Raw genomic sequence first — 55859 nt, forward strand, 5'->3', positions numbered from 1 at the left:
GTCCGCCTTCTGTGGAGTTGAGTTCCGGGATGACGGCAAGCACCTGCGCTTCGGCGTCTACGCCACGTGATGTCGAGAAGACTGCCGCCTGGCCGGCACTGCCGTACGCGACGACATCGACATCTACCTCAGCCTGGATCCGCCGAGCCGGTTTCTGGAGCGGATTGAGCGGTGCTCGTGGATGGCCTGACTGTCGGTGCTGACGGGGGGCGCGCGGTACCTGCCGGTCTGCCCGGCTTTTCCACTTTCGGTCCCTTCTCGTCGGGACAGGGCTTGCTGGTCAGGTGGCGGCTGTCAGTTGGCCGCTGGCGGTCTCGAAGAGCTCATCCCAGGCCTGCTGCCAGGGCCAGTTGCGCGGTAGGTGCAGCAGCCAGGTGCGGGCACGGTTGGCGATGCGGGCTGGGACGGCGATGAGCTGAGCGCGGATGGTGGCCATGCGGGCTTTGGCGTGGAAGCGCGAGGCCAGCACCCCGGCTGCGCGGGTGAGGTTGAAGGCGATCGCTGCCAGGACGGTCCAGGCGCTGTTGGCGGTGAACACTGCCGAGGGCATGTGGGCCAGCGGACCGTTCTTCAGGTCGGCGATGACCTGCTCGATGATGGCGTGGTCACGGTGAGCGGCCTCTGCCTGGAGCATCGACAGCGGGGAGTCGGTGAACACGGCGTGATGACGGTAGACGTTGAACATCTCGCCCTGGCCCTGGGGCACCGACCGCGGGTTGAGTCGCTTGACGCGGCGCACGATCAGCCGGGCGCTGGTGTGGTCGTCCTTCTTACGAGAGGTGAAGGCGGTGTAGTGGATCTCGGCCACGTCGGCGTCGGAGACCCAGCGCTGCTCGTCCTCGTCCCAGATGGCCTCGGGGTACTTGATTCCCACCCACGCCTCCTCGGGGATGCGGGAGATGGCGGCGACCACGGCCGCGTCCATGCGCGCGGTGATGGAGAAGTGCGCGCCACCGCGGCGGACCGCGGCTACGACATCGTGTTGGTAGAAGGCGCTGTCGGCGCGCACCGTGACCATGCCCCCGGCCCCTGCCCTGCGAGCCGCGGCCAGGGCCTCGGCGATCATCTTGCCCGCCCCGCGCGGTGACTTCACCGAGCCCTTGCGCAGCCGGATGCCGGCGATCACCGGCGCCGCCGTGGGCGTCGACAACGTGGCCACCAGCGCGTTGAGGCCCTTGACGCCGCTGTAGCCGTATCCCGCGCCCTGCTTGGCGTAGCCGTGAGTCTCGCGGATCGTGTCGTCGAGATCGACGTAGGCCATCTCATCGACGCCGGACACCAGCGCAGGCACCCGAGCGGCCAGCGCGGCCAGCAGCCGAGAAGCGATCGCGTCCAGTTGGCGAACGTGCCCGAACTTATAGCCGCGCAGGTGCGTGCCCAGCGTCGTGGGAGCCCGCAACTCGCTGAACGCCCGGCCCATCCCGCCGTGGCGGACCAGGTCCATGTCGCTGATGCTGTCGGCCCCGGCCACCATCCCGCCGACCAGCGCACCGACCTTCACCTGCGCGTTCGCACCGGCGCTGCCGGCCAGGGTGATGTGCGCATCGACCAGGTCCGACAGCCCCGCCGACTCGGCCAGCAGCATCACCGGCACCAGCCCACCGGCAGCGATCAGATTGTCATCATCGAACTCAGCGGAGAAGCTGTGGGAAACTCGCACTACCGATGCTCCTGTAACTCAGCGGTCTGGGACTCTCAGCAAGTCCATTCTTGCTGGTCACAGGAGCATTCGGCTCTCACGACCCGCCCCTCAGCCCGATCCGGCCGGCGGATCCAGGTTCAATGACGGCGACCGCGACCACCCGTACCTTTAGCCGTCGGAATTCGATCCTCCTGGCGCGACCCGTGATCGACGTATCGATGCGTCTCGGATGCATCCTGACGGTACCGGGCTATCGGGGTGTGGCGACGTGTTCGAGTGCATCAATGTCGAGGATGGAGACGTCTCGGCGTCCGTGGAGTTCGATGATGCCGGAGGTGGAGAGCGCGGCGAGGCGTCGGCTCAGGGTTTCGGGCGTGGTTCCGAGGTAGGCGGCGATGTCTTGTTTCGCCATCGGCAGCCTCACCGTGGGTACGCCTGCTCGCATGCTGCCGGGCAGATCTAGCAGGTAGGCCGCCACGCGGGCGTTGACGTCGCTGGAGGTGACGGCGCCCAGCAGTCGCTCGACTGAGGAGAGCCGGTCGGAGAGTGTCCGCAGCATCCGCTGACTGATGTCGGGGTAGTCGCGGAGCAGGGCCGAGAGGTCGGCGTGGTCGAAGACGCACATCCGACTGTCTTCTAGCGCGACGACGAGGTCGACCGGGCGGTGGCCCGTCAGGAAGGCCCGTTCTCCCACGACATCACCGTCTGTCACCGTTCGCAGAATCTGTTCCTGACCATTGGCCGCCGTGTGGCTGACCTTGAGCTGTCCGCTGTGCATCACCAGCAGACGCGACACCGACTGTCCGGGGGAACAAACAATATCCCCCTTGTGGACGCACACCGGGCGAACGAAGTCGGCGACGTGCAGCTGCTCCTGGCGCGTCAGTCCTTGGAAGATCGGTACGCGAGCTACGCACAGGTCATCCTCAGACATGCCTCAAGCCTACCGGAATCGGCGCGGGCGCCACCGTCCCAGATGCCCCAGGGGGGCGCCTCGTACGGTGCCGTCCGGACTTGACCTGGGTCAAGGAGTTCGCAGTGGCGCGAACCTATCGTGAAGGTGTCAATACGGAACACCACCAAGAAAGGGATTCTCACAATGACTACCTCCACCGCCACCCACACCCTTTTGAGGGCCGAGGGATTCTCCTGCCCGTCCTGCGTGGCGAAGATCGAAAAGCAGGTCGGCCGCCTCAAGGGTGTCGAGAACGTGAAGGTCCATTTCGCCTCATCCCGCATCGAGATCGACCACGACGCCGAGCGCGTCTCCGTGGATGACCTCGTGACTGCCGTGGCGAAGGCCGGCTATAAGGCCACTCCTTCAGCCTTCTGAGGCACGCGGGCCCCTGTGGGGTCGCACATTTTTCGCTCATACCCGATCTGCCGGTCCGCTGGCACTCATCGCAGAAAGGTCGTACCCGAAAGTGAACAGGCTCCAGAAATGGGTCTATGGGAACTGGTCGGTCCCCGTCGTGTCCGGCGTACTCATCATCATCTCCTTCGCCGTTCAACGGCTGGCCGAGGGTGCGGCCAACCTCACCATCAGCCCCCAGTGGTGGCTCGATGCCGGCGCCCACGCCACCCATGCCACCGCGGTCTTCACCCTCGCGGATGCCTTCATGGTCGCCGCCGCCGTGGTCGCCGGCTACGGGATCGTGATCAAGGCGGTTCGCGCGCTGATCGCCAAGGTCATCGGCATCGACCTGCTGGTGTCGGTGGCGGCCATCGGCGCGGTCATCATCGGCAACTTCTGGGAGGCCGCGGCGGTCACGTTCCTATTCGCCATCGGACACGCTCTGGAAGCGGCGACCCTGAACAAGACCCGCTCGGCCCTGGCCGAGCTGGTCGCCGTCGCCCCGGATTCCGCCGTCGTTGTGCGCGATGGTGAACAACAGGAGATCCCTGCCGGACAGGTGAGAATGGGCGAGATCGTCCTGGTCAAGAACGGCTCGAAGGTCCCCGTGGACGGCCAGGTCGTCTCCGGCTCCGGCGCCATCGATGAGGCCTCCATCACCGGCGAATCGATCCCGGTGGAGAAATCCAAAGGTGACCAGGTGTTCGCCGGCACTGTCTCCCGCGGCGGCTTCCTGCAAGTGCTGGCCACCGGCATCGGCGCGGATACCACCCTGGCCCGCATCATTCACCGGGTGGAGGAGGCCCAGGACGCCAAGGCCCGCACCCAGGCCTTCATGGACCGCTTCTCCCGCTGGTACACCCCCGCCGTCATGGCGCTGGCACTGGCGGCCGGACTGATCGCTGGTGATGTGGTCCTGGCGTTGACCCTGCTGGTCATCGGCTGCCCCGGCGCCCTGGTGATCTCCATTCCGGTCGCGATCGTGGCAGGCATCGGCCGGGCCGCCCGTAATGGCATCCTGATCAAGGGCGGCGAGTTCCTGGAGACCTCGGCCAAGATCTCGGCGGTCGCCGTGGACAAGACCGGCACCCTCACCGAGGGCCAACCTGTCCTCACCGATGTCGTGGTCCTGGATTCCGCACGGGACCGTGCCGACGTGCTGCGCTGGGCCGCGGCCGCCGAGGCCGGGTCGGAGCACCCGCTGGCCCGTCCCATTCTTCAGACGGCGCGCGATGAGGGGGTGGCCCCCGACGGGGTCCCCGGCACCGTCACCCCGGTCCCCGGTAAGGGCATCGTGTCCGACGTTGCCGGCCAGCGGGTGCTCATCGGCAACCCGCCGCTGCTGGACCAGTACGGCGTTCCCGACGACGGCAGCGCCGCTCGGGCGGCGGAAGCGCTGGCCTCCGAAGGCAAGACGCCGATGATCGTGGCCGTCGACGACCAGGTGATCGGCGTCGTCGCCGTCGCCGACCAAATCCGCCAGGATGCCCCCGAGATGGTCGCCCGGCTCCATCGAGCCGGTGTCGAGAAGGTGGTCATGCTCACCGGTGACACCCGACTGGTGGCCGAGGCCGTCGGGAAGGCCACCGGGATCGACGAGATCCACGCCTCCCTGCTCCCAGAAGACAAGCTGGACGTGGTCGCGCAGATGCAGCGCCAGGGCCACGTGATGGCCATGGTCGGGGACGGCGTCAACGACGCCCCGGCGCTGGCCACCGCGAACATCGGCGTGGCGATGGGTGCGGCCGGTTCGGCCGTGGCCGTGGAGACCGCGGACATCGCCCTGATGGGTGACAACCTGCTCAAGCTGCCGGAGGCCATCGGCCTGGCCAAGCGGACCGTGGCCGTGATGCGGCAGAACATCGCGATCGCCCTGATCACCGTGGTGCTGCTGCTGGCCGGTGTTTTCGCCGGCGGGGTGACCATGTCCGTCGGCATGCTCGTCCACGAAGCCTCCGTACTGGTCGTCATCATCAACGCAATGCGACTGCTAAGGAAGACCCGCGGTTCGACCACGACGCCACCGGCCGAGAGGACCACGGAGAAAGGGGCACAGCAGGTAACCGCCTGACATCCAAATCCGCACCGGGGCCCTGGGGCCCGCACGCCTCCGGGTCATCCCGAGGACGCGATAAGCACGAAAACTCAGACAGCGACATAGAGACAGCCATACAGGAAGCAGAGGAGATCAGCCATGACCGAGAAGAGCTTCACCCTTGGAGACAACGTCGAGCACTTCACCATCGCGGACGTCGCGAGGGACAACCCGGACTTCCGGAAGGTGCTGTGGACCGGCGAACACGCCCAGATCGTCGTCATGACCATCCCGCCCGGTGGCGAGATCGGGGACGAGGTCCACGAACACACCGACCAGATCCTGACCTTTGTCTCCGGTACCGGCGAGGCGGACCTCAACGGCCACACCCACCCCATCGAGGCAGGCGACCAGTGCGCGGTTCCTGCCGGCGCCCAGCACAACTTCCGCAACACCGGCGAGGAGTCGCTGGTGCTCTACACCGTTTACAGCCCGCCGGAACACGCTATCGGTGTCGCCTTCGCCACAAAGGGCGAAGCCGACGCTGCCGAGGCCGCCGGCCGAGACGAACCACCGCGGCACTGAACAACACCGTCCTGGCGAACCCACTGCGACGCCAAATCCAACCACTGAGAGAGAGTCCATCCCATGTCCAAGGTCTACGTGTTCAACGACTACGGCGGGCCCGAGACCCAGGAGCTGATCGACCGGTCTGTTCCAGTGCCCGGGACCGCAGAGCTGGCCATCGAGGTACGGGCCGCCGGAGTGAACCCCGCCGACTGGAAGATCCGCGAGGGCCAGCTGGGCCATCACTGGAGCCTGCCGGCGCCGATGGGACGTGAGGCCGCCGGCGTGGTCACCCAGCTCGGCGACGGGATCGATGACTTCGCCGTGGGCGACGAAGTGCTCGGGCTGGTGGCACCCGGGCACGGTGGGCTGGCCGAGCACACAGTGTTGCGCGCGTCCACGACCGTGGCCAAGCCCGAGGAGATCTCCTTCACCGACGCCGCCACCATCCCGGTAGCCGCGGCCACGGCCTATGACGCCACCCACCAGATCGAACTCGAAGCGGGCCAGACCCTGCTGCTATTGGGCGCTGGCGGTGGGGTGGGACTGATGGCCGCACAGATCGGCCGGGTGCACGAGTTCAGGGTCATCGGTGTGGCCAGCGCAGCCAAGCGGGGCCTGGTCCAGTCCACCGGTGCCATCTTCGTCGAATCCGGTCCGAACCTGCCCGAACGGGTGCGCGAGATCGCCCCCGACGGGGCAGATCTGATTGTCGACCTCGTCGGTGGGGACGCGCTGCGCGCCGTCGCGGACCTGGTGCCCGACCGGACCCGGATCATCTCAGCGGCTGATCCGGACACCGCCGCCGAGCTGGGCGGCCTGGCCCTGGCACGCACGAATGAGGCTATGGGGAAGATCACCGAGGTGATCCAATACGGGCTCGTCGATCCGCACGTGGACGCCCAGTTCGGCCTGGATGAAGCAGGCCAGGCGATTGCCGCAGTCGAAACCGGACATGCCGCCGGAAAGATCGTCGTAGTGCCCTGAGGCGAGCCCACCGAGGCCGGACGGGGCGCGGTGAGCACGCGTTTTTCATTCGGGGCGGGCACGCTCCACTGCATTGCTCCTGAACAGGGGCTCAGCTCGACGTGCCCGGATGAGCCGAGAGGGTGGGGAGGGTCCCGATGTCGATCGTACCGCGATATGTGCTGGAGACGCGCGCTCCGCAGCCGCGTGCGGGTGCATGTGTCGGCATCGGTGCGGTCACCGCTGGCGGCGTTGCTTCCATCACCTTCGCCACGGTCGCACTCGCTGCTGTACTGCTCTGTGGATGCAGCCAGCAAGGCGCACGTCTGCTGAACGTGCATGGACCGGGCGACGCCTCGGCTCCGGGTCATCCACAGACCGTCGCAACGACTGAGCCTGGATACGCCGAGCGGGTCTTTGGAGTGCATTGAGGGGTGCTCGGGGAGGAGATTGTCGGTCGGTGCTCGTGAAGGGCGTGCGTGATCTGCCGGTCTGCCCGGCCTTTCCACTTTCGCTTTCCTTCTCGTCGGGACAGGGCGGTTGGTCAAGCCGCCGCTGGTAGTGGGGCGCTGGCGGCGTCGAAGAGCGCGGCCCAGGCTTGCTGCCAGGGCCAGTTCCTGGGCATGTGCATCAGCCAGGAGCGGGCGCGGTTGGCGATGCGGGCGGGCACGTTGATGAGCTGGGCGCGGATCGTGGCGGTGCGGGCCTTGGCGTGGAACCTCGAGGCGAGCACTCCGGCGGCGCGGGTGAGGTTGAAGGCGATGGCGGCCAGCACCGCCCAGGCGCTGTTCGCGGTGAACACCCCCGAGGGGCAGTGGGCCAGCGGCCCGTCCTTCAGGTCGGAGATGACCTGTTCGATGATGGCGTGGTCGCGGTGCGCGGACTCCGCGGCGAGCATCGACAGCGGGGAGTCGGTGAAGATCGCGTGGTGGCGGTAGGCGGCCAGCAGCTCGCCCTGCTCGGCGGTGGCCGAGGCTGGGTTCAGTCGCTTGACCCGGCGCACGATGAGCCGGGCAGCCACGTGGTCGGCCTTCTTGCGGGAGGTGAAGGCGGTGTAGGGGATCTCGGCGACCTGCGCGTCGGAGATCCACCGCTGCTCGTCCTCGTCCCAGATCGCCTCGGGATACTTGATCCCCACCCACTCCTGCTCCCCGATGCGGGAGATCGCGGCGACCACGCCGGCGTCCATCCGGGCGGTGATGGAGAAGTGCGCCTTGCCGCGGCGGACCGCGGCGATGACGTCGTGCTGGTAGAACGCGCTGTCGGCGCGCACCGTGATCAGCCCGCCCGCTCCGGCTCTGCGGGCCGCGGCCATAGCCTGGGCGATCATCTTGCCCGCACCGCGCGGGGACTTCACCGAGCCTCGACGCAGCCGCATCCCGGCGATCACCGGCGCCGCCGTGGGCGTGGACAGCGTGGAGACCAGCGCGTTGAGTCCCTTGACGCCGCTGTAGCCATAACCCGCGCCCTGCTTGGCATACCCGTGGGTCTGGCGGATCGTGTCGTCGATGTCCAGGTAGGCCACCTCATCGGCCCCACCCACCAGTCCCGGCACTCGTGCCGCCAGCGCGGTCAGCAGCCGGGAGGCGATCGCGTCCAGCTGGCGCACGTGGCCGAACCTGTACCCGCGCAGGTGAGTGCCCAGCGTCGTGGGCGCCCGGTGCTCGGTGAACGCCCGGCCCATGCCGCCGTGGCGAAGCAGGTCCATGTCGCTGATGCTGTCCGCGCCGGCGACCATCCCGGCCACCAGCGCCGCGACCTTCACCGGCGCGTTCGCGCCGGCGCTGCCGGCGACGGTGACGTACTCCTGGACCAGATCCGACAGACCGGCAGATTCGGCCAGCAGCATCACCGGTACCAACCCGCCGGTGGCGATCAGGTTGTCGTCATCGAACTCGGCGGAGAAGTTGTGGGAAACGCGCACTACCGGTGCTCCTGTTGCTCAGCGCGTTTGGGACTCTCGACAAGTCCATTCTCGCTGGTCACAGGAGCATTCGGCTCTCACGACCCGCCACCCACAACGACCTGACCGGCGGATCCAGGCTCAGGCCCTGATCCACCCAAAATCGGAGTCTGGTCATAGTGTGCTGACAGGTCATAGGCGCCGTCGGGGCCAGAGACGGTTTGGTCGAGCAACGTCAAACTGAATTCGTCGCCCTCCCGCAGAAGGTTCATTTCGCGTGCAGTCGGCCACGCGAGCAGTTCCACCGTAACGCCAGGTGCAGGATTTCCATTCGCATCGCGGATCACCCCTTCAAACATTACGTAGTCTGCAGTACCCCCCGGTTAAGTTTGGCGGCATTGCGATGGATGCCAACAATGCGACAGTTGCCCCACAAACGGACTTACGTCTCACGCGATCGTCCCTTCGTCTGCTCTACTCCCCGGGAACACACCGTGTGCAGGAGAGTACTCCCGTTCTAGAACCTGTCAAGAGTCTCTTTCCTGGAAGCATGGACTCTGCAAGATCTCGCCGTTTCGGCGGTCTCCGCATCTCGGTGTCAGTGGTCAAGGCGTGCCAACGCTGGCCGCTGGTGGAGTGGCGGCAGCCCAGCCCGGCGTCGCACGATTCCCGACCACGGCCGACCGTTTGCGACAATCGGGGGCGAGATGACCACCCTGACCAGCACCGCGCCCGCGGCGACCACCGCAGAGCCCGTCCTTCCGCCGTTGCGGATCGGACGGCATACGATCGACTCCCCGGTCGTCCTGGCGCCGATGGCCGGCATCACCAACCGGGCGTTCCGCAGGCTCTGCCGGCAGTACGGCGCGGAGGGGCTGGCCGCGGGGGGCGCGACCGGGGCCACCTCGCTCTATGTGAGCGAGATGATCACCTCGCGTGCCCTGGTCGAGCGGACGCCAATCTCGATGCGGCTGATCGAGCACGACCCGGAGGAGCAGCCGCGCTCGATCCAGCTTTACGGCGTCGACCCGGCGACCGTGGGGGCGGCGGTGCGGATGCTGGTCAGCGAGGACCGGGCGGACCACATCGATCTCAACTTCGGCTGCCCCGTGCCCAAGGTGACCCGCAAGGGCGGCGGCGCGGCCCTGCCGTGGAAGACCGAGCTGTTCCGCGGCATCGTGTCCGCGGCCGTGCGGGAGGCGACTCCGTATGACGTGCCGGTGACCGTGAAGATGCGGGTCGGGATCGACGCTGACCACGTGACCTTCCTGGAGGCCGGCCGTATCGCCGAGGGCGAGGGCGCGGCAGCGGTGGCGCTGCATGCCCGGACCGCCGCCCAGGCCTACTCAGGCCAGGCCGACTGGTCCCGGATCGCCGCGCTGAAGCAGGTGGTGACCTCGGTGCCGGTGCTCGGCAACGGCGACATCTGGTCGGCCGAGGATGCACTGCGGATGGTGCGTGAGACCGGGTGCGACGGGGTGGTCGTCGGGCGCGGCTGCCTGGGTCGGCCGTGGCTCTTCACCGACCTCGCGGCGGCGTTCGCCGGCTCCAGTGCACGCGTGCAACCGTCCTTGGGGGAGGTCGCATCCACGCTGCGCCGCCACGCCGAGTACCTGGTGGAGTTCCACGACGACGAGCAGCACGGGTGCCGCGACATTCGCAAGCACATCGCCTGGTACTTCAAGGGGTTCCCGGTCGGCGGCAACCTGCGCCACCAGTTGGGGCTGGTGAACTCCCTGGCAGCCCTGGACGACCTGATCTCGGGACTCGACCTGTCCCAGCCCTGGCCCGGCGAGGCCAGCGACGGCCCCCGCGGTCGGGCCGGGTCCTCGCGTGTCGTGGCGCTTCCCGACGGGTGGCTGCGCACCCGCGAGCTCGAGGAGTCCCAGCGCGCCTCGGTGCTGCAGGCCGAGCTCTCGGTCGACGGCGGCTGAGCTAACGACGGTGGTCAGGGGCCGGTGGCGACGGGGCGGTCGGGATCGGTGATCCAGTCGCTCCACGAGCCGATGTAGACCGCCGGGTCGTAGTGGCCGACCTCGGCGATCTCCAGGGCCAGCGCCATGTGGCAGGCCTGCACGCCGGACCCGCAGTAGACCGCGGTGCGCTTGTCTCCCTGGATCCCCGCCGCGGTGAAGCGCAGCTCCAGGTCGTCCGGCGGGAGGAACCGGCCGTCCTCGTCGATGTTGCGTAGGGCCGGGATGTTGAGGGCCCCCGGGATGTGCCCGGCCACGCGGTCGATCGGCTCGGAGTCACCCCGGAACCGCTCGGGGGTGCGGGCGTCGACCACCTGGTGCCGGTCCAGGTAGTGCTCGACCCCGTCGGCGTCGAGCAGACGGCGTCCGCCGGGGGTGAGCACGATGTCGCCGTGGCTGACCTCCGGCACCTCCGTGCTGGTCTCCTGGCCGGCGCGGACCCAGGCGGCGTAGCCCCCGTTGAGCACCTGGACCTCGTCCTTGCCGAAGTAGTTGAGCAGCCACCACGCGCGGGAGGCGGCCAGCGAGGTCGCCCCGTCGTAGACCACGACCCGGTGGTCGTCGGTCAGGCCGAGCTCCCGGAAGGCCCGGGTCGCCCCGGCGATCGAGGGCATCGGGTGGCGGCCGCCGGTCCCGTCCTCGCGGGTCGGTCCGGAGAGCCCGGACTCCAGGTCGAGGAACACCGCGCCCGGGATGTGGCCGGCGAGGTACTCCTCCTCGTTCGCGGCAGCGCCGCGGCCCAGCTCCCACCGCACGTCCAGGACAAGGAGCGGGGCGTCGGGGTCGGGGTGGCGCAACTCCCGGGCGAGCTCGGCAGGCTCGATCAGCAGGTCGGACACGGGCTCTCCTTCGGCGGGTGCGCGGCACCAGCGGTGGTGCAACCCCACGATACGGCAGCACTGGTGCCTGTCGCCCGGGGATGCGAGGGTGGACCCATGTGCCGCAACATCCGCCCGCTGAACAACTTCGAGCCCCCCGCGACCAGCGAGGAGGTGCAGTCCGCCGCACTGCAGTACGTCCGCAAGGTCAGCGGCGCGACCAAGCCCTCCAAGGCCAACGAGGAGGCGTTCGAGCACGCCATCGACGTCATCGCCAGAGCCACCCAGGAGCTCCTGGACTCCCTGGTCACCTCGGCGCCGCCGAAGGACCGCGAGGTCGAGGCGGCCAAGGCCCGGGAGCGCTCGGCCAAGCGGTTCGCCAGTTGATGACCGGTGTCGCCGCCCTGCGGGTCACGCCGCCGGAGGAGATCACCCGCGGGACACGGGCCCGGCACGTCCTGAACTGGATCAACCTGTCGACCCCGTTGGGCCTGGCGGTGGCCCGGGCGGGCGGTGCCGACATCCGCCGCGGACCCGACCTGCTCTACCTGGCCGATCACTACCGCTGGTCCTTCCCGACGGGAAGCGCGTTCACCGTCGGCGACGTGGTGATCAGCAGGCACGACCTGGCCCAACTGGTCTCGCGGCGGCCGCACCTGATCGAGCACGAGGCCGCACACAGTCGGCAGTGGATGGCCTGCCTCGGCCTGCCCTTCCTACCCCTGTATGCCGTGTCCATGGGATGGTCGTGGCTGCGCACCGGGGACCGCGCCTCCCGCAGCTTCTTCGAGCGCCGGGCAGACCTGGCCAAGGGGGGCTACCGCGACGTGCCGCCCCGACCGCTGGGCCCGGTCGTGGGCGCGGCACTGGGTCGTGCGGCGGCCGCGCTCACGGGTCGGCGCGGCGCCGACGCCGGCCGGGACCTGGGTCGCCCGACGGACCGCCCGCCCGGCTGAGCACCTCACCCCGGCCCGCACGCCGGCAGGGCCCAGTCCTGCTCCGGCCCGTACCGGTGGCCGTGCCCATCGTCCGGCGCGAGGGAGACGGCCAGGTCCAGGGTGGTCGTGCCCAGGCTCACCCCGGGCAGCCACAGGGCGGCACCCCAGTCCTCCGGCCGGCTCGTCGCGGTCCCGGCGGTCAGGTGCACGACGGGGTCGTCGGCGTTGGCCAGCGACCGCTCGCCGGGCAGGCCCAGCGTCGCCCCGCCCGGCGTGCCGCTCCACAGCGCCCCGCAGACCTGCGCCGCCAGCACCGGGTCCCGCAGCGCCGACTGCCCGGCCAGGGCACCCAGGGACTCGCCCGCGACATACAGGGCAGGCCGTTCCCGCTCGGGGACGGTCGCCAGCCGGTCGGCGACCGCGCCGACCACGGCGTGCGCGGACCGCTCGCTAGTGGCCCGCGCGGTGAGCACGCTCAGCCAGCTCGGTGACTGGTCGTACTGCACCGCCACCGTGCTCAGCCCCGCGCCGAACTGTCCCTCGAACGCCTCGACGGCATCCCGGTTCACCCACCCGCTGCCGGTCGGCACCAGCACGATGACGGCCTCACCCTCAAGCCCGCCCGCCGCGACGAGCCGGTCGGCGGCCAGCTCGGCGGCCGCGGCCGGCTCCGACTCCTCCGCCAGGGCGACGTAGACGCGACCGGACCCCGCGGGCGACTCCTGGAGCAGCACGTGCCCGGGGTCCAGATCCTTGTCCAGCAGGTCCAGCAGGCCGTCCCCGGCGGGCGCAGCTGCGGCCAGGGACACGGCACCACCGGTGGCCAGCACCGCCAGCCGCGTGCCCAGACGCAGCCCCCACATCCGGGCCACCGCCCGGCCGAGGCCCCGCGCCAGCAGGACCAATCCGTATGCCGTGGCGCCGGCCAGTGCCGCCACCACCGGCCAGTGCAACTGGTCGGGGGCGGCCATCCCGACGGCGTCAGCCTGACGGGCCGCGAGCAGACCTGCACCCACCACGCCGGCCAGGACCACGGCCACGGCCGTGGCCAGCGCGCCGACCTGGCCCGGTCTCCAGGTCTCATCGAGCTCCCGCGGCCTGCGGCGCCCCCGCAGCCGGCCGACCGACCACGCGGCGGCGAGCGCCAGGGCCACCAGCACCCCGGTGAGCGGGCCCTGGACGAACGCCGGCCGCGGGAGCAGGGAGGGCGTCAGCGACAGCAGGACGGCCGCGGTGACGAGGACGGTCGTCCCGACGGTCGGGGGCCGCAGCCGGGGGACCTGGCGCGCCATCCGGGCCGGGAGCGCGGCGGCGGTCATCCCGAGCACCCCGAGGGCGGAGCTCGCCAGGGCAGTCCGGGTCAGCGCGCTCTCCTCCGGCAGCGCACCACCCTGGCGCACCGAGTTCAGTTCCACCGCGGTGGCCGCGACCTGGGCGCTGGCCCGGCACGACGCGGCGTCGGCGGCACCCGCCGGGCCGGCGCACACCTGCCCCAGCCGCTGCCGGAGCAACCCGTCCACCGAGCCACGGGCCCAGGTGCCGAGCGGGGTGCCGGTCGCGTCGGCATACCGGAGCAGGTCGTAGCCGTAGTCGTGCTGGCGGCAGGCCGGCTCGAAGGTGGCCGGCAGCGCCACGGGGGAGGAGCAGTCGCCGTCGGCGCGGACCAGGTGACCGTCCTCGAGGACCGGCAGGTATCCCATGGTGGCCGCGAAGTCCGGAGGGACGGTGGCCGCCGCGTCGGCGGCCGACCCCGTGGTGAGGGCACGCACGGCCTGCGCCGCGGGAGAGTCGTCGCCGCCAGCCCGCGCGGGTGTGGCCAGGACGGTGAGGACGGTGGCGGTGAGCACGGCCAGCAGGCTCAGCGCGAGAAGGGGGATACGTCGGTTTCGCATGCCAAGGACGCTAGAAATTACCTGCGCGACAGCGGATCACTCTGCAGGCTCGAATCCACGCGCACTCCCCGGCGCGGTCCGGGCCCGCCCTCACCCCGGCGGGGGAGGGCACGCTCGCTCCCTGGTATGACGCCTCGCGGGGTGGCCTTGCGTAGGGTCGGGGACCATGAGCAGGAGACCGCGCCGGGAGCGGACCCCCCGGCCGGAGCGGACCCCGGGCCGAGGGCGACGCGCCCTGGGCGCCGTCGTGCTGCGTCCGGCCCAGGCGGCCGGGCGCGGGATGAACCGGCTCGGCCCGCGGGCCTGGGACGTGGTGCTGTGGGTGGTCACCGCGATCCTGTATGCCATCGCCTGGCCGACCGTGTCGCTCACTCACGACGTCGCTGCCAGCCTGATGCCGGTGATCGGCGCCGTGGGGGTGGCCCCGCTCCTGCTGCTCCGGACCCACCCCTTCCTCGGGTGGGCACTGTGGGCCGCCGGGGGTCTGCTCGTCCCGCTGCTCTTCCCCCGGCTGCCCGGATTCGACTTCCCGTGGCAGGTCACGGCCTTCCTGGTGCTGCTGGCCCTGGTCTGCGGGGTGGCGCTGCGGGAGGGACCGCGGCTGGTCGGGGCCACCTGGGTCGGCACCACGGCCCTGTTCCTGATCTTCATGCCCGCCGAGATCAGCCCCGGCTGGGTGTTCGGCCTGACCGCCGTGATGGGCGTGGGCCTCCTGCTGCGCTGGTTGGTGCTGTCGCGGCGCGAGTTGGCCGAGCAGACCGAGCTGGGGGAGCTGGAGCGGGCCCGGCGCGCGATCGCCGAGGAGCGCACCCGCATCGCCCGCGACCTGCACGACGTGGTCGCCCACCGGATGTCGATGGTGGTGGTCCAGGCCCAGAGCGCCCCCTACCGGCTCGGCGGCGTGGAGCCGCAGGTCTCGCAGGAGTTTGCCTCGATCGCCGACCAGGCCCGGGAGGCGCTCAACGAGGTGCGCGGCATGCTCGGGGTGCTGCGCAGCGACGGGCAACTGGCCGAGGAGGTCCCGCAACCCGGGACCGACGACGTGCTCCGGCTGTTGCGGGAGGCCAGGGCGGCCGGGCTCGACCTGTCCTGGGAGGGGACAGGAGACCCGGGGCGCTGCGGGGAGGCCACGGCCATGGTGCTCTACCGGATCCTGCAGGAGTCCCTGGCCAACGCCTCACGGCACGCGCCGGGGGCACGCGTCCGGGTCGACGTGGACTTCGGCGACCAGGTGCTGCTGCGGGTGCACAACGGGCCGTCTTCGGCGAGCCCGGGACCGGGCCGCCACTCCGGGCAGGGCATCGCCGGTATGCAGTCGCGCGCCGCCTCCGTCGGTGGCGGGCTGACCGCTGGGCCGGCGGAGGACGGCGGATTCGAGGTGCGGGCCCACCTGCCCGCCCGGGCCGGAGCCGCCCCGGGTGACGCGGCATCAGCAGGTCCAGGGATGGCGTCTCCGGAGGCGGACGAAAAGGACCGGACGACCGTCGACCCCGCCTCGTAGGGTGGTGTCCATGTCGATCAGCGTGCTCATCGCCGACGACCAGGCCATGGTCCGGCAGGGATTCGGCGCGCTGTTGGCCGCCCAGCCCGACATCAGCGTCATCGGGGACGCCCCGGACGGCAAGGCCGCCGTGGAGCAGGTCGTCCGGCTGCGCCCCGACGTCGTGCTGATGGACGTGCGGATGCCCGGGCTGAACGGGCTGGAGGCGACCGCCGAGATCATGTCCCGGCGCCTGGACCCGGGGCCGAGGGTGCTGATGCTCACCACCTTCGACATCGACGACTACGTCTACGAGGCGCTCCGGCTCGGGGCCAGCGGCTTCCTGCTCAAGGACGCACCGGCCGACGAGCTGGTCCGGGCGGTCCGGGTCGTCGCGGCGGGGGAGTCGCTGCTGGCACCCTCGATCACCCGCCGGCTGATCGAGGAGGTCACCCGGCGCCGGCCCGCACAGCGCGGTGGGTCAGCCGCGTTGTCGCAGTTGACGGGCCGGGAGCGGGAGGTGCTCGAGTTGATCGCCACCGGCATGTCCAACGCCGAGATCGCCGGCCACCTGTTCGTGGCGGAGCAGACCGTCAAGACCCATGTCGGCAAGGTGCTGGCCAAGCTGTCCCTGCGGGACCGGGCCCAGGCGGTCGTCTTCGCCTACGAGAACGGCGTCGTCACGCCTGGCTGACATAGGCTCACCCCCGTGACCGATCCCGATGCAGCCCCACCCGGCTACACGGCATACGACCGTGAGCGGTGGGTCGCCGAGGACCCGGCACAGAAGCGCGCCGACCGACAGGACTTCGCCCGCGACCGGGCCCGGGTGGTGCACTCCGCCGGGTTGCGCCGGCTGTCCTCGACCACGCAGGTGGTGCAGCCGGACTCCGACGACTTCGTGCGCAATCGGCTGACCCACTCCCTGGAGGTGGCCCAGATCGGGCGGGAGTTCGGGGCGGCGCTGGGCTGTGACGCCGACGTGGTCGACACGGCCTGCCTGGCGCACGACATCGGGCACCCGCCGTTCGGCCACAACGGTGAGGCCGCGCTGGACGAGCTGACTGCGGACATCGGCGGCTTCGAGGGCAACGCGCAGACGCTGCGCGTGCTCACCCGGCTGGAAGCCAAGCGGGCCCATCCCGACGGGCGCTCGGCGGGGCTCAACCTGACGCGGGCCAGCCTGGACGCCGCCACCAAGTACCCCTGGGCACGGGGGGAGGCTCCCGTGCAGACGGCCAAGTTCGGGGTCTACCCCGACGACGCCGACGTGTTCGCCTGGCTCCGGGGCGGGGCGCCGGCGGGGGAGCGGTCCCGGCGCTGCCTGGAGGCCCAGGTGATGGACTGGTCGGACGACGTCGCCTACTGCGTGCACGACGTGGAGGACGCCATCGCCTCGCGTCGGGTCGACCCCCGGGCGCTCCGGTCGCCCGGGGAGCAGGCACAGGTCGTGGCGGTGGCCCGCGAGTGGTATGCACCGGACCTGGAGCCGGGGCTGCTCGCGGAGGCGTTGCGCCGGTTGCTGGCCAGCGCCTGGATCCCGGAGCGGCACGACGGGTCACGCGACGACCTGGCCGCGCTCAAGGACATGACCAGCCGGCTGATCGGCCGCTTCGTGCACACCGTGGAGCTGGCCACCCGGGAGCGCCACGGGCCGGGGACGCTGACCCGCTACGCCGCCGAGCTGGTCATCCCCGAGCAGGTCCGGGCCGAGACGGTGGTGCTCAAGGCGACCGCCGCCTACTTCGTGATGCTCAGCGACGAGCGCCAGTCGGTCATGGGGGACCAGCGCCAGATCGTGGCGGACCTGGTGGCGCACTTTGGAGCCAGCCCCGCGGCGATGGACCCGCTGCACCGACAGGCCCGGGAGGCCGCGGAGGCGGCGGGCGAGACGGCGACCGCCCGGCGCGCCGTGATCGACCAGGTGGCCAGCCTGTCCGACGCCCGCGCGCTGGCGCTGCACCGATCCCTGGCGGGTGGTGGGGGGATCGCCCGGCTCTCCCGATAGGGTTGGCGCTGGCGCAGGTGATCGGAGGGCCGAGTGGGCCCAGCACCGGTGCCGAAGGGGAGAGAAAACATGAAGCGTGCATCCGCGGGCATCCTCAGCGCTGCCCTGCTGTTCCCGACCCTCGCCGCCTGCGGCGGCGACAGCGACTTCTGCGAGGCGTCGCCGGACATCAACTCCAACGACCTCGGCGCGATGGCCGACTCCATCGAACCGCTGGTGGACGACGCACCCGACGAGATCAAGGGCGACCTTGAGGTGATCGTCGAGGAGTTCCGCAAGTTCGAGGAGGACCCGACGAGCGTCGACGCCGAGGCGCTGACCGAGGCCGGGGAGAACCTCACCGCCTGGGAGCAGGAGAACTGCTCCTGATCCGCTAGGCGTCGGCGTCGGGGACGGGCTGCGCGCCTTGCGCCTCGTCCCGCCCGGCCCACTCCAGCAGCGGGGTGATGTCGAACACCGCTGCGTCGATGTCGGCGTGCAGGTCGCCCAGTTCGGCATACCGCTGCGGCATGGTCGCGACGGTGAAGTCGCGCGGGTCCACGTCGGGCACCTCGGCCCACGTGATCGGTGCCGACACCCGGGCGTCCGGCGTGCCCCGCACCGAGTAGGCGCAGGCGATGGTGTGGTCCCGGGCGTTCTGGTTGAAGTCGACGAAGACCGCCGCGGGGTCCCGGTCCTTGCGCCACCAGGTGGTCGTCGCGTCCTCTGGCGCGCGCCGCTCGACCTCGCGCGCGAAGGCCAGCGCGGCCCGCCGGACGTCGTGGAAGCCGTGCTCCGGCTCGATCCGGACGTAGACGTGCAGCCCGGAGCCGCCGGTGGTCTTGGGGAACCCGGTGGCGCCGAGTTCGTCGAGCACCTCCTGCGCGACCCCGGCGACCCGCCGCACGGTCGCGAAGTCGCACGCCTCCCCGGGGTCGAGGTCGATGCGCCACTCGTCGGGTCGTTCGACGTCGTCGCGGCGGCTGTTCCACGGGTGGAACTCCACGGTCGACATCTGCACGGCCCAGATCACGCTGCCCAGCTCGGTGACGCACAACTCGTCTGCCGTGCGGTTCCACCGCGGGAAGGTGACCCGCACCGTCTCCACCCAGTCCGGGGCGCCGCGGGGCAGCCGCTTCTGGTGCACCTTCTCCCCGGTGATCCCCTCGGGGAAGCGGTGCAGCATGCACGGCCGTTCCCGCAGCGCGTTGACGATCCCGTCACCGACCGACAGGTAGTAGCGGGCCAGGTCGAGCTTGGTGTGGCTCGGCCCCGGGAAGTAGACCCGGTCGGGGTTGGAAATGCGCACGGTGCGGCCGCCGACTTCCAGCTCGGTCGCGGGACTGCTCGCCTTGGCCATGAGATCAACCCATCACAGGTATGCCGTGTCTGTCACGGCTCGAGGACGGTCACCGGGTCGCCCACGGTGACCTCGCCGGTGGTGTCGGGGATGAGCTTCATGGCGAACCAGGTCCTGCCGTCCTCCCGGCGGTGGCGGGCCAGGGTGCGGATCGGCTCCGCCCCGCCGCGGAGCGTGGCGGGGTCGAGGGTGGTCATCACGCACCGGTCGATGCGGCGGGGGACGCGGAACTCCACCGACCCGACCCGGATCCGCTGCCACCGGTCCTCGGCGAATGCCTCCAGCGCCCCCGCCACGACCAGGTTGGGCCGGAACCGGCCCATTGGCAGCGGCTCGGGAGCCGACTCCTCCCGGTCTGCGGCGGTCTCCCGGACCCAGGCATTGAGCTGGTCCAGGGAGGTGGTGGAGGCCACGGACACGGGAGCGCTGTCCGGGAAGGCCGCGTGGTCGGCGGGGTGGGCGTACTCCGGGTTCAGCCGTCGCCGGGTCGGGTCGTCACACCAGACGAGCCGCAGCCCCTCCCGGCCCGTCACACGGCATACCCACTCATCCGCTGCGGCCCCGGCGGGCACAGCCCAGAGGTCGGTGCGGTGCAGGAGCACCGGCACCGGCTCGGCGGTGGGGGCCGACACCAGCAGGTCGGGGGCGTCCGCGGCACGCAGCCGCAGGTCCGCGGCAAGTCCGGGGTCGGTCGCCGGGCTGTCAGCTTCGATGGCGAAGAGCCGGGGCAGTTCGCGGGCGCTGACCAGCGCCCCGGCGGCGTCGACCACCATCCACTCCCGGTCCCCGACCAGGCCGGCACGGCCGACCGTGGCCGAGGTGACGGGGCGGATGGCCGTGGACTTCACCGGGTGCAGGTGGATCGCCGACAGGTGCACGCCCGGCAGCCTACGCGTCCGGCACGCGAGGCATCCGGGACGCTATGCACCTGGCACGGAGGTCCGCCGCGGGAGCAGCAGCGCCAGCCCGAGCCCGACCAGGGCAAGCACCGCGGCTGCGCCGACCGCGAGCTGCACCCCGCCGGCGAGCGCGGGCACCTCGGCGGTCCCGCCGTGCTCCAGGGTGGCCGCGCGGGTGGCCATGATCGTGATGACCAGGGCGGTGCCGGCCGCCGCGGCCACCTGCTGCACCGTGGCCAGTAGCGCGCTGCCGTGGCCGTACAGCGGCTGGGGCAGGCTGCCCAGCCCCAGGGTGAACGTCGGGGTGAACATGAACGCCAGGCCCACGCTCAGCAGGATGTGCAGCACCAGGAAGGTCCACCACGGAGCGGCCTGCACGGCATACGCCGTTCCGGCCAGGCTGAGCAGCACCGCAACGGCGCCGGGCAGCACCAGGGTGCGGGCGCCGACGCGGTCGTAGAGGCGCCCGACGAGCGGCCCCATCAGGCCCATCGTCAAGCCGCCCGGCATCAGGAGCAGCCCGGTCTGCAGGGTGGTGAGACCGCGCACGTCCTGCAGGAAGATCGGCAGCAGGATGACCACGCCCATCAGGCCCATGAACGACAGCGAGGCCAGGGACAGGGCGACGGTGTAGGTGCGGTGTCGCAGCACCCGCAGGTCCAGCAACGGGTCGCCGCCACGTTGCAGCCGCACCTGGCGCAGCACGAACGCGGCGAGCCCGAGCGCGCCGAGCCCGAGTGCCACGAACGGCACCGTTCCGGCGGTGCCCGCGCCCGCGGTCTCGCCGCCCTCACCACCGAGTTGGCTGAGCCCGTAGATGAGGCCGCCGAAACCCACCCCGGTCAGCAGCACGCTCAGCGCGTCCAACCGCCCGGCGGCTTCGGGCAGGTCCCGCTCCAGCAGGCGCAGGCCGGTGACCGCGACGAGGGCAGCCAATGGCAGCACCAGGAAGAACAACCAGCGCCAGGAGGCGACCTCCAAGATCACCCCGGAGACGGCAGGGCCCATGGCGGGCGCCACGGAGATGGTCAGGGTCACGTTGCCCATGACCCTTCCGCGCTGGTGCTCGGGGATCAGGTTCAGCACGGTGGTCATCAGCAGCGGGAGCATGATCGCGGTGCCCGCGGCCTGCACGACGCGGCCGGCGATGAGCACCGGGAACAGGGGGGCAAGCCCGGCGAGCAGGGTGCCCGCGCAGAACAGCGCCATCGCGGCGGCGAAGGTGTTGCGGGTCCCCAGCCGTTGCAGGGTCCACCCCGTCGAGGGGATCACCACGGCCATCGTCAGCATGAACGCCGTCGAGAGCCACTGGGCAGCCCGGGCGTCGACGTCGAAGACCCCCATCAGCTGCGGGATGGCGTTCACCATGATGGTCTCGTTCAGGATCACGATAAACGTCGCCACGGTCAGCACGCCGACCACGACGCCGGTGCTCCGCCCGTGCCCCGCCCGGGGTGCGGTCGTTTGTGTCGTCACGCCTGGTCACCGTCCTTCGTTCTGTCTCGTCGTGCGCCGGGTGCCGGGCCCGGGTGTGGGTATGTCGTGTTGGCGGGTCCGTGGGATGGACCGGTGCGGGCCGTCGGACTCATCGCCCGGCACCCCGGCCGCGGCTGGGCCGCCTGGCTGTGCGCCGCAGGACGAGGACCGCACTGTCCCCGCGTGGCGGTGGGTCGAACGCGTCGGCCGGGACGTGCCGGCCGACCTCGGCCCAGTAGCCACGCGGCGGGTCTGCCTCGAAGCGCCGCGCCATCCACCGCGGCACCACCAGGTCGGCCCGCACCATCGAGGACCGCCGGTGGGTGAGCCTGCGGACCAGGGCCGACCCCACGGCATACGGGGGGTTGGCCAGCACCCGGAACGGCCGGCCCGGCAGCGGCACCGTCAGCAGGTCACCCTCGACCACCGTGACCCGGCCCGACCCGGCGGTCCTCCGCCGGAGCGTCGCGGCCCGTCCCCTGTGCAGTTCGACCGCGACGACGCGGGCTCCCCGGTGGGCGAGCGGCCCGGTCAGTGCCCCAGTGCCGGACCCCAGATCGAGGACGAGCTCGCCCTCGCGGATGCCCGCGTCGGCGACGATACGCTCAGCCCAGGTCGACCTCAGCAGGTGCCGTCCCCAGCGGCGACCTGCCGCGGACACGACGCACCATCACGAAAATGCTCATGCGCCGACGCTAGATTTCGGCGCTCCGCGCCTCAACCCATTTTCGTAGTGGGTTTGTCGCCCTTACCCGCATTCTCGTAGCGAATCTGCCGTCCGTTGCGGCCGCCGGCTGGGGACCCGACTCCGAACCCGGGTGCAGAACCGCTACGAAGATGCGGGGGAGCACGACAAAACCACTACGAAAATTGGGGGGAAGGTGCCACCGTGGAGCATGAGCACCAGTTCCGGAACCAGCCCCAGACCCGGCCCCAGCAGCGACCGCTGGGCCCCGGTCACCGAGCACCTGAGCCGCATCGAGCAGGAGGGCTTCTCCGGACTGGTCCGCGTCACCCGTGGCCACGACGTGCTGTTCGAGTCCTGCCACGGCATGGCGGACCGGGCGGCCGGCATCCCCGTCCACCCGGGCACCCGATTCGCAGTCGCCTCGCTGTGCAAGATGTTCACCGCCGCGGCCGTGCTGGACGCGGTCCGCCGCGGGGAACTGACGCTGCATACGCCGGTCGTCGACATCCTCCCGCCGCAACTGCGGCCCACCACCCTGGATCCCGGCGTGACCGTCCACCACCTGCTGACCCACACCTCCGGAATCGCCGACTACTTCGAGGAGGACGAGGACCTGCCGGACTACCAGGAGGACTACGCGGCGCTGTGGACCGACCTGCCCGCCTACCGGATCCTGCGCCCGGCCGACTTCCTGCCGCTGTTCGCCGGATTGCCCGCCCACCAGCCCCCGGGCGTGTCCAGTCGCTACTCCAACGCCGGCTACCTGCTCCTCGGGCTGGTCCTGGAGCAGGTCAGCGGCGGGGAGTTCGCCACCGTGGTCACCGAGCGCGTACTGCAACCCGTGGGGATGGCCGACACCGGCTACTTCCGGGTGGACGAGGTCCGACCGGACCTGGCCGTGGGCTACCTGCCGCCGGAGGCGGACGGTATGCCGTGGCGCAGCAACGTCTTCGCGATGCCTCCGGTGGGCGGGGCCGACGGCGGGGCGTACTGCACCGCGGCCGACATCGAGCGGTTCCTGCGCAACATGGCGGCCGGTGAGCTCCTCGGTCCCGACCTGGGGGAGGCGATGGTCACGCCCCAGGTGATGTTCGACCCCGAGGAGGAGCCCGGCTGGGGGATGGGCTACGGCGTCTTCGTGAACCAGACCAAGGGCGTGTTCCTGCACGATGGCGGTGACCCCGGGGTGGAGGCGCTGGGGCGGCTGAACTACCGGACCGACACCACGACCGTGGTGCTGGCCAACGTCGAGGGCTTCGGGGACGACCTCGGCGAGCTGATCATCGACACGATGGAGTCCCCCAACCCGGCCTGACCCGCACGCCCGTGACAAGGGCGAGGCGGGCCTGACAGGATCCGGGCATGACGATCACCACGCGCCACGTGCAGACGGCCCGGCTCGACACGTTCGTCCGGGAAGCGGGGCCGGCCGATGCGCCGGTCCTCGTCCTGGTGCACGGCAACGTCTCGTCCTCGGTCTTCTTCGAGCCCTTGATGGAGGCGCTCGCCGGCGAGCGACGGCTCATCGCTCCCGACTTCCGGGGCTACGGCGACTCCGAGCGGCTCCCGATCGACGCCACCCGGGGGCTGCGCGACTTCTCCGACGACCTGGCCGCGCTCCTGCAGGCGCTCGAGCTCACCGAGCCGGTCGACCTGCTCGGCTGGTCGGCCGGGGGAGGCGTGGTGATGCAGTTGGCGATCGACCACCCCGACCACGTGCGCAGCCTGGTGCTCGAGTCCGGGATGTCGCCCTACGGCTTCGGCGGGACACGCGGCGCGGACGGGCAGCCGACCACGGCGGACTTCGCGGGATCCGGTGGCGGCACGGTCAACCCCGACTTCCTGGCCCGGCTCGCCGACGGCGATCGCGGGGAGGACCCGGCGAGTCCGCTCACTACGTTGCGCCAGTTCTACGTGAAGCCCGGGCTGAGCCTCGACCCCGACCTGGAGCAGCGCTACCTGGACGGGATGCTGGCGACCAGCACGGGCGAGGACGTCTACCCCGGCGACAGCACCCCCTCCGACCACTGGCCGCACGTCGCCCCCGGCACCACCGGGATGAACAACGCGATCAGCCCCGCCTACTGCGACGTGACGCCGTTCGCCGACCTCGACCCCGCGCCGCCCGTGCTGTGGGTGCGGGGCGACCAGGACCAGATCGTGTCCGACACCTCCTTCTTCGACCTGGGTTTCCTCGGCCAGGTGGGTGCGGTGCCCGACTGGCCGGGCGAGGACGTGTTCCCCCCGCAGCCGATGGTCGCCCAGCTGCGCCGGGTGTTGGAGGCTGCCGGCGGTTACACCGAGACCGTCTATCCCGACTGCGGGCACAGCCCGCACCTGGAGCACCACGACCGGTTCGTCGCCGACCTGCGCGCCTTCCTGGCCTGAGGGGCGGCCGGGACCGCCGCGCTGGGGACGCCCCGGCCCCGCCCCGGCCCAGCCGCCTAGACTCACCGGGACAGCGAAGGAGGGTCCGTGGCGGGACTGATCAGGCCCGAGGACGTGCAGGAGGTCAAGGAGCGCACGTCCATCGAGGACATCGTGCGCGAGCACGTCACGCTGCGCCCCGGGGGTGCCGGCGCACTCAAGGGGCTCTGCCCGTTCCACGACGAGAAGACGCCCTCCTTCAATGTCCGCCCGGCCGTCGGGTCCTACCACTGCTTCGGCTGCGGCGAGGGCGGCGACGTCATCTCGTTCGTGATGAAGGTCGACCACCTCACCTTCGCCGAGGCGGTGGAGCGGCTCGCCTCCCGCCTCGGCATGGAGCTGCGGTATGACGAGTCCTCCGGTCCGGGACGCCGCGACTCCGAGGGTGGGCTGGGTCGGCGGGCCCGCCTGGTCGAGGCACACCGCGCCGCGGCGGAGTTCTTCCACCACGCCCTGCTCGAGTCGGACGACCCGGCCTATGGGGACGCGCGTGCAGCGCGGGACTTCCTGCGGGAGAAGGGGTTCAACGGCGAGGTCGCCCGGCAGTTCCAGGTGGGTTACGCCCCCCGCACGGGCGACGCCCTGTCCCGGCACCTGCGCGGTCTGGGGTTCACCGTCGACGAGCTGGTCGCGGGCGGCCTGGTGCGCCGCGGCGGCCGCTACGACGTCTTCCAGGGCAGGGTGATCTGGCCGATCCGGGACATCACCGGCGACACCGTCGGCTTCGGGGCCCGCAAACTCTTCGACGACGACCGGATGCCGGGCAAGTACCTCAACACCTCCGAGACCCCTATCTACAAGAAGGCCTCCGTGCTCTACGGGCTTGACCTGGCCAAGAAGCCGATGGCCGCCCAGCGGCAGGCCGTTGTGGTGGAGGGCTACACCGACGTGATGGCCTGCCACCTCGCCGGCGTCGAGACGGCCGTGGCGACCTGCGGCACCGCGTTCGGGGCCGACCACATCAAGACGTTGCGGCGGATCCTGCGGGACGAGGCCAGTCTCGCCCCGGCCCGGGTCGTCTTTACCTTCGATGGCGACGCCGCCGGGCAGAAGGCGGCGATGCGTGCCTTCGAGCAGGACCAGAAGTGGGCCTCCCAGTCCTACGTCGCGGTCGCCCCGGCGGGCCAGGACCCCAACGATCTGCGCAGCTCGGCCGGCGACGAGGCGGTGGCCGAGCTGATCGAGGGGGCGGTGCCGATGTTCGAGTTCGCGGTCCGCACCACGATCGCCCCGTTCGACCTGGATCGGGCCGAGCAGCGGGTGCAGGCGATGCGGGCGGTCGCGCCCATCCTGTCCGGGATCCGCGACCGGTCGCTGCGGCCGGAGTACGTGCGCACCGTGGCCGGGTGGTTGGGCGTGGGCGTGGAGCAGCTGGGGACCGAGGTGGCCCGCGCGGGCCGGGCACCGGCCGGTCGGCAGGGCCGGTATGCCGAGGAGCCGGCACGCGGGGAGCGCCCCGACGAGCAGGGGGGCGCCGGGGCGGCCGAGCCCCGACCCGAGCAGTTGCCTCCGCCCGACCTGAGGGATCCGCTGGTGGCGGCGGAGCGACAACTGCTCCAGGTGGCGTTGCAGTACCCGCAGAGCGTGGCCGAGGCCGAGGTCGCCCCGCTTGCCCCGGAGAGCCTGAAGGCGCCGGCCCACCGCGCGGTGCTCCACGGCATACGGTCTGCTGGTGGGGTGGCCGCGGCGACGGGTCACAGCACCGCGGGCTGGACCACCGCCGTGACCGAGCAGACGCCCGAGCAAGCACGGTCGATGGTGCACGAGCTCGCCGTCGCCCCGCTGCCGGTGCGGTTAGAGCCCGACGGCCGCCCGCCCCAGCGCTACGTCGCGTCCCTGGTGGTCAGGGTCCTCGAGGCAGGCCTCTCGCGACGCATCGAGGACGCCATGAGCGCCCTGCAGCGAGCCGGGGCGGACGGCACGGACAGCAGGCGGATCAGCGAGGAGCTGATCCAGCTGCAGCGCGAGTTGGTCCGGTTGCGGGCCGGGACGGAGTGAGGATGGCACTGCTGGGCCGGGGACGGGGCAGCACGCCCGAGGACGTGCCGAAGGGGATGCCGAGCCCACCGGGCGAGGTCGTGTCGGCGGCCGCGCTGGGCGGCGGCGAGAAGGTCCACGCCGCCGCGAGGGACGACCTGACGGGGGTGTGGGTCCTCGTCACGACCTGGCGCCTGGTCATGGTCACCGAGGACGGTGACCTCGAGGAATCGCGCCGCTGGTTGGAGGTCGACTCCGGCTCGTGGGACCCGGACACCTTCGTGCTCGGCGTCTCCTGGGTGGACGGTTCCCCACTGCGGCAGTGGCGGCTTCGGACCGCTACCGGCCCCGGAAGGCTCCCGGAGACGCTGCACGACCGGGTGTCCGCCAGTGTGGTGCTGGCACGGCACGTGGACCTGGGTCCGCGCCGCACGGCGCGGGTGGTGATCCGCAAGGACCTGCGGACCCGCGAGCTGGTGGAGCAGGTGCTGGTGGACCGTGCCGCGCGGGCCGGTGACAGCGAGTTGCGGGAGGAGGTTGCGCAGGCCCGGACCGACCTGCGCAGCCAGGTGGGTCTGCCTCCCGGCGGGCCGGGCGGCGATTGGTGAGGGATCCGGCGCGTTTGGTACAGTCTGACCTCGCTGCACTTCGGCGCGGCAACCTTCCCCTGTAGCTCAATTGGCAGAGCAGCCGGCTGTTAACCGGCAGGTTACTGGTTCGAGTCCAGTCGGGGGAGCGGCACCAGTGGCCCGGGCCTTCCAGGAGGTCCGGGCCACTGCCGTTCCCGGCGTCGACGGATCCCCGAGGAGGGACGGATGACACAGCACGGCGAGGTGGTGATCGGCTGGCTGACCAGTGCCGAGGCGGTGGCCCGGGCCGACCGGATCGCCGACATCTACCAGGCAGCACTGGGGCACTCGGACTCGGCGCGCGACCACTTCCACGAGACCTTCCGCGACTGCATGGCCAGCTACCCGGGCGCCACCTGCCTGGCGGCGCAGACGGAGGGGGAGATCGTCGGCTTCCTCTACGGCTTCGACTTCGTCGAGGGCCACTGGTGGCCCGAGCGGGTCAGCCCGGCGATGGTGCGGGCGGGGCACGAGAGCTGGCTGTCGGACACCATGGAGATCGTCGAGGTCGAGGTGGACCCTGCCCACCAGGGACGCGGGATCGGCACCGCGCTGATCCGCGCCCAGGTGAGCGCGATGACCCAGCAGCAGGCGTTGCTGGCCACCACGCCCGACAACCCCGCCCGGCGGCTCTACGGCCGACTCGGGTTCGTGGAGCTGCTGCCCGACTTCGTCTACCCGGGGAGCGACTACGCGGCGGTGATCATGGGATGGCGGCCCAGCGCCGAGCACTGATCCGTCCCTGAGGTCCCCAACCGGCGCCGAGCGGGCAAACGCAGGGCATACACCATGAGGTGTATCGTGGTGGGCATGGCCCGCACGAACATCGATCTCGACGAGGCCCTGGTCGCCACGGTGATGGAGCGATACCGCCTCGAATCCAAGCGTGCTGCCGTCGACTTTGCCCTGCGACAACTCGTCCGGGACCCCCTGCCGCTTCCGGAGATTCTCGCCATGCGGGGCAGCGAGTTCGAGTTGACCAATGACGAGATCGAGGGTGACTGGCGGGGCGAGGCGTGATCGTCGACACCTCGGTGTGGATCGAGTTCCTCAGGCAAGGCCCGTCGACTGCCGGAGACCATCTCGAGTCGCTGATCAAGGACCACACACGTCTGATCGTCCCCGAGACGGTGCTGATGGAACTACTCAGCGGCCCGACCGACGAAGCTGTAGCGGCCCGGCGACAGCGACTGCTGGAATCCTTCGACCTGGCGCCCTGCGAGCCGCTGGTTGACTCCTTGGCGGCCGCGCGGCTGCAGCGGGAGTGTCGCCGTGCCGGCGAGTCCGTCCGCAACCTGGGCGACTGCCTGATCGCTGCGGTCGCCCTCCGACTCGACGTGGCCGTGCTCCACCAAGGCCGTGACTTCGACGTGCTCCAGCGGCACTGTGGCCTGCGGACGGTATCGCTCCTGGAGGACGCGGCTGACTGAGCTGGTCGCCGGGGGGACCCGGGCGATGCCGGGCACGCGCGGGTCCTACCGGCCGAGCTGCTCCAGACCCACGCCGGACCCGGTCTTCATCGCCTTGGCCTTGGCGCCCCGGCCAGCGCTGCGCCGGGACGAGCGGCCCTCGACCCAGGTGGCGAGGCGACCCAGCAGGTAGTTGACGATGATGAAGATCAGGCCCGCGACCGCGAACATCTGGATCGGGTTGTCCAGGTTGAGGGCGATCAGGTTGGAGCGGCGGAGCAGCTCGATGTAGAGGCCCAGGACTGCCGCGAGGGAGGTGTCCTTGAGGATCACGATGAGCTGGCTGATGAGCGCGGGGAGCATCACCCTGAACGCCTGGGGGAGCAGGATCAGCCTCATGTTCTGCCACGGTGTCAGCCCGATCGCCATCCCGGCTTCGCGCTGACCGCGCGGCAGGGAGGCGACGCCGGCCCGCAGGATCTCGGCGATGATGACCGAGTTGTAGGCCGTGAGGCCGATGACGAGGTACCAGAGTCCGCCGCCCCCGGGCATCCCGGACAGGTCCAGGCCGATGGTGGGCAGCACCCGCCAGGCGAAGTAGATCGAGACCACCACGGGGAGCCCGCGGAAGAGTTCGATGGCACCGACGAGCGGGATCCGGCCCCAGCGCCCGGCCATCATGCGGGCCACGCCGACCAGGGTGCCGACGAGCATCGAGAAGAGGATGGCCAGCACTGCGGCGGTGAGCGTCTTGAGCATCCCGTCGCCCAGCAGGCGCCAGACGGCGGCAAAGTTCTCGTCGCCGGGGTTGATCAGGGGCCCCCACAGTTCCATGGAGAACTGTCCGCGCTCGTGCAGCCTGCGGGCGACGACGAAGACCACGGCCAGGAACAGCACGATGGCAATGCCGGCCCCGATGCGTGCCCGGCGGCGTGCGCGGGGGCCTGGTGCGTCATACAGGACGGTCATGTCGCTCATCGCGCGATCGCCACCTTCCGCTCGATGAAGCCGAGGATGGCTCCCGCCGGGAGCGTGATGCACAGGTAACCGACGGCGACCCCGGTGATGACCGGCAGGGGAGCGTAGCCCTGGGCGCTCATCAGGTTTTGTCCTCCACTCCAGAGGTCGCCGCCGACGCCGAAGGCGCCGACCACGGCCGAGTTCTTGAACATCGCGATGATGACGCTGCCCACCGGGGGGACGGAGGTGCGGAAGGCCTGCGGCAGGATCACCTGAGTGAGGGTGAGCCGGAACGGCAGTCCGATAGAGCGGGCGGCCTCGGCCTGGCCGGCGGACACCGAGTTGATGCCGGAGCGCAGGGCCTCGCAGACGAAGGCCGAGGTGTAGACGATGAGCGCGGCGACCCCGAAGGTGTAGAACCGTGCGTTGATGCCGATCTCGGGCAGACCGAAGGCGAAGAAGAAGAGGACCACCGTCAGTGGGCAGTTGCGCACGATGGTGACGTATGCCGAGCCGAAGGTCCGCAGCGGGGCCACGGGGGAGACCCGGAAGGACGCGATCACGGTGCCCAGGGCCAGGGAACCGAGCATGCCCCACAGACAGATCAGGACCGAACGCTGGTACCCGCTCCAGAACAGGTCCAGATTGTCGAAGACTGCGTTCACACGTACTCCCTCCAGGTCACCGGCCAGGACGGGTGCGGAGGGACGGTCGATGTCCCTCCGCACCCATCACGAACTCATGCGCAGGAAGCGGCTTCCGGCAGGGTCGGGGCCTCGGCGCCCTCGACGTCTCCGGCGGTGTTGGCCCACGCCTCGTTGTAGGCGTCCTCGTTCGCCGCGAGGGTCTCGTTGATCCACTCGCAGAACTCGGTGTCGCCGTGGGTCAGGCCGATGCCGTAGGGCTCCTCGGTGAACTGCTCGCCCACCAGCTTGTAGGCACCGTCGGACTCGGACACGAAGCCGAGGAGGATGACGTTGTCGGTCGTCACCACCTGGACCTGGTCGTTGCCGAGCGAGGACTCGCACCGCTCGTAGACGTCGAAGAGCACCAACTGGTCGTCGCTGGCGAGGTACTCCTTGATCTGCTCCGACGGGGTCGAGCCGGTCACCGAGCAGACGAGCTGGTCGGGGTTGTCGGCCAGGTCCTCAGGGCCGGTGATGACGTCGTTGTCGGACTTGACCATCAGCTGCTGACCCGCGACGTAGTAGGGGCCGGCGAAGGCGATGCGCTGGGCACGCTCCTCGTTGATGGTGTAGGTCGCCACGACGATGTCGACCGTGCCGTCCTCGATGAGCTGCTCGCGCTGGGCGGACGGTGCTTCGTGCCACTCGATGCTGTCGGCCTCGATCCCGAGGGCACCGGCGATGATCTTGCCGACCTCGACGTCGAACCCTTCGACGTCACCCTCGAGGTTCTGCAGGCCGAAGCCCGGCTGGTCGAACTTGGTGCCGATGGTGATCGAGCCCTGGTCGGCCAGGGCGGCCATGGTGGAGCCCTCGGCGAAGTCGAGCTCCTCGGCGTCGGCGACGGGCGGGTCCTCACCGCCGTCGTCGCCGCCACATGCTGCGAGGACCAATGCCGCTACGACGATGCCGGAAAATGTGCTGAAACTGCGTTTCCTCATAGGTGTTCTCCTCGTGTCGGGCACGGGTGTGCCGCTGCGAAACCGGTCAGTGGGTCAGGATCTTGCCGAGGAAGTCCTTGGCACGGGCGGACTGGGCGTTGGTGAAGAACTCCTCGGGGGTGTTCTGCTCGACGATGGCACCGTCGGCCATGAAGACCACCCGGTCGGCGGCCTTGCGGGCGAACCCCATCTCGTGGGTCACCACGATCATCGTCATGCCGCTCTTGGCGAGCGAGACCATCACGTCCAGCACCTCGTTGATCATCTCGGGGTCGAGGGCCGAGGTGGGCTCGTCGAAGAGCATGACCTTGGGGTCCATGGCCAGGGAACGGGCGATCGCTACCCGCTGCTGCTGGCCGCCGGAGAGCTGGGCGGGGTACTTGTCGGCCTGGTGGGCCACCCCGACCCGCTCCAGGAGCTCCATGGCGCGCTCCTTGGCCTCGGCCGCCTTGATCCCCCGGACCTTGATCGGGCCGAGCGTGACGTTCTCCAGGATCGTCTTGTGGGCGAACAGGTTGAACGACTGGAAGACCATGCCCACGTCGGCGCGCAGCCGGGCGAGGGCCTTGCCCTCCTCGGGCAGGTCCTCCCCGCCAATGCTGATGCGGCCTGACTCGTAGGTCTCCAACCGGTTGATCGCGCGGCACAGCGTCGACTTGCCCGAGCCGGACGGGCCGATGACCACCAGGACCTCGCCCTGGTGGACGGTGAGGTTGATGTCCTGCAGCACGTGCAGGTCGCCGAAGTGCTTGTTCACGTTCTCCAGCACGACCAGCGGCTCACCACTGTGGCCAGCCGGTCCTTCGGAGGCGGGGGTGGGGTCCGTCATGGGGGGAACCCTACTTACCGATGGGGTCGCCGGGGGCTGGTTTGGACACGCTGTAACCAAAATGAGTCCAAACTTCGGAGTAGGAGCCGTGCCGTCGGACGGAGCCCCTCCGGATACCATCGACCGTCCGGGCCAGTAGCTCAGCCGGTTAGAGCAGCGGACTCATAATCCGTCGGTCGTCGGTTCAAGCCCGACCTGGCCCACCCCGTCCCAGCGCGTGCCGCACCCTGGCCACGCGCACCAGCCCGTGCGCGACCAAGAACACCATCAGGCCGGTCAGGACGGCCGCGCCGCCGATGGCCAGAGCGGGCCAGCGACCCCGGTCCACCGGCCCCGGCTCCCGGACCTCGATGTCGGGGAGCAGGCCCGTCGCGAGCTGGAACTGACCGATACCGAAGTTGGTCTCCCCGTCCACCGCGCTGATCCTGCGCGTGGCGCCGTCGTCCAGGGACACGGCCGTGACCCAGTAGAGGATGCTGTCGTCCTCGGGGTCGTGACGGGCATGCAGGTCATCGAGCACGAGGAGCTCGCGGTCGCCCGTCCACCCCAGGACCCCGTAGCCGCCCGAGGTCGCGACGCTGAGCGGCTGCGGCACGGCACCGCCAAGGCCGCTCGCGTCGACAAAGCGGGTGTGGTCCCGCTCCTGCTGACAGGCGTAGTGGGCCGCGTAGTCGAACGGACGGTCCGCGTCGAAACAGTCGACCGGCCCCGTGGTGGTCGCCAGGAGCGCGCCGTCGGCGGACCATGCGTGGGGCCCGTCCAGTCGGCTGCCCGGCGCTGTGTCGATCTCGCGGAGCAGGGACCCGTCGGGGGCCACGACCTCCAGGGAGCCGCCGCGCTGGACCGCCAGCTCGGTCCCGTCGGGGGAGTAGGCCGCCGCCCAGACCGTCCCTTCGGCTTGGTGCTGGATCGAGGCGCCGGACGCGAGATCGAGCACGCCGAGGCTTCCCCCGACCCGCATGTCGAAGGTGTGTGGGTTGGCTGCTTCCGAGGTCGTCAGGTAGGCGATCTGCACGGAGTCGGGTGACCAGGCGATCGGGACGGCGCTGCGCCCGCCCTCCACCGGGTGGGAGGTCACCTCGCCCGTGGAGAGATCGAGCAGCGCCAGATCGGGGAATTCCGCGTCGTAGGTGCCGACCGCGACCCGTGACCCGTCGGGGGAGAGCAGCATGGGGCCCGCATCGCCCTGTGCCTGCGGGCCGCCCCGGTCCTCGGCCAGGCCGATCCGGCGGGTGGCGTCACGATCGGCAGCGACCGTCACGGCCTGGGGGAAGTCCAGGAACTCGACCCCGAACCCGTGCTGGTAGATCGCGATGGCCCGTCCCGGCGCCGACGCCGACACCGAGCCGGTGAGGTAGGAGTAGTCAGGGAGCCGGGAGGGCAGGTATGCCGTTCCGCTGCCCCCCGTGGCCCCCGCGGCCGAGCCCCAGGGCGTCAGCAACCCCGCTCCGGTCGCGCCCACGGCGGCGGCCAGCCCGAGCGTGGCCGGCGAGACCCACCGACGCCTCATGGCCGGAAGATAGCAGCGCGTCCGCGGCGGAGGAAGAGCGCGATCCCCGTGTGGCACTTGATACTGGTGGGACAAGGGAGCACAATGGGTCCCGTCGCACGGCGCGGCAACCGACGCGTGTGGTTCGAGGTCGTTGGGGAAGACGTCCCTCGCACCCACACAGGAGGATCGGATGTCCGTCGTGATGCCGCGTGTCATGACCCGCGGGGTGGTGTTTATTCACTCCACCCCCACTGCGCTGTGCCCGCACATCGCCTGGGCGCTGGAGGGTGTCCTGGACACCAGGGTCTCCCTGGACTGGACCCCGCAGCCGGCCCAGCCCGGCACCATGCGCACCGAGTTCTCCTGGACCGGTGAGTCGGGGACCGGTGCCCACCTCGCCAGCGCGATGCGCGGCTGGGACGGCCTGCGGTATGAGGTCGTCGAGGAAGCCAGCCGCGGCAGTGACGGCGCACGGTGGACGCACACCCCGGCCCTCGGCATACATCACGCCCGGCTCTCCGCCAACGGCGACACCGTCGTCAACGAGGACCAGCTGCGCAGCATCGTCGCGGGAGCCGAGGGCAAGGCCGCGGTCCTGACCGCCGAGCTGGACCGGGTGCTCGGCTCGGCGTGGGACGCCGAGCTGGAGCACTTCCGGCACGCCGGTGAGGGTGCGCCGGTCAAGTGGCTGCACAAGGTCGGGTAGCGACCGGGCTGCGGGTCAGGGGTGCAGCGCCCGGGTCTGCTCGTGGATGGCCAGCATCCGCTCGGCGGAGGTGCCCCAGTTGAAGAGCTCGGCCTGCGCCCGGGCGGCCTCGCGGGCACCGGGCTGATTGACCAGCTCGAGCAGCGCGTTGGCGAAGCGTTCCGGGTCTGAGGGTGCGGCCGTGCCGCCGTCCCCGACGACCTCCTGCAGGGCACCCTCGTCCGGACACACGGTCGGCACGCCGCAGGCCAACGCCTCCAGTGCGGCCAGCCCGAAGGTCTCGAGGGGGCCGGGCGCGATGGCGGCATCGGCGCGCCCCATGACCGCAGCGAGCTCCGCCCGCCCGTGGATGTAGGAGTGGAAGGTCACCGGGAGGTCCTCGGCCGCCTCCAGCAACTCGTCCCGCAGCGGGCCGTGTCCCAACACCGTGAGGTGCACCGCGATCCCGCGGTTCACCAGGGCGCGGGTGGTCTCGATCGACAGCCGCGGGTTCTTCTCCGGGGCCAGCCGCCCGCAGTGCACGATCTGGAGGGTGTGGTCGCGGCGCGGTGAGCCGTCCGGGGCGACCTGCTCGTATTCCGGGCTGGGCACGAAGATGTCCAGGTCCACCCCCAACGGCACGACGTGTGCCGGGAAGCCGTTGCGGAGGAACTCCTCGGCGGCGAACTCGCTGGGGCAGACGATGGCGTCGTACTCGCGGGAGCTCTTGGCGTTGATCCAGTCCGCGATCCTGGTGGCCGGCCGGTCCGGGACCGGGGTGCGACGGACCATGATGCCGGTCATGTGCTCGTGGCTGATCATGGTGCTGCCGATCCCGCGGCGCCGTGCCCACGGGCCCATCCAGCGGGTGGTGGCGCGATCGGAGACCTCGATCACGTCCGGCGCAATCGACGCCATGAGCCGGCTCATCCCGGCCCTGCTCCACATCAGGGAGTACCCGGTGCGGGGAATCGGCATCGCCGGCACCCGGTAGACGGTGCCCTGAGATTCCTCGCGGACCGCCTCACCCGGCCCCGGGATGATCAGCGAGGCCTGGTGTCCGCGCTCCAGGTAGCCCTCACCCCAGTGCCGCAGGGCGGTCTTGATGCCTCCCGAGGTGGGGCTGACGAAGTTGGCGACGCGGAGGATGTGCATAGACGGGCCAGGCTACCTGCCGCACCCCACCCAGCAGTTCAACCCGACCGGTCGCCAGGTGGCGCGTCCGGTGGGCCCTGCGGGGTCGCCAGGTGGCGCGTCCGGTGGTGTTTGGGGCCGGCGCGGGTCAGGCGGTGCGGAAGGACAGCGCGACGTTCGCGCCGCCGAAGCCGAAGGAGTTGCTCACCGCGGCCAGGGGGCCCTCGGGGAGCTCCAGCGGTCCGCCGCTGACGACGTTGAGGTCGATCTCGGGGTCCTTGTCGGCGAGGTTGATCGTGCCGGGGACCTGACGGTGGTGCAGCGAGAGCACGGTGATGACGGCTTCCAGCGCACCGGCGGCGCCGAGCAGATGTCCCGTCATGGACTTGGTCGCGGTGACCGGAATCTGGGTGGCGCGGGAGCCGAAGGCCCGGTGGATGGACTTGGTCTCGGCCAGGTCACCGACGGGGGTGGAGGTGGCGTGGGCGTTGATGTGCGCCACGTCCTCCGGGCTCATCCCGGCGTCGCTGAGGGCCTCGACCATCGCCCGGGCAGCGCCGGCACCCTCGGGTTCGCCGGCGGTGATGTGGTAGGCGTCGGCCGACATGCCGACCCCGCTGACCTCGCCGTAGATGGTGGCTCCCCGGGCCAGGGCGTGCTCCTCGGCCTCCAGCACCATCACGGCGGCGCCCTCACCCAGGACGAAGCCGTCACGGCTGACGTCATAGGGCCGGGACGCGCCGGCGGGGTCGTCGTTGCGGGTCGACAGGGCCGTCATGGCCGCGAACGCGGCGATGGGCAGCGGGTGCACGGCGGCCTCGGTGCCCCCGGCCACCATCACGTCGGCGCGGCCGTTGCGGATCATGTTGAGCGCCAGGCCGATGCCCTCGGCGCCGGAGGCGCAGGCGCTGACCGGCGTGTGTGCCCCGGCCCGTGCTTTCAGCTCGAGCGATACGGCGGCGGCGGGGCCGTTGGGCATCAACATGGGGACGGTCAGCGGGAAGACCCGGCGGGGCCCGCGTTCCCGCAGCACGTCCCACTGGTCCAGCAGGGTCCATACCCCGCCGATCCCCGAACCGATCGCCACGCCCAGCCGCTCCGGCTCCACCTCGGGCGCGCCGGCGTGCTCCCAGGCCTCCCGGGATGCCATCAGGGCGTACTGGCCGGCCGGGTCGTTGCGCCGGACCTCGACCTTCTTCAGCACCTCCTCGGGGGAAGTGTGGACGGAGGCAGCGAAGGTGACCGGCAGCTGGTGCTCAGCCACCCAGTCCTGCTCCAGGGGGCGGACGCCGGAGGTGCCGGCGAGCAGCGCCTCCCAGGTCTGCTGGGTGGTGCCGCCGACGGGCGAGGTCACGCCCAGTCCGGTGACGACGACGCGCCGGTCACGGTTCGAGGCCATGCTGGGTGCTCCTAGGTGGGGTCAGGGGTGATCGGGTGCGGGCGCCCCCCACGGCCGGTATGCCGTCAGCCGGGTGGGCCATGGCATACCCGGCCGTGGGTGGTCGGGTCAGCCCTCAGCCCTGGTTGCTGGCGATGTAGTTGACGGCGTCACGCACGTGGGTGAGGTTCTTGACCTCCTCGTCGGGGATGCGGACCCCGAACTTGTCCTCGGCGTTCACCACGATGGTCATCATCGACAGGGAGTCGATGTCCAGGTCCTCGGTGAAGGACTTGTCCATCTGGACGGCGTCCGTCTCCAGGCCCGTCTCCTCGTTCACGATCTCGGCAAGACCCTCGAGGATCTCCTGCTCAGTTGCGGCCATCTCGGCTACTCCTTGTGTTGGGTTGGGTGTTGCTGGGCTGACCCGGGATAACCCGCCGGGCCTCGGGGGTCAAGGGTCAGGGCAGCACGACGACCTGGGCGGCGTAAACCAGCCCGGCGCCGAAGCCCATCTGCAGGCACAGGCCCCCATGGGGTGCCTCGCCCTCGTCGAGCATCCGGGCGGTGGCCAGGGGGACCGAAGCCGCCGAGGTGTTGCCCGTCTCGGCGATGTCCCGGGCTACCGGGACGTGCGACGGCAGCTTCAACTCCTTGATCATCGCATCGGTGATCCGCATGTTCGCCTGGTGGGGGACGAAGACGTCGAGGTCCTCGGCGGTGAGCCCGGCCACCTCCAGAGCCTTGCGGACGACCGGCGCCATGGAGTAGACGGCCCACCGGAAGACGGACTGGCCCTGCATCGCGAAGTTCGGCCACTCCAGCGGGTCGCTGCCCGAGGGGTCCTCCATGCGCGGGCGCATGTCGGTCCAGCCCTCCTTCTGCTGGATCTTGTCCCAGTTCTCCCCGTCGGATCCCCACACGGTGGGACCGATGCCGGGGAAGTCGGAGACGCCCACGACCGCCGCGCCGGCGCCGTCACCGAAGATGAAGGCGGTGCCGCGGTCGTGCTTGTCGGTGAAGTCGGACAGCTTCTCCACCCCGACGACCAGGACGTAGTCGGCCGTGCCGGCCCGGACGATGTCGTTGGCCAGCGAGATGCCGTAGCAGTAGCCGGCGCAGGCTGCCGAGACGTCGAACGCCGCAGGGTCCTGGATGCCGAGGCGCACCGCGAGCAGCGGCGCGGCGGCAGGTGTCTGGTAAGGGTGGGTGACCGTGGCCATCAGCACGACCCCGATCTGGGCCGGGGTGATGCCGGCGTTGGCGATGGCGTCCCGCGCCGCGACCTCGGCCATGTCGATGACCGTCTCGTCCTCCCGGGCGAACCGGCGGGTGACGATGCCGGACCGCTGCCGGATCCACTCGTCGCTGGAGTCGATGAACTGGCAGATCTCCTCGTTGGTCACCACCCGCTCGGGGCGATACCCGCCGACGCCATGGATCCGGGCGTGCCGGGGTCCCTGGGGGACGGTCAGCGTCGGGCGGCCGGTGCGGGCCGGGTCGAGATCGGTGGTGCTCACTGCGGGTCCTCCTGGGGGTGCCTGTGGAGCGGGGGTTGACCGGGGGCAGCACTGTCGGCGGCTCCGTGCTCGCGGACCATCCGGTGGGCGGCCTCGAGGTCGTCGGGGGTCTTCAGCGCGAGCAGCTCCACGCCGGGCAGCGCTCGCTTGGCCAGGCCGGTGAGTGTCCCGGCGGGCGGGATCTCGATCAGGCCGGTGACACCGAGGTCGGCGAAGGTCTGCATGCACAGGTCCCACCGGACCGGGTTGCTGACCTGGCTGACCAGGCGGTTCAGGACCTCACGCCCGTCCTGCACAGCCGTGCCGTCGGCGTTGGACACGAGGGTGATGCCCGGGGCGCTGGGGGTGATCGCCCGGGCATAGCCGGCAAGCGTGTCGACCGCCGGCGCCATGTGGTGGGTGTGGAAGGCCCCGGCGACCTGGAGCGGGATGACCCGCGCTCGGGCGGGGCCGTCCTCGCGCAATGCGGCGAGCTGCTCCAGCGTCCCCGCGGCGACCACCTGGCCGGCACTGTTCATGTTCGCCGGGGTGAGCCCGTGGCGCTCCAGGGCGGCGGAGACCTCCTCGGGGTCGCCGCCGACCACCGCGCTCATGCCCGTCGGGGTCACCGCCGAGGCGGCGGCCATGCCGGCGCCGCGCTCGCGGACGAACACCATCGCTTGCTCCGCAGTGAGGACGCCGGCGAAGGCCGCGGCGGTGATCTCACCCACGGAGTGGCCGGCCCCGGCGCCGATGGCCTGCAACGCGTCCCCGGGCTGCTCGACGATGGCCGGCAGCGACAGCAGCCCGGCGCCGACGATCAGGGGCTGGGCGACCGCGGTGTCCTTGATGGTCTCGGCGTCCGAGGTGGTGCCGTGGGCCACCAGGTCCATGCCGGCGACGGCGGACAACCAGGAGAGGCGGTCGTGGAAGCCGGGCAACTCCAACCAGGGAGCGAGGAAGCCGGGGGTCTGTGAGCCCTGTCCGGGCGCGACAATGACGAGCACGTCCCCACTCTGCCTGCACGGCGGACCGGAACCGGTGATGGATCCCCACCACATCCTCGGGCGCGTTCTGTAGGAAACCTACAAGGGTGCGGCGCCTTCGGTGTCCTCGTCCCCGGGTCGGCGGCGGCTGCGCGGGGGATCGTCACCGATCCGCCCGTAGCTCAGTGCGACGCGGGCGGTCCAGGCATCGCGGGGGACCGTCAGGTCCAGGTCGATGGTCTCCTCGATCCGGTGCAGGCGGTAGCGCACGGTATTGGGGTGGACGAAGAGCACCCGGCTCGTCGCCTCCAGCGCGCCACCGGCCTCCAGGTAGGCGCTGGCGGTGTCCATCAGGCTGGGCCCACCCTCCTCCTGGAGCCGCCGGTAGACGCGGTCGACCAGGGCCCGGCGGGCCGGTGCCTCCCCGTTGAGTGCTCGCTCGGCGAGGAGGTCCTCCGCCAGGACCGGGCGGGGGGCCTCGGGCCAGGCCCGGGCGACGTCGAGGCCCGAGAGGGCGGCGCGTGCGGAGCGTCCCGCTGCGAACAGGTGCGGGACGGAGGGTCCGACGACGATGGGGCCGGGGCCGTAGTGCCCGATCAGTCCGGTGGCGAACTCCAGGGGGTCCTCGGCGTTGCCCACGATGCAGACCAGCCGGCTGCCCTGCACCGCGCCGAGCGCCTCGATCCCCGAGCGTCGCGCGGCGACCCGCAGCCCCTCGGCAACGCCTGAGGTGCCGCCTGCGGGCGCGGCCCCCGCGACCACGGCCACCTGGCTCACCGACTCCCACCCGAGCTCGGCCGCCCGCGACTGCAGGGTCTCGTCCGCCTCGCCGCGCACGACGGTGTGCACGACCAGGGACTCCAGCCGGGCGTCCCACGCGCCGCGTGACTCCGCCGCGGAGGCATAGACCCGTGCCGCCGCGAAGGCGACCTCGCGGGAGTAGCGCAGCAGCGCCTCCCGCATCGGACCCTCCTGGCCGGGCGGCGCGAGCAGCCCCAGCTCGTCCTCCACCACGTCGATGGTGGTGCGGACCAGGTCCAGGGTCTGCCGCAGGGTGATCGTGTGGGCCAGCTCGGCCGGGGCGGTGCCGAAGATGTTGGCGGTGACCCCGGGCCCGGCCGGCTCGCGGTACCAGGCGAGGAAGGCGCTGATGCCGGCCTGGGCCACCAGACCCACCCACGACCGGTCGGCGGGTGACAGCGCGCGGTACCAGGCATGCTCGCGCTCCATCCGCCGGGCCGCCGCCGTCGCCACCGCCCCGGCGTTGCGGGACAGCACCTCGGGGGGCTCGCCGGGTGGCCGTGGGTCCATCCACTCACCCTAGTCGCAACACGCCGGGCCTGTTTGTATGTCGTGTACAACGCCTGACCCGTCACACTGGGTCGGGTGACGACTGCTGACCACCGTCCCGCCCCCGTCCTGATCGCCCACCGCGGGGCCAGCGGCCACCGGCCGGAGCACACCCTGGCCGCCTACGAGCTGGCGGCCCGGATGGGTGCGGACTACCTCGAGCCCGACGTCGTGAGCACTGCCGACGGGGTGCTGGTGTGCCGCCACGAGAACGAGATCTCCGGCACCACCGACATCGCCCAGCGCCCTGAGTTCGCCGACCGGCGCACCACGAAGGTCGTCGACGGGGTGGAGGTGAGCGGCTGGTTCACCGAGGACCTGACGCTGGCAGAGCTGCGCACCCTGTGGGCGGTGGAGCGACTCCCGGAGGTGCGGCCGGCCAACGTCGCCTACGACGGGCGGTTCCGCGTCCCGACCCTCGCCGAGCTGCTGGAGCTGCGCGGCCGGCTCGAGGGGGAGCTCGACCGACCGATCGGCGTCTACATCGAGACCAAGCACCCGACTTACTTCGCCGAGCTGGGCCTCCCGCTGGAGGAACCCCTGGCGGCGTCCCTGCGGGAGGCCGGGCTGGGTGGGGTCACGGTGGATGACCCGTTCCCGCGGGTCTACCTGCAGTGCTTCGAGCACGGCAGCCTGCACCGGCTGCGCCACGAGTTCGGGCTGGGCGCCCCCCGCGTCTACCTCGTCGAGCACCCGGGGCCTGACCTGCTGACCGGGGCGGGTCTGAGGGACCTGGCGGAAAGGGTCGAGGTGATCGGCCCGACCAAGTCACTGGTGCTGGGCTGGGAGGACGGTCTGCCCCGTCCGGCGGACTGGGTGACGACGGCGGGCGAACTGGGGCTGGGAATCCACCCGTGGACCTTCCGCGCCGAGCACCCCTTCCTGCCCGAGCCCCTCCGCGGGACGGGTGGGGACGCGGCCCACGGCGCGGTGGTGGAGGAGATGGTGGCCCACCTGCGGGCCGGGGTGGGCGGTGTCTTCACCGACCACCCCCACCTCGGGATGCAGGCGCTGCGTCAGGCCGGGGTCCGCTGAGCCGGACGGCTCAGGCGTCGCCCCCGGCGGTGCCGCTGGTGCCGGCCGTGACGTCGTCGAGCTGGTACTTGTCATACGCCTCGCGGACCACGGACGGGTCCAGCTCCCCGCGGTCGGCCAGCATCTGCAGCGCCTTGACCGCCATCGACGGGCCGTCGATGCGGAAGAAGCGACGCGCCGCGGGCCGGGTGTCGGCAAAGCCGAATCCGTCGGCGCCCAGGGCGAAGTAGTCCTCCGGGACCCAGGGTGCGATCTGGTCCTGCACCGCGCGCATGTAGTCGCTGGTGGCGACGACAGGTCCGGTGCCCTCGGACAGGCGCCGGGTGACGTAGGGCAGCCGCGGCTCGGAGCCGGGGTTGCGCGAGGCCTCCTCGTCGCACTCCATCGCCTCGCGGCGCAGCTCGGACCAGGACGTGACCGACCAGACATCGGCCGAGACGCCCCAGTCCTGCGCCAGGAGCTCCTGGGCCTCCAGCGCCCACGGCACGCCGACACCGGAGGCGAGCAGTCGAACGGAATTTGCGTCGGACTCGCCGGAGCCCGGCTTGAGCAGGTACATCCCCTTCAAGATGCCCTCGACGTCGACGCCCTCCGGCTCGGCCGGCTGCACGATCGGCTCGTTGTAGACCGTCAGGTAGTAGATGACGTCCTCCGCGTCCTCACCGAACATCCGCCGGAGGCCGTCCTGCACGATGTGCGAGATCTCGTACCCGTAGGCCGGGTCATAGGTCACGATCGCGGGGTTGGTCGCCGCCAGCAGTGGTGAGTGACCGTCGGCGTGCTGCAGACCCTCGCCGGCCAGGGTGGTCCGGCCCGCCGTGGCGCCGATGAGGAAGCCGCGGGCCAGCTGGTCGGCGGCGGCGTAGATGAAGTCACCCGTGCGCTGGAAGCCGAACATCGAATAGAAGATGTAGAACGGCACCATCGGCACGCCGTGCGTGTCGTACGAGGTGCCCGCGGCGGTGAACGCGGACACCGCACCGGCCTCGTTGATCCCGACGTGCTGGATCTGGCCCTGGGCGGACTCCTTGTAGGCCAGCATCAGGTCGGCGTCCACGGAGGTGTAGTTCTGCCCGTGCGGGTTGTAGATCTTGGCCGTCGGGAAGAAGGAGTCCATCCCGAAGGTGCGGGCCTCGTCGGGGATGATCGGCACGATGTGCTTGCCGAACTCCTTGTCCCGCATCAGGTCCTTGAAGATCCGCACGAACGCCATGGTGGTGGCGATCTGCTGCTTGCCCGAGCCCTTCTTGCCGATGGCGTAGGCCTTGTCGTCCGGCAGTGCCAGGGCCTGGGTCTTCTCCGGTCGGCGGGCGGGCAGGTAGCCACCGAGCTTCTGGCGGCGCTCGCGCATGTACTGCAACGTCTCGTCGTCCTCGCCCGGGTGGTAGTACGGCGGCAGGTAGGGGTCGGCCTCGAGCTGCTCGTCGGTGATCGGGATCCGCATCCCGTCCCGGAACGCCTTCAGGTCATCCAGGGTCATCTTCTTCATCTGGTGCGTCGCGTTGCGACCGGCGAAGCTCGACCCGAGGCTGTAGCCCTTGATCGTCTTGGCCAGGATCACGGTGGGCTGCCCCTGGTGCGACATGGCGGCCTGGTAGGCGGCGAAGACCTTGCGGTAGTCGTGGCCGCCGCGCTTCAGGCTCCACCAGATCTCTTCGTCCGACCAGTCGCGCACCAGCTCCTTGGTGCGGGGGTCACGGCCGAAGAAGTGGTCCCGGATGAACGCGCCGTCGTTGGCCCGGTAGGTCTGGTAGTCGCCATCAGGGGTCTTGTTCATCAGGTTGACCAGGGCACCGCTGGGGTCGGCGGCGAGCAGCCGGTCCCACCCGCGGCCCCAGAGCACCTTGACCACGTTCCAGCCGGCACCGCGGAAGAAGGACTCCAACTCCTGCACGATCTTGCCGTTGCCGCGGACCGGGCCGTCGAGGCGCTGCAGGTTGCAGTTGATCACGAAGGTGAGGTTGTCTAGCTCGTCGTTCGCGGCGACGTGCAACAGACCCCGCGACTCGGGCTCGTCCATCTCGCCGTCCCCGAGGAAGGCCCAGACGTGCTGCTGGGAGGTGTCCTTCAGCCCCCGGTTGTGCAGGTACTTGTTGAACTGCGCCTGGTAGATGGCGTTCATCGGCCCGATCCCCATCGACACGGTGGGGAACTGCCAGAAGTCGGGCATGCTGCGCGGGTGCGGGTAGGAGGGAAGTGCCTCGATCTGCCCGCCCACGAGGTGCGACTTCTCCTGCCGGAAGCCGTTCAGGTCGTCCTCGTCCAGGCGGCCCTCCAGGAACGCCCGGGCGTACATGCCGGGGGAGGCGTGGCCCTGGAAGAAGATCTGGTCGCCACCGCCCTCGTGGTCCCGACCGCGCCAGAAGTGGTTGAAGCCGACCTCATACAGGGTGGCGGCCGAGGCATAGGTGGAGATGTGGCCGCCGACGGAGATGCCCGGCCGCTGCGCGCGGTGCACCATGACGGCGGCGTTCCAGCGGATCCAGGAGCGGTAGCGGCGCTCCACCTCCTCGTCGCCGGGGAACCACGGCTCGGCGTCGGGACCGATCGTGTTGACGTAGTCGGTGGTGGTCAGCGAGGGGATGCCGACCTGGTTGTCCCGGGCCCGCTCCAGCAGCTTGAGCATGAGGTACCGCGCGCGCCGTCGGCCTCCGGCCTCGATCGCCCCGTCGAGGGAGTCCAACCACTCCTGGGTCTCCTCGGGGTCAGTGTCCGGGATCTGACTCGGCAGGCCGTTCAGGATGGGGCCGGTGCCTGCGTGATCCTTGGCCACGGGAGGCTCCTTTCGCTCGGGTGATACCGCCGCGAACCATCCTGTCACGCCGTCTACGCTGGTGAACATGGGACTGTTCTCCAACAACGACGAGACCGCGGCGCTGCGCCGACGGGTCGCCATCCTTGAGCGCCAGTTGGCGGCGGTGGCCCAGCATGTCGGGATAGACCGGCTGCCCGACGAGCCGGGCGTCCCCAGCGCGCCGGACCAGGTGGTGCAGATGATCCGCGAGGGCCAGAAGATCGGCGCTATCAAGGCCTACCGCGAGGCCACGGGAGAGGGGTTGGCCGAGGCCAAGCGGGCCGTGGAGGAGATCGAGCGGGGACTGACGTGACCAGTCGCACCTTGCCTCAACGCCGGGTCTCTAGTGGACTATGACGTGATGAGCACAGGAGGAAGCAGCCCAGCGGGAGACACCCAGCAGCAGAGCCCGGCCGGTCCGGCGCAGCGGCTGGGGTTCCGTCCCGGCCAGATCGTCATCGAGTTCGGCTACGACGACGACGTCGACGAGGAGTTCCGCGACGACGTCGAGGACGTCATCGGTCAGCCGGTTGAGGACGAGGACTACGACGGCGTCGTGGACGCGGTCCTGCTGTGGTGGCGCGACGGGGACGGGGACCTGACCGACGACCTGGTGGACTCCCTCACCACCGTGGAGGACGGCGGCTTCATCGTGCTGCTCACCCCGGGCAAGGGACGGCGGGACCGGGTCGAGGCCCATGACGTGCAGGAGGCGTGCACGACGTCCGGGCTCACCGCAAGCGGCGCCACCCCGATCGGGCCCGAGTGGGTGGCCCAACGGCTCGTGGGCCGACGGTGACCGACACGTCGCCGGAGGACACGGCATACGGCAACGCCCCGGTCGTGGGCGACCGGGCACCCGACTTCGAGTTGCTGGACCAACGCGGTTGCCCGGTGCGGCTGGACGCGGCGGTGTCGGACCGGCACGCGCTGCTGGTCTTCTTCCCGTTCGCGTTCTCCGGCATCTGCACCGGCGAACTGTTGGAGATCCAGCTCAACATCGACCGGTTCGTCAACGACAAGGTCCAGGTCTTCGGGATCTCCTGCGACGCGGCGGAGTCGCTGCGCTTCTGGGCCGCGCATGAGGGCTACCGGTTCCCGCTGCTGTCCGACTTCTGGCCGCACGGGGAGGTGGCCCAGCGCTACGGTGTCTTCGACGAGCACGCCGGCATGGCGGTGCGGGGCACCTTCTTGGTCGATCCGGAACGCACCGTGCGCTGGAGCCTGGTGCACGGCCCGGGTGAGCAGCGCGACATCGGGGTCCTGCACGAGGCCGTCAAGGGTCTCTAGGCCCCCGGGTTACCCCTCCCGCAGCACGCGGGCAAGGTGGTCGGCCACCAGTGCCGCGGCGTCGTCGATGCCGCGGTAGCCGGGGAAGTCGTTGACGTCGACCACCACCGGTCCGTCGGCGGCCGCCAGGATGTCGACGCCGAGGAAGTCCAGGCCCATCGTGCGGCGCACCTCGCGAGCCAGGTCCACGAGGTCGTCGTCCGGTCGGAAGGGTGCGCCGCCGGTGGTGTGACCGACTGCCAGGGGAGAGGGCTTGAGCAGGGCGCGCACCTCGTCGCCGACGAGATAGAGCTTGTGGTCCATCTCGCCTGCGACGACGTACTCCTGGACCAGGAACGGTGGCTCCAGTCCCCGGTCGACCTGCAACTCCTCGGCCGTCCCGACGACGAGCGCCGCTCCCCGGCCGGGACCGGTCGCGGACTTGACCACGCAGGTGCCGGTGCCCGCCGCGTCCGGCACCTGCGCCCAGTCGTGGACGACCCGGGTCGCCGGGACCGGCAGGCCGTCGAGCGCCCGGAGCATGGCCACCCGGTCGGCCAGCCGCAGCGTGCCCGGGTAGGGGTTCACCAGCCGGACGCCTACGGCGTGCAACTCGGCCACGGTCTCCATCGCCGTCGCGTCCAGACCGCGGTGCACGACCAGGTCGGCCGCACGGAGGGCGCTCGGGTCGACCGGCTCGTCGTGGGGCAGGTGCACCGTGCTGTCGATCCCGGCCTCGGCGAGCCGGTCGATGACCTCGGGGAAGATCGTCGACGACTTCGGGGGCTTGCCCAGCAGCAGCACGACATGCGGCATGCCGGTCAGGGTAGGGCACCGACGGGATCCCGTGCAGGAAAGATGACACAATGTGCCGCCGGGGCCTGTAGCTCAGGTGGTAGAGCACCGCGTTTACACCGCGGTTGTCGTCGGTTCGAGCCCGGCCGGGCCCACCCAGGTCGCACCGTTCGCGGTTGCCCGCACTGATAGAAAAGACGACGTGCCCCAGGAGACGAAAGACGGCTTGCCGCTGCGCGAGGTGGTCGGTGCGCTCGAGCGGCTCTACCCGCCGGCCACGGCCCAGTCCTGGGACCGGGTGGGGCTGGTGTCCGGCGATCCGGAGCAGCTGGTCCGCCGGGTCCTGCTGGCCGTCGACCCCACGCTCGCCGTCATCGAGGAGGCCCGCGAGTCCGGGACGGACCTGATCATCACCCACCACCCGCTCCTGCTGCGCGGGGTCCACTCGGTCGCCACCACGAGCGCTAAGGGTGCTGCCGTCACCCGGCTGGTGCGCAACGGTCTCGCGCTCTACTGCGCCCACACCAACGCGGACGTGGCCGACCCGGGCGTCGGACATGCGCTCGCGGCCGCCTGCGGGCTCGGGGAGACGACGGGGCTGGAGGTCACCGAGGGCGTCGAACTGGGCAGGGTCGGCGACCTTCCCGAGCCGGTCACGCTGGGCGGGCTCGCCGCACGGCTCGGGGCGGCGTTGCCACCCACCGCCGGTGGGGTGCGGGTCGCCGGTCCGTATGCCGCTCCGGTCCGCCGCGTCGCGGTGCTGGGTGGGGCCGGGGACGGCTCGTTCGAGGCGGTCCGCCGCAGTGGTGCCGATGTCTACGTCACGGCGGACCTGCGGCACCACCCGGCCCTGGAGGCGCGGGAGGAGGCGGCCGTCGGTGCCGGGACTCCCTACCTGATCGACGCGGGGCACTACGCCAGCGAGTGGCTGTGGCTGCCCGGGCTGCGCGAGCGCCTGGTGCGGGAACTCGACGGGTCGGGCACTACGTTGGACATCGACATCAGTGAGGTGTGCACCGACCCCTGGGACTTCGTCGTCGGAGCCCGGGAGCCCAGTTCTGGAGGAACCACGTGAAGGCCGACCCCACCCGTCAGCTGCGGCTGCTCGACCTGCAGGCGCTGGACACCCGCCTGGCCCAGCTGGACCACCGGCAGCGGACGCTGCCCGAGCACGCCCGACTCGAGGAGCTCGGCGCCCGCGCCGCCGACCTGGAGACCGAGCAGGTCCGGGTCCGGACGGCCTACGAGGACGTGCAACGGGAGGTGACCAAGGCCGAGGCCGACGTGCAGCTGGTCCGCGACCGCGCGGCCCGCAACCAGCAACGCCTGGACGCCGGCGTCGGCTCGGCCAAGGACCTGCAGGCGCTGCAGCACGAGCTGGAGTCCCTGGCCCGCCGCCAGACCACCCTCGAGGACGAGGAACTGGAGGTGATGGAGCGCGCGGAGACCCTGCAGACCGAGCTCGCCGGGGTGGAGCAGCAGGTGGCGGTGGTCACGGCCGAGATCGCAGAGGTCACCGCCGCGCGGGACGCCGTGCTGGCCGAGATCGCCCAGGAACGGGCCGGGGTCGCGCAGGGTCGGGACCCGCTGGTGGCCGAGATCGGGGATGACCTGGTCGGGCTCTACGACAAGGTGCGCAGCCAGAGCGGGACCGGCGCGGCGGCACTGTCCCAGCGACGGTGTGGCGGCTGTCAGCTCGAGCTCAACAATGTGGAGATCTCCCGCATCCGCGGTGCCGCCGATGACGAGGTGCTCCGCTGCGAGGAGTGCCGGCGGATCCTGGTCCGCACCGCGGAGTCCGGACTTTGAGCACGGGCCGCCGCCTGGTCGTCGAGGCGGACGGCGGGTCGCGCGGCAACCCGGGGGTGGCCGGCTACGGCGCACTGGTCCGCGACGGCGACACGGGATCGCTGCTGGCCGAGCGTGCGGCACCGCTGGGGACGGCGTCGAACAACGTCGCCGAGTACTCCGGGTTGATCGCGGGCCTGCAGGCGGTCCTGGACCTGGGACTGGCCGACGACGCCCGGGTCGAGGTCCGGATGGACTCCAAGCTGGTCGTGGAGCAAATGGCCGGACGCTGGAAGATCAAGCATGAGGACATGCGCCGACTGGCGCTTCAGGCGCGGGACCTGGCCCGTCAGATCCAGTGGGTCGGCGGTGCCGTGGAGTACACCTGGGTGCCGCGCGCGCAAAACTCCGCCGCGGATGCCCTGTCGAACGACGGGATGGACGGCACCACCGTCCGCCGGGACCACGTCGGGGAGGCGGTGGGGAGCGACGCCCCCGCGAGTGACACCGAGCCCGCCCCCGACCCGCAGGCCGCCCCCGACCCGCAGGCCGGGCCGGACCCGCAGACCGCGCCCGGACCGACCTTCGGCGAGGTGCGTTCGCCGGTCGAGGAGGTGGTCTTCAGCACCGAGACCACCCCCACGCTGGACGGACCGTGCCGGCTGGTCCTGGTCCGGCACGGGGTCACCAGCTACACCGAGCAGCACCGCCTGGACGGCAGGGGCGGCTCCAACCCGCCGCTGAGCGCGCTGGGGCGGCGTCAGGCCCAGGCCGCCGGTGCTGCAGTTCGGGCGCTGGTCGAGCGGTCGGATCCGAGCCCTGTCACGGTGGTGACCTCCTCCCTGGACCGGGCGGTGGAGACCGGCGGGGCGGTGGCGCACGAGCTCGGCTTGACCCCGGAGGTCGACCGGGACTGGGACGAGCAGGCCTTCGGAGACTGGGACGGGCTGTCCATGGCCGAGCTGTCCCGCGACTTCGCGCCGGAGCTGCTGCGGCTGCGCCGCGACCCCAGCTACGCCCGCCCGGGTGGCGAGAGCGCGGACGAACTGACGGCGCGGGTGACCGGCGCCCTCGGGCGGGCCGTGACCCGCGGCGGCACGGTCGTGGTCGCCTCGCACCGGCTGCCCATCATGGTGGTGCTCGCCTCGGTGCTGGGCATCGACCACGACCGGGTCTGGTCGATCGCCACGGCGCCCGCGTCGCTGACCGCGCTGGAGTTCTGGGCGGACGGCGGGGTGCAGGTCGCGTTCGTCAACGACACCCACCACCTGCACGGGGTCTCCTGACGGGTCCCTAGCGCCAGGCTCAGCCCAGCTCCTCCAGGATGGCCGGCAGCACCTCGTGCATGTCGCCGATGACCGCGTAGTCGGCCTTGGTGACCATCGGGGCGTCGGCGTCGGTGTTGATCGCGATGATCGTCTTGGAGGACGCACACCCGGCCCAGTGTTGGATGGCGCCGCTGATGCCGCACGCCACGTAGACGTCGGGGGCGATCCGGCTGCCGGTCTGCCCGACCTGTTCGTGGTGCGGCCGCCACCCGAGGCTGGTGACCACGCGGGAGACACCGACGGCGCCACCGAGCCGGGCCGCCAGTGAGTCAACGACACCGAAGCCGTCGGGACCGCCCGCGCCGCGACCGGCCCCCACCACAACCCGGGCGCCCGTCAGGGCCGCGGTGTCCCCGCCGGCCCGTTCCTCGGTGCGCACGACCTGCGCCCGCAGGTCTCCCGGCCGGAGCTGTGCGGTGAACCGGCGCAGCCCCGCCTCACCCGGGGCCGGGGCGGGCTCGGCGGCGACCGCGTGACCGGCGACGGTGAGGATCCCCGGAGTGGCCAACCGCATCCGCTCCACGACGGCGCCCCCCGCGATCTGTCGCTCGACCTCCAGGGGGTCGGGGGAAAGGACCTGCACGACATTGGCCGCCATCGGTCGGTTGAACCGCGCGGCCAGGTGCGCCAGCACCTCGGTGCCCCGGGGGGTTCCGCCGGCGAGCACCACGTGCGCCTGGGCGGCTCCGGCAGCCTCGCTGAGGACGGTGCCCCAGGCGGCCGCGGCGTAGCGTCCGAGCTCGGCGTTGGTCGCCTCGTGCACCACCGCGACACCGTGCTCGCGGCAGTCCTGCAGCACGGCCTCGTCGGCCGGGCCGAGCACCAGCGCGTGCACCGGGCCGCCGAGTTGCCGGGCCAGGGTCAGCGACTCCCGGGAGACCAGGCCGACCCTGCCCTCCTCCCGCTCGATGAGCACGAGCACCGGCCCGGTCACGACAGCACCCCGATCCGGCGCAGGACGTCCACGACCGCGGGTGCGGCACCGGGGCCCTCGCCCAGCACCGTGACCCGGCTGGGCGGGGGCGGGATCAGGCGCAGGCCGAGCCCGCCGCCACCCCGCGGCTCGGCGGCGGGTGTGACCGCCTCCACGGAGGCCTTCTTGGCCCGCATCCGGCCCTTGATGTTGGGGTAGCGGGGGGAGACGCCGCCCTCGAGCACGGTCGCCACCGCAGGCAGGGCAACCTCGTAGGTCTCGGTGCCCTCGGCCGTCCCGACGTGGAGCGTCCCCACCCCGTCGGACACCTCGATCCGTTGGACGCCGGCGACCACCGGGCGGTCCAGCGCGTAGGCGAGTCGGATCCCGACCTGGAAGTCGCCGGTGTCGGCCGCGTCGTTGCCGACCAGCACCAGGTCGTATGTCGTGCCGGCGGCCTCGCGGGCCCGCACCACCTCGGCGATCGCGGCCGCGACGTCGGCGGGGCCGAACCGCTCGGCCTCGGCCACGATGTGCACCGCGTCGTGCGCCCCGACCGCGAGCGCGGCCCGCAACTGCTCGACCGCGTCCTCGCCCCCGAGGGTCAGCGCGGTCACCGAGCCGCCACCCGCCTCCGCGATACCGACCGCGATCTCGATCGCGCACTCCTCGTGCGCGCTGATGGCGTAGCCGGAGAACCGGCCGTCGAGGCCGGCACCGTCGGCGGTCAGGAGCACCTCGCCGGTGATGTCGGGGGCCCGTTTGACGCAGACCAGGACGTTGGTCACGGGACCGAACCCTTGAGGCGCTCGTTCGTCGGGTCGAACAACGGGGTGGCGTCCGCCGCCGCCACGGTGACCGGGTAGCGCTCCTCCATGTAGGAGACCGCCAGCTCCTGCCCGACGACCGCCTGGTCCGGCGGCAGGTAGGCCATCAGCACGTGGCGGCCCACGCTGGGGGCCGACCCGGCAGTCGTGACGTAGGGGTGGTGCCCGTGCCCGTCGGTGAGCGGCTCACCGTCACGGGTCAGGATCGGTTCCCCGCCGAGCATGTACCGCTTGATACCGCTGGAGGAGGTGTGGTCGTTGACGGTCAGCGAGCACAGGACCGCTGCGGGCTCCCGACCTGCCTGCTCCTCCAGGGCCTGCCGGCCGATGAAGTCGGCGTCCTTGAGGCGGGCGCGCGACATGCCCGCCTCGGCCAGGGTCCGCTCGGTGTCCAGCTCGAAACCGTAGGCGCGGTAGCTCTTCTCCAACCGCCCCGTGGTGCCGTAGACGCCGATCCCGGCAGGGATCACCTCGTGCTCCCGTCCCGCCTCGATCAGCCGGTGCCACAGCGCCCCGCCCAGTTCCATCGGCACGTGCAACTCCCAGCCGTACTCGCCGACGTAGGAGATCCGGGAGGCCAGCACCGGCAGGTCCCCGACCTCGATGAGGGAGCAGGTGCCGAACCGGAAGCCCTCCGGGGACAGGTCCGCGCTGGTCAACGACCCGAGCACCTGGCGGGCCCGGGGGCCCCACAACCCCACCGTCCCCACCGCCGAGGTGACGTCGACGCACACCGCGCCGTCCGGCATACGGTCGGAGAACCACTTCAGGTCCACCATGCCGTGGGCGCCGCCGGTGACGACGCGGATCCTGTCGTGCGCCAGCCGCATGATCGTGAGGTCGGACCGGAAGCCGCCGCGGTCGTCCAGCACCGGGGTGTACACCACCCGCCCGACGGGCACGTCGGCCTTGGCCACGACGAGGCGCTCCACCGCCTCCACGGCCGCCGGACCGACCACGTCGAACATGGCGAAGGCCGACAGGTCGATGACGGCTCCGGCCTCGCGCAGCTGCAGGTGCTCGGCGTTGATCACCGGGGACCACCAGCGGCTGTCCCACTCGTGCTCGCGGGGCATCACGGCGTCACCGAACTTCTCCACGAGGGGGGCGTTGGACTCATACCAGTGCGGGCGTTCCCACCCGGCCGTCTCGTAGAACACGGCGCCCAGGTCACGCTGGGCGGCGTGCATGGGCGCGAGCCGGGCGGGACGACCGCTGGCCCACTGCTCGCCGGGGTGCACGATGCCGTAGGTCTTGTTGAAGGCCTCGCTGGTGCGGGCCCGGACGTGGGCCCGGGTCCGCTGGTGGGGGTAGAAGCGGGCGATGTCGGAGTGCCCCAGGTCGATCTCGGGGTTGCCGTGCGTCATCCACTCGGCCACGGCGCGTCCCGTGCCCGGCCCCTCCTTCACCCAGACCGCCGCCGCCGACCAGAGACCTCGGACCTCCGGGGTCTCACCCAGCAGCGGGAATCCATCCGGGGTCAGGGAGAGCAGGCCGTTGATGGCGTAGCGGATCTCGGCCTGCTCGTCGCCGAGCAGCTCCGGCATCAACTCGAGTGCCTGCTCCAGCTGGGGGTCGAAGTCGTCGGAGGTGAACGGCATTTCGGTAGGGGAGAGCTTGGCCTGCTCGATCGAGGGGATGTCCTCCGGGTCGTGCAGGATCGGGCGGTGGGCGTAGGAACCGACCTCCATGTCGGAGCCGTGCTGGCGCTCGTAGCAGAAGGTGTCCATGTCCCGCACGATCGGGAAGCTGATCTCCCCGGGCTGCTCGGCGAGCACCGCGCAGGGGCCGACCGAGATCATCTGGTGCACGGCGGGGGTCAGCGGGATGTGCGCGCCGGCCATCGCGGCCAGTTTGGGGCTCCACACCCCGCAGCAGATGACCACGGTGTCGGCGGCGATGTCGCCGGCGGTGGTCTGCACGCCACGGATCCTGCCGCCCTCGACGCTCATCCCGGTCACCTCGGCGCCGGACACGACCGTCAGGGAGCCACGCTCCTGGGCGCGCTCGCGCATGATGGTGCCGGCCCGCAGGGAGTCCACGACCCCCACCGTCGGCGTGTAGAAGCCACCGACGACGACCGACGGGTCGAGGAAGGGCACCAGCTCGGCGATCTCCTCGGGGGTCACCAGGCGCGACTCCACCCCCCAGGCGCGGGCGGAGGACATCCGGCGCCGCAGCTCCTCCATCCGCTCCTCGGTGCGGGCCACCTCGATGCCGCCGGACTGGGTGAAGACCCCCATCTCGCGGTACTGGCGCACCGAGTCCGCGGTGATGTCGGTCATCTCCCGGCTGTGGTCCACCGGGAAGATGAAGTTGGAGGCGTGGCCGGTCGACCCCCCGGGGTTGGGCAGCGGTCCCTTGTCGAGCTGGACGATGTCGGTCCAGCCGAGCTCGGCCAGGTGGTAGGCCAGCGAGTTTCCCACGATGCCGGCGCCGATGACGACGACCGATGCGCGTTCCGGAAGGGCAACCATGACGCTCCTCAGGTGCGGAGCCGCGAAGCGACCGCGTTGTGCTCGGACCGGGACGGTGTTGCGTAATACGCACCACGATGCGTCCTCTGCAACACAGGATGACGGAGGTGGCGGGCGGGCGCAACCATTCCGCGGGGTGTTGCCGGGGTCGGTGAGCCCTCCCGGTGAGGTGATAACACGGTGTGATCAAATCGGTAGGCTGGGTCTGGCTTTCCGGGCCGCTCCCGTCCCCACATCCTGGAGTGCAGATGAGGTATGCAGAGTCGATCGTCGACGTGGTCGGCGAGACACCGCTGGTCAAGCTGAACCACGTCACCGAGGGCATCGAGGCGACCGTTCTGGTCAAGGTCGAGTACCTCAACCCCGGCGGGTCGGTGAAGGACCGGATCGCCCGCAAGATCATCGACGCGGCCGAGGAGGAGGGACTTCTCAAGCCAGGCGGCACGATCGTCGAGCCCACCTCCGGCAACACCGGGGTGGGGCTGGCACTGATCGCCCAGCAACGTGGCTACCGCTGCGTCTTCGTCCTCCCCGACAAGGTCGGCCAGGACAAGATCAACGTGCTCACGGCATACGGCGCCGAGGTCGTGGTGACTCCCACCTCCGTCCCGCCGGAGCACCCCGACTCCTACTACAACGTCAGTGACCGGCTGGTGGGTGAGATCGAGGGGGCCTACAAGCCGAACCAGTACCAGAACCTCAACGGCCCGCTGAGCCACTACGAGTCCACCGGGCCGGAGATCTGGCGGGACACCGACGGCACGGTCACCCACTTCGTCGCCGGTGTCGGCACCGGCGGCACGATCAGCGGCACGGGACGGTTCCTCAAGGAGGCCAGCGAGGGCCGGGTCCGCGTCGTCGGGGCCGACCCGGAGGGCTCGGTCTACTCCGGCGGCACCGGCCGACCCTACCTGGTCGAGGGCGTTGGTGAGGACTTCTGGCCGGGTGCCTACGACCCGTCCGTCCCCGACGAGATCATCCCGGTCAGCGACGCCGACAGCTTCGCCATGACCGTGCGGCTGGCCCGGGAGGAGGGTCTGCTCGTGGGCGGGTCCTCCGGCATGGCCGTAGTGGCCGGGCTGCGCGCGGCGCAGGACCTGGGGCCCGACGACGTCGTGGTCATCCTGCTCCCCGACGGCGGCCGCGGCTACCTGGGCAAGATCTTCAACGACGCGTGGATGCGCAGCTACGGATTCAGCGCCGTCGCGCAGGAGAAGACGGTCGGCGACGTGCTCAGCGCCAAGACCGGCCGGATCCCCGACCTGGTGCACGTCCACCCCTCCGACACGGTGCGCGACGCGGTCCAGATCATGTCCGAGTACGGCGTCTCGCAGTTGCTCGTGCTCGGCGCCGAGCCCCCGGTCGTGATGGGGGAGGTCGTCGGCGGACTGGAGGAGAAGGACCTGCTCGATGCGGTGTTCCACGGGTCCGCGCAGATGACCGACGCGGTGTCCACCGTCGTCGGCCCGCCGCTGTCGCTGATCGGCATCAACGACACCGTGTCGGCCGCGCGGGAAGCATTGGCCGACGTGGATGCGTTGTTGGTGACGGAGGGCGGCAAGCCGGTGGCTGTGCTGACCCGTCCCGACCTGCTGACCTTCCTCTCGGAGTGATATTGCGTGGCTGCTGACCAGACGCCCGACCCCGGCCCGACGACCGACGCCGACAACAGCACGGAGGGCGACCGGACGAATCCGGCGACCCGCGACGGCGGGTTCGCCACCCGCGCGATCCACGCCGGTCAGGCTTTCGACCCGACGACGGGGTCGGTGATCCCGCCGGTGTACCAGACCTCGACCTTCGTGCAGACGCACGTGGGCGGGTTGCGCGGGGGCTATGAGTACGGCCGCGGGACCAACCCGACGCGCGACTCGCTGCAGGAGCTGGTGGCCAGCCTGGAGGGTGGCCGCCACGGGCTCTCCTTCGCGACCGGGCTGGCGGCCGAGGACGCCCTGCTGCGGGGGCTGTTGACGCCCGGTGACCACGTCCTCATGGGCAACGACGTCTATGGCGGCACGCACCGGCTGGTTCGTCAGCTCCTGGCCCCCTGGGGCATCGGGTTGAGCACCGTGGAGATGGGCGACGTCGACGCCGTGCGTGCCGCGATCCGCCCGGAGACCCGGATGCTGTGGCTGGAGACCCCCAGCAACCCGTTGATGAAGATCACCGACATCGCGGCGGTGGCCGAGGTCGGCCGCGAGGCCGGCCTGGTCGTGGTCGTGGACAACACCTTCGCCTCACCGGCCCTCCAGCAGCCGCTCGGCCTGGGCGCC

Annotated in this window: 53 protein-coding genes and 3 tRNA genes (1 of these 56 cut by a window edge); 31 read left to right on the plus strand and 25 right to left on the minus strand. The window is 71.0% G+C overall.

Annotated elements, in window-relative coordinates:
• Positions 1 to 280: 280 nt before the first annotated feature.
• Entirely contained in the window at positions 281 to 1660 is a 1380-nt protein-coding gene (locus tag AC1QRC_RS10970) for an IS1380 family transposase (RefSeq protein ID WP_095797264.1), read from the minus strand.
• A gap of 232 nt (positions 1661 to 1892) precedes the next feature.
• Positions 1893 to 2576, minus strand: coding sequence for a Crp/Fnr family transcriptional regulator (locus tag AC1QRC_RS10975; protein WP_075891835.1), 684 nt, complete (start codon positions 2574 to 2576; stop codon positions 1893 to 1895).
• A gap of 165 nt (positions 2577 to 2741) precedes the next feature.
• Between AC1QRC_RS10975 and AC1QRC_RS10980 the strand changes: the two genes are divergently transcribed.
• From AC1QRC_RS10980 to AC1QRC_RS10995, 4 genes are all read left to right on the plus strand, one after another.
• Complete coding sequence (locus AC1QRC_RS10980; RefSeq protein WP_005053944.1) at positions 2742 to 2975, plus strand: heavy-metal-associated domain-containing protein; 234 nt, start codon at positions 2742 to 2744, stop codon at positions 2973 to 2975.
• 91 nt (positions 2976 to 3066) lie between these two features.
• A complete protein-coding gene (locus AC1QRC_RS10985) occupies positions 3067 to 5067 on the plus strand; it encodes a heavy metal translocating P-type ATPase (protein ID WP_171197092.1) in 2001 nt (666 codons plus the stop codon).
• A 123-nt stretch (positions 5068 to 5190) separates the two neighbouring features.
• Positions 5191 to 5616, plus strand: coding sequence for a cupin domain-containing protein (locus AC1QRC_RS10990; protein ID WP_005053940.1), 426 nt, complete (start codon positions 5191 to 5193; stop codon positions 5614 to 5616).
• Positions 5617 to 5679: 63 nt separating this feature from the next.
• The gene (locus AC1QRC_RS10995; RefSeq protein WP_005053937.1) at positions 5680 to 6585 is read left to right on the plus strand and encodes an NADP-dependent oxidoreductase; all 906 of its coding nucleotides are present in this window, start codon (positions 5680 to 5682) and stop codon (positions 6583 to 6585) included.
• Between the two features lie 523 nt (positions 6586 to 7108).
• On the opposite strand, the gene AC1QRC_RS11000 is transcribed toward AC1QRC_RS10995, so the two are convergent.
• Positions 7109 to 8488 carry an IS1380 family transposase gene (locus AC1QRC_RS11000; RefSeq protein WP_484203361.1) on the minus strand — a complete coding sequence of 460 codons (1380 nt, stop codon included), beginning with the start codon at positions 8486 to 8488 and terminating at the stop codon, positions 7109 to 7111.
• A 686-nt stretch (positions 8489 to 9174) separates the two neighbouring features.
• Here AC1QRC_RS11000 and dusB point away from each other — a divergent pair.
• Positions 9175 to 10401, plus strand: coding sequence for a tRNA dihydrouridine synthase DusB (gene dusB / locus AC1QRC_RS11005; RefSeq protein WP_484203362.1), 1227 nt, complete (start codon positions 9175 to 9177; stop codon positions 10399 to 10401).
• A gap of 14 nt (positions 10402 to 10415) precedes the next feature.
• Here dusB and AC1QRC_RS11010 read toward each other — a convergent pair whose 3' ends face one another.
• On the minus strand, positions 10416 to 11279 hold the full coding sequence (locus AC1QRC_RS11010; protein WP_484203363.1) for a sulfurtransferase: 864 nt from the start codon (positions 11277 to 11279) through the stop codon (positions 10416 to 10418).
• 96 nt (positions 11280 to 11375) lie between these two features.
• On the opposite strand from AC1QRC_RS11010, the gene AC1QRC_RS11015 reads away from it, so the two are divergent.
• Positions 11376 to 11645: a DUF2277 domain-containing protein gene (locus tag AC1QRC_RS11015; RefSeq protein ID WP_484203364.1), complete on the plus strand. Its 270-nt coding sequence runs from the start codon at positions 11376 to 11378 to the stop codon at positions 11643 to 11645.
• On the plus strand, positions 11645 to 12214 hold the full coding sequence (locus tag AC1QRC_RS11020; RefSeq protein ID WP_484203365.1) for a hypothetical protein: 570 nt from the start codon (positions 11645 to 11647) through the stop codon (positions 12212 to 12214). The genes AC1QRC_RS11015 and AC1QRC_RS11020 overlap by 1 nt, the downstream gene beginning before the upstream one ends.
• A gap of 5 nt (positions 12215 to 12219) precedes the next feature.
• Here the strand turns inward: AC1QRC_RS11020 and AC1QRC_RS11025 are convergent, their stop codons facing one another.
• Positions 12220 to 14088 (minus strand): alpha/beta-hydrolase family protein, encoded by a 1869-nt coding sequence (locus AC1QRC_RS11025; RefSeq protein ID WP_484203366.1) that lies wholly within the window; start codon positions 14086 to 14088, stop codon positions 12220 to 12222.
• Between the two features lie 166 nt (positions 14089 to 14254).
• On the opposite strand from AC1QRC_RS11025, the gene AC1QRC_RS11030 reads away from it, so the two are divergent.
• From AC1QRC_RS11030 to AC1QRC_RS11045, 4 genes are all read left to right on the plus strand, one after another.
• Positions 14255 to 15589, plus strand: coding sequence for a sensor histidine kinase (locus AC1QRC_RS11030; protein WP_484203367.1), 1335 nt, complete (start codon positions 14255 to 14257; stop codon positions 15587 to 15589).
• Positions 15590 to 15599: 10 nt separating this feature from the next.
• On the plus strand, positions 15600 to 16262 hold the full coding sequence (locus AC1QRC_RS11035) for a response regulator (protein WP_484203368.1): 663 nt from the start codon (positions 15600 to 15602) through the stop codon (positions 16260 to 16262).
• A gap of 15 nt (positions 16263 to 16277) precedes the next feature.
• Positions 16278 to 17576, plus strand: coding sequence for a deoxyguanosinetriphosphate triphosphohydrolase (locus tag AC1QRC_RS11040; RefSeq protein ID WP_484203369.1), 1299 nt, complete (start codon positions 16278 to 16280; stop codon positions 17574 to 17576).
• A 69-nt stretch (positions 17577 to 17645) separates the two neighbouring features.
• Positions 17646 to 17945 (plus strand): hypothetical protein, encoded by a 300-nt coding sequence (locus AC1QRC_RS11045; RefSeq protein WP_484203370.1) that lies wholly within the window; start codon positions 17646 to 17648, stop codon positions 17943 to 17945.
• A gap of 4 nt (positions 17946 to 17949) precedes the next feature.
• Here the strand turns inward: AC1QRC_RS11045 and ligD are convergent, their stop codons facing one another.
• From ligD to AC1QRC_RS11065, 4 genes are all read right to left on the minus strand, one after another.
• The gene (gene ligD, locus AC1QRC_RS11050) at positions 17950 to 18915 is read right to left on the minus strand and encodes a non-homologous end-joining DNA ligase (RefSeq protein WP_484203371.1); all 966 of its coding nucleotides are present in this window, start codon (positions 18913 to 18915) and stop codon (positions 17950 to 17952) included.
• Between the two features lie 32 nt (positions 18916 to 18947).
• Positions 18948 to 19793 carry an MOSC domain-containing protein gene (locus tag AC1QRC_RS11055; protein WP_484203372.1) on the minus strand — a complete coding sequence of 282 codons (846 nt, stop codon included), beginning with the start codon at positions 19791 to 19793 and terminating at the stop codon, positions 18948 to 18950.
• A 42-nt stretch (positions 19794 to 19835) separates the two neighbouring features.
• Positions 19836 to 21290, minus strand: coding sequence for a DHA2 family efflux MFS transporter permease subunit (locus AC1QRC_RS11060; RefSeq protein ID WP_484203373.1), 1455 nt, complete (start codon positions 21288 to 21290; stop codon positions 19836 to 19838).
• Between the two features lie 109 nt (positions 21291 to 21399).
• Positions 21400 to 21951 carry a 23S rRNA (adenine(2058)-N(6))-methyltransferase Erm(C) gene (locus AC1QRC_RS11065; protein WP_484203374.1) on the minus strand — a complete coding sequence of 184 codons (552 nt, stop codon included), beginning with the start codon at positions 21949 to 21951 and terminating at the stop codon, positions 21400 to 21402.
• Positions 21952 to 22186: 235 nt separating this feature from the next.
• Here AC1QRC_RS11065 and AC1QRC_RS11070 point away from each other — a divergent pair, with 235 nt between their 5' ends.
• From AC1QRC_RS11070 to vapC, 8 genes are all read left to right on the plus strand, one after another.
• Positions 22187 to 23293, plus strand: coding sequence for a serine hydrolase domain-containing protein (locus AC1QRC_RS11070; protein WP_484203375.1), 1107 nt, complete (start codon positions 22187 to 22189; stop codon positions 23291 to 23293).
• Between the two features lie 47 nt (positions 23294 to 23340).
• Positions 23341 to 24366, plus strand: coding sequence for an alpha/beta fold hydrolase (locus tag AC1QRC_RS11075; protein WP_484203376.1), 1026 nt, complete (start codon positions 23341 to 23343; stop codon positions 24364 to 24366).
• Between the two features lie 87 nt (positions 24367 to 24453).
• A complete protein-coding gene (gene dnaG, locus AC1QRC_RS11080) occupies positions 24454 to 26403 on the plus strand; it encodes a DNA primase (protein WP_484203377.1) in 1950 nt (649 codons plus the stop codon).
• 2 nt (positions 26404 to 26405) lie between these two features.
• Positions 26406 to 26990 (plus strand): hypothetical protein, encoded by a 585-nt coding sequence (locus tag AC1QRC_RS11085; RefSeq protein WP_484203378.1) that lies wholly within the window; start codon positions 26406 to 26408, stop codon positions 26988 to 26990.
• 55 nt (positions 26991 to 27045) lie between these two features.
• Positions 27046 to 27118: transfer RNA gene (locus AC1QRC_RS11090), tRNA-Asn, on the plus strand.
• Between the two features lie 79 nt (positions 27119 to 27197).
• Positions 27198 to 27746 (plus strand): GNAT family N-acetyltransferase, encoded by a 549-nt coding sequence (locus AC1QRC_RS11095; RefSeq protein WP_484203379.1) that lies wholly within the window; start codon positions 27198 to 27200, stop codon positions 27744 to 27746.
• 75 nt (positions 27747 to 27821) lie between these two features.
• Entirely contained in the window at positions 27822 to 28031 is a 210-nt protein-coding gene (locus tag AC1QRC_RS11100) for a type II toxin-antitoxin system VapB family antitoxin (RefSeq protein WP_484203380.1), read from the plus strand.
• A complete protein-coding gene (gene vapC / locus AC1QRC_RS11105) occupies positions 28028 to 28441 on the plus strand; it encodes a type II toxin-antitoxin system VapC family toxin (RefSeq protein ID WP_484203381.1) in 414 nt (137 codons plus the stop codon). Before AC1QRC_RS11100 ends, vapC begins: the two co-directional genes overlap by 4 nt.
• A 45-nt stretch (positions 28442 to 28486) precedes the next feature.
• Here the strand turns inward: vapC and AC1QRC_RS11110 are convergent, their stop codons facing one another.
• From AC1QRC_RS11110 to AC1QRC_RS11125, 4 genes are all read right to left on the minus strand, one after another.
• Positions 28487 to 29398 (minus strand): amino acid ABC transporter permease, encoded by a 912-nt coding sequence (locus tag AC1QRC_RS11110; RefSeq protein ID WP_484203382.1) that lies wholly within the window; start codon positions 29396 to 29398, stop codon positions 28487 to 28489.
• The gene (locus AC1QRC_RS11115; protein ID WP_484203383.1) at positions 29395 to 30045 is read right to left on the minus strand and encodes an amino acid ABC transporter permease; all 651 of its coding nucleotides are present in this window, start codon (positions 30043 to 30045) and stop codon (positions 29395 to 29397) included. The genes AC1QRC_RS11110 and AC1QRC_RS11115 overlap by 4 nt, the downstream gene beginning before the upstream one ends.
• Before the next feature lie 74 nt (positions 30046 to 30119).
• Entirely contained in the window at positions 30120 to 31007 is an 888-nt protein-coding gene (locus AC1QRC_RS11120; protein WP_484203384.1) for a glutamate ABC transporter substrate-binding protein, read from the minus strand.
• A 46-nt stretch (positions 31008 to 31053) separates the two neighbouring features.
• On the minus strand, positions 31054 to 31836 hold the full coding sequence (locus tag AC1QRC_RS11125; RefSeq protein WP_484203385.1) for an amino acid ABC transporter ATP-binding protein: 783 nt from the start codon (positions 31834 to 31836) through the stop codon (positions 31054 to 31056).
• Between the two features lie 129 nt (positions 31837 to 31965).
• Here AC1QRC_RS11125 and AC1QRC_RS11130 point away from each other — a divergent pair.
• Positions 31966 to 32039 (plus strand) — tRNA-Ile (locus AC1QRC_RS11130).
• Here AC1QRC_RS11130 and AC1QRC_RS11135 read toward each other — a convergent pair.
• Positions 32021 to 33346, minus strand: a complete 1326-nt coding sequence (locus AC1QRC_RS11135; RefSeq protein ID WP_484203386.1) for a TolB family protein — start codon at positions 33344 to 33346, stop codon at positions 32021 to 32023. The two genes, AC1QRC_RS11130 and AC1QRC_RS11135, sit on opposite strands and share 19 nt — an antisense overlap.
• 172 nt (positions 33347 to 33518) lie before the next feature.
• Here AC1QRC_RS11135 and AC1QRC_RS11140 point away from each other — a divergent pair, with 172 nt between their 5' ends.
• Positions 33519 to 34034 carry a DUF3145 domain-containing protein gene (locus tag AC1QRC_RS11140; RefSeq protein ID WP_484203387.1) on the plus strand — a complete coding sequence of 172 codons (516 nt, stop codon included), beginning with the start codon at positions 33519 to 33521 and terminating at the stop codon, positions 34032 to 34034.
• A gap of 15 nt (positions 34035 to 34049) precedes the next feature.
• Here AC1QRC_RS11140 and AC1QRC_RS11145 read toward each other — a convergent pair whose 3' ends face one another.
• From AC1QRC_RS11145 to AC1QRC_RS11170, 6 genes are all read right to left on the minus strand, one after another.
• Positions 34050 to 35168: a glycosyltransferase gene (locus tag AC1QRC_RS11145; RefSeq protein ID WP_484203388.1), complete on the minus strand. Its 1119-nt coding sequence runs from the start codon at positions 35166 to 35168 to the stop codon at positions 34050 to 34052.
• Positions 35169 to 35295: 127 nt separating this feature from the next.
• Positions 35296 to 36546, minus strand: a complete 1251-nt coding sequence (fabF, locus tag AC1QRC_RS11150) for a beta-ketoacyl-ACP synthase II (RefSeq protein ID WP_484203389.1) — start codon at positions 36544 to 36546, stop codon at positions 35296 to 35298.
• A 115-nt stretch (positions 36547 to 36661) separates the two neighbouring features.
• Positions 36662 to 36910 (minus strand): acyl carrier protein, encoded by a 249-nt coding sequence (locus AC1QRC_RS11155; protein ID WP_484203390.1) that lies wholly within the window; start codon positions 36908 to 36910, stop codon positions 36662 to 36664.
• Between the two features lie 76 nt (positions 36911 to 36986).
• The gene (locus AC1QRC_RS11160) at positions 36987 to 38045 is read right to left on the minus strand and encodes a beta-ketoacyl-ACP synthase III (RefSeq protein ID WP_484203391.1); all 1059 of its coding nucleotides are present in this window, start codon (positions 38043 to 38045) and stop codon (positions 36987 to 36989) included.
• Positions 38042 to 39031: an ACP S-malonyltransferase gene (locus AC1QRC_RS11165; protein ID WP_484203392.1), complete on the minus strand. Its 990-nt coding sequence runs from the start codon at positions 39029 to 39031 to the stop codon at positions 38042 to 38044. Before AC1QRC_RS11165 ends, AC1QRC_RS11160 begins: the two co-directional genes overlap by 4 nt.
• Positions 39032 to 39109: 78 nt before the next feature.
• Positions 39110 to 40321, minus strand: coding sequence for a PucR family transcriptional regulator (locus AC1QRC_RS11170; RefSeq protein WP_484203393.1), 1212 nt, complete (start codon positions 40319 to 40321; stop codon positions 39110 to 39112).
• A 75-nt stretch (positions 40322 to 40396) separates the two neighbouring features.
• Between AC1QRC_RS11170 and AC1QRC_RS11175 the strand changes: the two genes are divergently transcribed.
• Positions 40397 to 41395, plus strand: a complete 999-nt coding sequence (locus tag AC1QRC_RS11175) for a glycerophosphodiester phosphodiesterase family protein (protein ID WP_484203394.1) — start codon at positions 40397 to 40399, stop codon at positions 41393 to 41395.
• Positions 41396 to 41405: 10 nt separating this feature from the next.
• On the opposite strand, the gene aceE is transcribed toward AC1QRC_RS11175, so the two are convergent.
• Positions 41406 to 44168 (minus strand): pyruvate dehydrogenase (acetyl-transferring), homodimeric type, encoded by a 2763-nt coding sequence (gene aceE / locus AC1QRC_RS11180; protein WP_484203395.1) that lies wholly within the window; start codon positions 44166 to 44168, stop codon positions 41406 to 41408.
• 67 nt (positions 44169 to 44235) lie between these two features.
• Between aceE and AC1QRC_RS11185 the strand changes: the two genes are divergently transcribed.
• The 3 genes from AC1QRC_RS11185 to AC1QRC_RS11195 are packed head-to-tail and all read left to right on the plus strand — an operon-like array spanning position 44236 to position 45479.
• Entirely contained in the window at positions 44236 to 44502 is a 267-nt protein-coding gene (locus tag AC1QRC_RS11185; protein WP_484203396.1) for a ribosomal protein L7/L12, read from the plus strand.
• Between the two features lie 48 nt (positions 44503 to 44550).
• Positions 44551 to 44988: a DUF3052 domain-containing protein gene (locus tag AC1QRC_RS11190; RefSeq protein WP_484203397.1), complete on the plus strand. Its 438-nt coding sequence runs from the start codon at positions 44551 to 44553 to the stop codon at positions 44986 to 44988.
• Positions 44985 to 45479 carry a peroxiredoxin gene (locus tag AC1QRC_RS11195; protein WP_484203398.1) on the plus strand — a complete coding sequence of 165 codons (495 nt, stop codon included), beginning with the start codon at positions 44985 to 44987 and terminating at the stop codon, positions 45477 to 45479. Before AC1QRC_RS11190 ends, AC1QRC_RS11195 begins: the two co-directional genes overlap by 4 nt.
• A gap of 9 nt (positions 45480 to 45488) precedes the next feature.
• Here AC1QRC_RS11195 and AC1QRC_RS11200 read toward each other — a convergent pair whose 3' ends face one another.
• Positions 45489 to 46274, minus strand: coding sequence for an ATP-grasp domain-containing protein (locus AC1QRC_RS11200; RefSeq protein WP_484203399.1), 786 nt, complete (start codon positions 46272 to 46274; stop codon positions 45489 to 45491).
• A 61-nt stretch (positions 46275 to 46335) separates the two neighbouring features.
• Here AC1QRC_RS11200 and AC1QRC_RS11205 point away from each other — a divergent pair.
• The 4 genes from AC1QRC_RS11205 (at position 46336) to AC1QRC_RS11220 (ending at position 49327) form a co-directional block, all read left to right on the plus strand.
• Positions 46336 to 46408, plus strand: a tRNA-Val gene (locus AC1QRC_RS11205).
• Between the two features lie 47 nt (positions 46409 to 46455).
• Positions 46456 to 47328: a Nif3-like dinuclear metal center hexameric protein gene (locus AC1QRC_RS11210; protein WP_484203400.1), complete on the plus strand. Its 873-nt coding sequence runs from the start codon at positions 46456 to 46458 to the stop codon at positions 47326 to 47328.
• Positions 47325 to 48062, plus strand: a complete 738-nt coding sequence (locus AC1QRC_RS11215) for a zinc ribbon domain-containing protein (protein ID WP_484203401.1) — start codon at positions 47325 to 47327, stop codon at positions 48060 to 48062. The genes AC1QRC_RS11210 and AC1QRC_RS11215 overlap by 4 nt, the downstream gene beginning before the upstream one ends.
• Positions 48059 to 49327, plus strand: coding sequence for a bifunctional RNase H/acid phosphatase (locus AC1QRC_RS11220; protein ID WP_484203402.1), 1269 nt, complete (start codon positions 48059 to 48061; stop codon positions 49325 to 49327). Before AC1QRC_RS11215 ends, AC1QRC_RS11220 begins: the two co-directional genes overlap by 4 nt.
• A gap of 19 nt (positions 49328 to 49346) precedes the next feature.
• On the opposite strand, the gene AC1QRC_RS11225 is transcribed toward AC1QRC_RS11220, so the two are convergent.
• The 3 genes from AC1QRC_RS11225 to AC1QRC_RS11235 are packed head-to-tail and all read right to left on the minus strand — an operon-like array spanning position 49347 to position 53586.
• Positions 49347 to 50303: an electron transfer flavoprotein subunit alpha/FixB family protein gene (locus tag AC1QRC_RS11225; RefSeq protein ID WP_484203403.1), complete on the minus strand. Its 957-nt coding sequence runs from the start codon at positions 50301 to 50303 to the stop codon at positions 49347 to 49349.
• On the minus strand, positions 50300 to 51070 hold the full coding sequence (locus AC1QRC_RS11230) for an electron transfer flavoprotein subunit beta/FixA family protein (protein ID WP_484203404.1): 771 nt from the start codon (positions 51068 to 51070) through the stop codon (positions 50300 to 50302). Before AC1QRC_RS11230 ends, AC1QRC_RS11225 begins: the two co-directional genes overlap by 4 nt.
• The gene (locus AC1QRC_RS11235; RefSeq protein WP_484203405.1) at positions 51067 to 53586 is read right to left on the minus strand and encodes a GcvT family protein; all 2520 of its coding nucleotides are present in this window, start codon (positions 53584 to 53586) and stop codon (positions 51067 to 51069) included. The genes AC1QRC_RS11230 and AC1QRC_RS11235 overlap by 4 nt, the downstream gene beginning before the upstream one ends.
• 248 nt (positions 53587 to 53834) lie before the next feature.
• On the opposite strand from AC1QRC_RS11235, the gene AC1QRC_RS11240 reads away from it, so the two are divergent.
• Entirely contained in the window at positions 53835 to 55199 is a 1365-nt protein-coding gene (locus AC1QRC_RS11240) for a cystathionine beta-synthase (protein ID WP_484203406.1), read from the plus strand.
• A 6-nt stretch (positions 55200 to 55205) separates the two neighbouring features.
• Positions 55206 to 55859: the 5' portion of a cystathionine gamma-synthase gene (locus AC1QRC_RS11245; protein WP_484203407.1), read on the plus strand. It continues 576 nt past the right edge of the window; the window shows 654 of its 1230 coding nt (coding positions 1-654); it begins with the start codon at positions 55206 to 55208; its stop codon lies off the right edge, out of view.

The sequence above is a fragment of the Ornithinicoccus sp. genome (assembly GCF_057176825.1).

Bases quoted from the DNA above. Each gene is read 5' to 3' on its own strand.
- AC1QRC_RS11110 (WP_484203382.1), bottom strand. From the start codon at position 29,398: ATGAGCGACATGACCGTCCTGTATGACGCACCAGGCCCCCGCGCACGC.
- AC1QRC_RS11235 (WP_484203405.1), bottom strand. From the start codon at position 53,586: ATGGTTGCCCTTCCGGAACGCGCATCGGTCGTCGTCATCGGCGCCGGC.
- AC1QRC_RS11155 (WP_484203390.1), bottom strand. From the start codon at position 36,910: ATGGCCGCAACTGAGCAGGAGATCCTCGAGGGTCTTGCCGAGATCGTG.
- AC1QRC_RS10980 (WP_005053944.1), top strand. From the start codon at position 2,742: ATGACTACCTCCACCGCCACCCACACCCTTTTGAGGGCCGAGGGATTC.
- AC1QRC_RS11170 (WP_484203393.1), bottom strand. From the start codon at position 40,321: ATGGACCCACGGCCACCCGGCGAGCCCCCCGAGGTGCTGTCCCGCAAC.
- AC1QRC_RS11145 (WP_484203388.1), bottom strand. From the start codon at position 35,168: ATGCACATCCTCCGCGTCGCCAACTTCGTCAGCCCCACCTCGGGAGGC.
- AC1QRC_RS11045 (WP_484203370.1), top strand. From the start codon at position 17,646: ATGAAGCGTGCATCCGCGGGCATCCTCAGCGCTGCCCTGCTGTTCCCG.
- dusB (WP_484203362.1), top strand. From the start codon at position 9,175: ATGACCACCCTGACCAGCACCGCGCCCGCGGCGACCACCGCAGAGCCC.
- AC1QRC_RS11025 (WP_484203366.1), bottom strand. From the start codon at position 14,088: ATGCGAAACCGACGTATCCCCCTTCTCGCGCTGAGCCTGCTGGCCGTG.
- AC1QRC_RS10990 (WP_005053940.1), top strand. From the start codon at position 5,191: ATGACCGAGAAGAGCTTCACCCTTGGAGACAACGTCGAGCACTTCACC.
- AC1QRC_RS11135 (WP_484203386.1), bottom strand. From the start codon at position 33,346: ATGAGGCGTCGGTGGGTCTCGCCGGCCACGCTCGGGCTGGCCGCCGCC.
- AC1QRC_RS11085 (WP_484203378.1), top strand. From the start codon at position 26,406: ATGGCACTGCTGGGCCGGGGACGGGGCAGCACGCCCGAGGACGTGCCG.
- fabF (WP_484203389.1), bottom strand. From the start codon at position 36,546: ATGGCCTCGAACCGTGACCGGCGCGTCGTCGTCACCGGACTGGGCGTG.
- AC1QRC_RS11200 (WP_484203399.1), bottom strand. From the start codon at position 46,274: ATGCCGCATGTCGTGCTGCTGCTGGGCAAGCCCCCGAAGTCGTCGACG.
- AC1QRC_RS11070 (WP_484203375.1), top strand. From the start codon at position 22,187: ATGAGCACCAGTTCCGGAACCAGCCCCAGACCCGGCCCCAGCAGCGAC.
- AC1QRC_RS11125 (WP_484203385.1), bottom strand. From the start codon at position 31,836: ATGACGGACCCCACCCCCGCCTCCGAAGGACCGGCTGGCCACAGTGGT.
- AC1QRC_RS11020 (WP_484203365.1), top strand. From the start codon at position 11,645: ATGACCGGTGTCGCCGCCCTGCGGGTCACGCCGCCGGAGGAGATCACC.
- AC1QRC_RS11015 (WP_484203364.1), top strand. From the start codon at position 11,376: ATGTGCCGCAACATCCGCCCGCTGAACAACTTCGAGCCCCCCGCGACC.
- AC1QRC_RS11075 (WP_484203376.1), top strand. From the start codon at position 23,341: ATGACGATCACCACGCGCCACGTGCAGACGGCCCGGCTCGACACGTTC.
- AC1QRC_RS10975 (WP_075891835.1), bottom strand. From the start codon at position 2,576: ATGTCTGAGGATGACCTGTGCGTAGCTCGCGTACCGATCTTCCAAGGA.
- AC1QRC_RS11095 (WP_484203379.1), top strand. From the start codon at position 27,198: ATGACACAGCACGGCGAGGTGGTGATCGGCTGGCTGACCAGTGCCGAG.
- AC1QRC_RS11100 (WP_484203380.1), top strand. From the start codon at position 27,822: ATGGCCCGCACGAACATCGATCTCGACGAGGCCCTGGTCGCCACGGTG.
- AC1QRC_RS11240 (WP_484203406.1), top strand. From the start codon at position 53,835: ATGAGGTATGCAGAGTCGATCGTCGACGTGGTCGGCGAGACACCGCTG.
- AC1QRC_RS10995 (WP_005053937.1), top strand. From the start codon at position 5,680: ATGTCCAAGGTCTACGTGTTCAACGACTACGGCGGGCCCGAGACCCAG.
- AC1QRC_RS11190 (WP_484203397.1), top strand. From the start codon at position 44,551: ATGAGCACAGGAGGAAGCAGCCCAGCGGGAGACACCCAGCAGCAGAGC.
- AC1QRC_RS11120 (WP_484203384.1), bottom strand. From the start codon at position 31,007: ATGAGGAAACGCAGTTTCAGCACATTTTCCGGCATCGTCGTAGCGGCA.
- AC1QRC_RS11140 (WP_484203387.1), top strand. From the start codon at position 33,519: ATGTCCGTCGTGATGCCGCGTGTCATGACCCGCGGGGTGGTGTTTATT.
- AC1QRC_RS11185 (WP_484203396.1), top strand. From the start codon at position 44,236: ATGGGACTGTTCTCCAACAACGACGAGACCGCGGCGCTGCGCCGACGG.
- ligD (WP_484203371.1), bottom strand. From the start codon at position 18,915: ATGGCCAAGGCGAGCAGTCCCGCGACCGAGCTGGAAGTCGGCGGCCGC.
- AC1QRC_RS11035 (WP_484203368.1), top strand. From the start codon at position 15,600: ATGTCGATCAGCGTGCTCATCGCCGACGACCAGGCCATGGTCCGGCAG.
- AC1QRC_RS11030 (WP_484203367.1), top strand. From the start codon at position 14,255: ATGAGCAGGAGACCGCGCCGGGAGCGGACCCCCCGGCCGGAGCGGACC.